Annotated in this window: 57 protein-coding genes and 8 tRNA genes (1 of these 65 cut by a window edge); 35 read left to right on the top strand and 30 right to left on the bottom strand. The window is 41.3% G+C overall.

The window, feature by feature from the left end; translation table 11 throughout:
* The 5 genes in view from PHC85_02470 to PHC85_02450 are tightly spaced (at most 51 nt apart) and all read right to left on the bottom strand, a layout consistent with a single transcriptional unit that may run on beyond the window.
* Nucleotides 1-1,617, bottom strand: partial view of a prepilin-type N-terminal cleavage/methylation domain-containing protein gene (locus PHC85_02470; GenBank protein MDD5032951.1) — the 5' portion only. Its footprint begins 141 nt before the window's first position; only the first 1,617 of its 1,758 coding nucleotides appear in the window; its start codon is at nt 1,615-1,617; the stop codon falls past the left edge of the window.
* Nucleotides 1,618-1,633: 16 nt separating this feature from the next.
* Nucleotides 1,634-2,848, bottom strand: a complete 1,215-nt coding sequence (locus tag PHC85_02465; protein MDD5032950.1) for a type II secretion system F family protein — start codon at nt 2,846-2,848, stop codon at nt 1,634-1,636.
* Nucleotides 2,849-2,899: 51 nt separating this feature from the next.
* The gene (locus PHC85_02460) at nt 2,900-4,651 is read right to left on the bottom strand and encodes a GspE/PulE family protein (GenBank protein ID MDD5032949.1); all 1,752 of its coding nucleotides are present in this window, start codon (nt 4,649-4,651) and stop codon (nt 2,900-2,902) included.
* Between the two features lie 21 nt (nt 4,652-4,672).
* Nucleotides 4,673-5,044 carry a response regulator gene (locus PHC85_02455; protein ID MDD5032948.1) on the bottom strand — a complete coding sequence of 124 codons (372 nt, stop codon included), beginning with the start codon at nt 5,042-5,044 and terminating at the stop codon, nt 4,673-4,675.
* Between the two features lie 26 nt (nt 5,045-5,070).
* Nucleotides 5,071-6,027, bottom strand: a complete 957-nt coding sequence (locus PHC85_02450; protein MDD5032947.1) for a HAMP domain-containing sensor histidine kinase — start codon at nt 6,025-6,027, stop codon at nt 5,071-5,073.
* A 4-nt stretch (nt 6,028-6,031) separates the two neighbouring features.
* On the opposite strand from PHC85_02450, the gene PHC85_02445 reads away from it, so the two are divergent.
* A complete protein-coding gene (locus PHC85_02445) occupies nt 6,032-6,454 on the top strand; it encodes a hypothetical protein (GenBank protein ID MDD5032946.1) in 423 nt (140 codons plus the stop codon).
* A 343-nt stretch (nt 6,455-6,797) separates the two neighbouring features.
* Here the strand turns inward: PHC85_02445 and PHC85_02440 are convergent, their stop codons facing one another.
* Both PHC85_02440 and PHC85_02435 read right to left on the bottom strand, forming a co-directional pair.
* Nucleotides 6,798-7,796, bottom strand: coding sequence for a hypothetical protein (locus PHC85_02440; GenBank protein ID MDD5032945.1), 999 nt, complete (start codon nt 7,794-7,796; stop codon nt 6,798-6,800).
* Nucleotides 7,797-7,819: 23 nt separating this feature from the next.
* Nucleotides 7,820-9,073 (bottom strand): AAA family ATPase, encoded by a 1,254-nt coding sequence (locus PHC85_02435; protein ID MDD5032944.1) that lies wholly within the window; start codon nt 9,071-9,073, stop codon nt 7,820-7,822.
* A 277-nt stretch (nt 9,074-9,350) separates the two neighbouring features.
* On the opposite strand from PHC85_02435, the gene nusA reads away from it, so the two are divergent.
* The 11 genes from nusA to PHC85_02380 all read left to right on the top strand — a co-directional run bounded on the left by nusA (nt 9,351) and on the right by PHC85_02380 (nt 16,586).
* Nucleotides 9,351-10,547 (top strand): transcription termination factor NusA, encoded by a 1,197-nt coding sequence (gene nusA / locus PHC85_02430; GenBank protein MDD5032943.1) that lies wholly within the window; start codon nt 9,351-9,353, stop codon nt 10,545-10,547.
* A 63-nt stretch (nt 10,548-10,610) separates the two neighbouring features.
* On the top strand, nt 10,611-11,006 hold the full coding sequence (locus tag PHC85_02425; protein ID MDD5032942.1) for a YraN family protein: 396 nt from the start codon (nt 10,611-10,613) through the stop codon (nt 11,004-11,006).
* 8 nt (nt 11,007-11,014) lie between these two features.
* A complete protein-coding gene (locus tag PHC85_02420) occupies nt 11,015-11,569 on the top strand; it encodes a cob(I)yrinic acid a,c-diamide adenosyltransferase (GenBank protein ID MDD5032941.1) in 555 nt (184 codons plus the stop codon).
* A 45-nt stretch (nt 11,570-11,614) separates the two neighbouring features.
* Nucleotides 11,615-11,688, top strand: a tRNA-Pro gene (locus PHC85_02415).
* A gap of 1,655 nt (nt 11,689-13,343) precedes the next feature.
* Entirely contained in the window at nt 13,344-13,568 is a 225-nt protein-coding gene (locus PHC85_02410; protein MDD5032940.1) for a hypothetical protein, read from the top strand.
* A 283-nt stretch (nt 13,569-13,851) separates the two neighbouring features.
* Nucleotides 13,852-14,058, top strand: a complete 207-nt coding sequence (locus tag PHC85_02405; protein MDD5032939.1) for a helix-turn-helix transcriptional regulator — start codon at nt 13,852-13,854, stop codon at nt 14,056-14,058.
* 172 nt (nt 14,059-14,230) lie between these two features.
* Complete coding sequence (locus PHC85_02400) at nt 14,231-15,037, top strand: hypothetical protein (protein MDD5032938.1); 807 nt, start codon at nt 14,231-14,233, stop codon at nt 15,035-15,037.
* A 12-nt stretch (nt 15,038-15,049) separates the two neighbouring features.
* On the top strand, nt 15,050-15,478 hold the full coding sequence (locus tag PHC85_02395) for an SET domain-containing protein-lysine N-methyltransferase (protein ID MDD5032937.1): 429 nt from the start codon (nt 15,050-15,052) through the stop codon (nt 15,476-15,478).
* 404 nt (nt 15,479-15,882) lie between these two features.
* Nucleotides 15,883-15,956 (top strand) — tRNA-Gly (locus tag PHC85_02390).
* Nucleotides 15,957-16,093: 137 nt separating this feature from the next.
* The gene (locus PHC85_02385; protein ID MDD5032936.1) at nt 16,094-16,327 is read left to right on the top strand and encodes a hypothetical protein; all 234 of its coding nucleotides are present in this window, start codon (nt 16,094-16,096) and stop codon (nt 16,325-16,327) included.
* Entirely contained in the window at nt 16,320-16,586 is a 267-nt protein-coding gene (locus PHC85_02380) for a hypothetical protein (protein MDD5032935.1), read from the top strand. Before PHC85_02385 ends, PHC85_02380 begins: the two co-directional genes overlap by 8 nt.
* Nucleotides 16,587-16,738: 152 nt before the next feature.
* Here the strand turns inward: PHC85_02380 and PHC85_02375 are convergent, their stop codons facing one another.
* Both PHC85_02375 and rny read right to left on the bottom strand, forming a co-directional pair.
* On the bottom strand, nt 16,739-17,011 hold the full coding sequence (locus PHC85_02375) for an HU family DNA-binding protein (GenBank protein ID MDD5032934.1): 273 nt from the start codon (nt 17,009-17,011) through the stop codon (nt 16,739-16,741).
* Nucleotides 17,012-17,116: 105 nt separating this feature from the next.
* Entirely contained in the window at nt 17,117-18,646 is a 1,530-nt protein-coding gene (gene rny, locus PHC85_02370) for a ribonuclease Y (GenBank protein ID MDD5032933.1), read from the bottom strand.
* 194 nt (nt 18,647-18,840) lie between these two features.
* Between rny and gpmI the strand changes: the two genes are divergently transcribed.
* The 9 genes from gpmI to PHC85_02325 all read left to right on the top strand — a co-directional run bounded on the left by gpmI (nt 18,841) and on the right by PHC85_02325 (nt 26,732).
* Nucleotides 18,841-20,397 (top strand): 2,3-bisphosphoglycerate-independent phosphoglycerate mutase, encoded by a 1,557-nt coding sequence (gene gpmI / locus PHC85_02365; GenBank protein ID MDD5032932.1) that lies wholly within the window; start codon nt 18,841-18,843, stop codon nt 20,395-20,397.
* Nucleotides 20,398-20,427: 30 nt separating this feature from the next.
* Nucleotides 20,428-20,499, top strand: a tRNA-Glu gene (locus PHC85_02360).
* A gap of 65 nt (nt 20,500-20,564) precedes the next feature.
* Nucleotides 20,565-20,651 (top strand) — tRNA-Ser (locus PHC85_02355).
* 134 nt (nt 20,652-20,785) lie between these two features.
* Nucleotides 20,786-21,385 carry a lycopene cyclase domain-containing protein gene (locus PHC85_02350; protein MDD5032931.1) on the top strand — a complete coding sequence of 200 codons (600 nt, stop codon included), beginning with the start codon at nt 20,786-20,788 and terminating at the stop codon, nt 21,383-21,385.
* A gap of 101 nt (nt 21,386-21,486) precedes the next feature.
* Entirely contained in the window at nt 21,487-22,092 is a 606-nt protein-coding gene (locus PHC85_02345) for a hypothetical protein (protein MDD5032930.1), read from the top strand.
* Between the two features lie 96 nt (nt 22,093-22,188).
* Entirely contained in the window at nt 22,189-23,388 is a 1,200-nt protein-coding gene (locus tag PHC85_02340; GenBank protein ID MDD5032929.1) for a tRNA (adenosine(37)-N6)-threonylcarbamoyltransferase complex transferase subunit TsaD, read from the top strand.
* A 40-nt stretch (nt 23,389-23,428) separates the two neighbouring features.
* Entirely contained in the window at nt 23,429-25,528 is a 2,100-nt protein-coding gene (locus PHC85_02335; GenBank protein ID MDD5032928.1) for a valine--tRNA ligase, read from the top strand.
* Nucleotides 25,529-25,534: 6 nt separating this feature from the next.
* Nucleotides 25,535-26,263 carry a PrsW family intramembrane metalloprotease gene (locus tag PHC85_02330; protein ID MDD5032927.1) on the top strand — a complete coding sequence of 243 codons (729 nt, stop codon included), beginning with the start codon at nt 25,535-25,537 and terminating at the stop codon, nt 26,261-26,263.
* A 4-nt stretch (nt 26,264-26,267) separates the two neighbouring features.
* Complete coding sequence (locus tag PHC85_02325; GenBank protein MDD5032926.1) at nt 26,268-26,732, top strand: Hsp20/alpha crystallin family protein; 465 nt, start codon at nt 26,268-26,270, stop codon at nt 26,730-26,732.
* Nucleotides 26,733-26,790: 58 nt separating this feature from the next.
* On the opposite strand, the gene PHC85_02320 is transcribed toward PHC85_02325, so the two are convergent.
* Nucleotides 26,791-27,966 carry a radical SAM protein gene (locus PHC85_02320; GenBank protein MDD5032925.1) on the bottom strand — a complete coding sequence of 392 codons (1,176 nt, stop codon included), beginning with the start codon at nt 27,964-27,966 and terminating at the stop codon, nt 26,791-26,793.
* A gap of 274 nt (nt 27,967-28,240) precedes the next feature.
* Here PHC85_02320 and PHC85_02315 point away from each other — a divergent pair, with 274 nt between their 5' ends.
* Nucleotides 28,241-29,020: a helix-turn-helix domain-containing protein gene (locus PHC85_02315; protein MDD5032924.1), complete on the top strand. Its 780-nt coding sequence runs from the start codon at nt 28,241-28,243 to the stop codon at nt 29,018-29,020.
* 102 nt (nt 29,021-29,122) lie between these two features.
* Here the strand turns inward: PHC85_02315 and PHC85_02310 are convergent, their stop codons facing one another.
* The 9 genes from PHC85_02310 to pilM form a co-directional block, all read right to left on the bottom strand.
* The gene (locus tag PHC85_02310) at nt 29,123-29,710 is read right to left on the bottom strand and encodes a hypothetical protein (GenBank protein MDD5032923.1); all 588 of its coding nucleotides are present in this window, start codon (nt 29,708-29,710) and stop codon (nt 29,123-29,125) included.
* 225 nt (nt 29,711-29,935) lie between these two features.
* Nucleotides 29,936-30,007: transfer RNA gene (locus PHC85_02305), tRNA-Phe, on the bottom strand.
* 11 nt (nt 30,008-30,018) lie between these two features.
* A complete protein-coding gene (locus PHC85_02300; protein MDD5032922.1) occupies nt 30,019-30,336 on the bottom strand; it encodes a hypothetical protein in 318 nt (105 codons plus the stop codon).
* 390 nt (nt 30,337-30,726) lie between these two features.
* Nucleotides 30,727-30,798 (bottom strand) — tRNA-Val (locus tag PHC85_02295).
* Between the two features lie 68 nt (nt 30,799-30,866).
* Nucleotides 30,867-30,941 (bottom strand) — tRNA-Arg (locus PHC85_02290).
* Nucleotides 30,942-30,962: 21 nt separating this feature from the next.
* Entirely contained in the window at nt 30,963-31,262 is a 300-nt protein-coding gene (locus PHC85_02285) for a hypothetical protein (GenBank protein MDD5032921.1), read from the bottom strand.
* Nucleotides 31,263-31,264: 2 nt separating this feature from the next.
* On the bottom strand, nt 31,265-31,786 hold the full coding sequence (locus tag PHC85_02280) for a hypothetical protein (GenBank protein MDD5032920.1): 522 nt from the start codon (nt 31,784-31,786) through the stop codon (nt 31,265-31,267).
* A 1-nt stretch (nt 31,787) separates the two neighbouring features.
* A complete protein-coding gene (locus PHC85_02275; protein ID MDD5032919.1) occupies nt 31,788-32,336 on the bottom strand; it encodes a hypothetical protein in 549 nt (182 codons plus the stop codon).
* The gene (gene pilM / locus PHC85_02270) at nt 32,329-33,408 is read right to left on the bottom strand and encodes a type IV pilus assembly protein PilM (protein ID MDD5032918.1); all 1,080 of its coding nucleotides are present in this window, start codon (nt 33,406-33,408) and stop codon (nt 32,329-32,331) included. Before pilM ends, PHC85_02275 begins: the two co-directional genes overlap by 8 nt.
* Nucleotides 33,409-33,498: 90 nt before the next feature.
* On the opposite strand from pilM, the gene PHC85_02265 reads away from it, so the two are divergent.
* The 5 genes from PHC85_02265 (at nt 33,499) to PHC85_02245 (ending at nt 35,235) form a co-directional block, all read left to right on the top strand.
* A complete protein-coding gene (locus PHC85_02265; GenBank protein MDD5032917.1) occupies nt 33,499-33,645 on the top strand; it encodes a hypothetical protein in 147 nt (48 codons plus the stop codon).
* Nucleotides 33,646-33,660: 15 nt separating this feature from the next.
* Nucleotides 33,661-34,062, top strand: coding sequence for a DoxX family protein (locus PHC85_02260; GenBank protein ID MDD5032916.1), 402 nt, complete (start codon nt 33,661-33,663; stop codon nt 34,060-34,062).
* 8 nt (nt 34,063-34,070) lie between these two features.
* Complete coding sequence (locus tag PHC85_02255) at nt 34,071-34,598, top strand: ribonuclease H-like YkuK family protein (protein ID MDD5032915.1); 528 nt, start codon at nt 34,071-34,073, stop codon at nt 34,596-34,598.
* A 9-nt stretch (nt 34,599-34,607) separates the two neighbouring features.
* Nucleotides 34,608-34,680 (top strand) — tRNA-Lys (locus PHC85_02250).
* Nucleotides 34,681-34,692: 12 nt separating this feature from the next.
* Nucleotides 34,693-35,235 carry a TrmH family RNA methyltransferase gene (locus PHC85_02245; GenBank protein MDD5032914.1) on the top strand — a complete coding sequence of 181 codons (543 nt, stop codon included), beginning with the start codon at nt 34,693-34,695 and terminating at the stop codon, nt 35,233-35,235.
* Here the strand turns inward: PHC85_02245 and PHC85_02240 are convergent.
* The 4 genes from PHC85_02240 to ruvA are packed head-to-tail and all read right to left on the bottom strand — an operon-like array spanning nt 35,232 to nt 38,958.
* A complete protein-coding gene (locus tag PHC85_02240; GenBank protein MDD5032913.1) occupies nt 35,232-36,080 on the bottom strand; it encodes a hypothetical protein in 849 nt (282 codons plus the stop codon). The two genes, PHC85_02245 and PHC85_02240, sit on opposite strands and share 4 nt — an antisense overlap.
* Before the next feature lie 22 nt (nt 36,081-36,102).
* Entirely contained in the window at nt 36,103-36,984 is an 882-nt protein-coding gene (gene mutM / locus PHC85_02235) for a bifunctional DNA-formamidopyrimidine glycosylase/DNA-(apurinic or apyrimidinic site) lyase (protein ID MDD5032912.1), read from the bottom strand.
* 60 nt (nt 36,985-37,044) lie between these two features.
* Nucleotides 37,045-38,376 carry a UDP-N-acetylmuramyl-tripeptide synthetase gene (murE, locus tag PHC85_02230; protein ID MDD5032911.1) on the bottom strand — a complete coding sequence of 444 codons (1,332 nt, stop codon included), beginning with the start codon at nt 38,374-38,376 and terminating at the stop codon, nt 37,045-37,047.
* 3 nt (nt 38,377-38,379) lie between these two features.
* Entirely contained in the window at nt 38,380-38,958 is a 579-nt protein-coding gene (gene ruvA / locus PHC85_02225) for a Holliday junction branch migration protein RuvA (GenBank protein MDD5032910.1), read from the bottom strand.
* A gap of 73 nt (nt 38,959-39,031) precedes the next feature.
* Between ruvA and rpsT the strand changes: the two genes are divergently transcribed.
* Nucleotides 39,032-39,292, top strand: a complete 261-nt coding sequence (gene rpsT, locus PHC85_02220) for a 30S ribosomal protein S20 (GenBank protein MDD5032909.1) — start codon at nt 39,032-39,034, stop codon at nt 39,290-39,292.
* Between the two features lie 9 nt (nt 39,293-39,301).
* Here rpsT and PHC85_02215 read toward each other — a convergent pair whose 3' ends face one another.
* From PHC85_02215 to tsaE, 6 genes are all read right to left on the bottom strand, one after another.
* Nucleotides 39,302-40,012 (bottom strand): hypothetical protein, encoded by a 711-nt coding sequence (locus PHC85_02215; GenBank protein MDD5032908.1) that lies wholly within the window; start codon nt 40,010-40,012, stop codon nt 39,302-39,304.
* 5 nt (nt 40,013-40,017) lie between these two features.
* The gene (locus PHC85_02210; protein MDD5032907.1) at nt 40,018-40,824 is read right to left on the bottom strand and encodes a response regulator; all 807 of its coding nucleotides are present in this window, start codon (nt 40,822-40,824) and stop codon (nt 40,018-40,020) included.
* A gap of 88 nt (nt 40,825-40,912) precedes the next feature.
* Nucleotides 40,913-42,478: a PAS domain-containing sensor histidine kinase gene (locus tag PHC85_02205; GenBank protein ID MDD5032906.1), complete on the bottom strand. Its 1,566-nt coding sequence runs from the start codon at nt 42,476-42,478 to the stop codon at nt 40,913-40,915.
* 32 nt (nt 42,479-42,510) lie between these two features.
* The gene (locus PHC85_02200) at nt 42,511-43,128 is read right to left on the bottom strand and encodes a hypothetical protein (GenBank protein MDD5032905.1); all 618 of its coding nucleotides are present in this window, start codon (nt 43,126-43,128) and stop codon (nt 42,511-42,513) included.
* A 15-nt stretch (nt 43,129-43,143) separates the two neighbouring features.
* Nucleotides 43,144-45,537, bottom strand: coding sequence for a DNA polymerase (locus PHC85_02195; protein MDD5032904.1), 2,394 nt, complete (start codon nt 45,535-45,537; stop codon nt 43,144-43,146).
* 30 nt (nt 45,538-45,567) lie between these two features.
* Nucleotides 45,568-46,032, bottom strand: coding sequence for a tRNA (adenosine(37)-N6)-threonylcarbamoyltransferase complex ATPase subunit type 1 TsaE (gene tsaE / locus PHC85_02190; GenBank protein ID MDD5032903.1), 465 nt, complete (start codon nt 46,030-46,032; stop codon nt 45,568-45,570).
* Between the two features lie 63 nt (nt 46,033-46,095).
* On the opposite strand from tsaE, the gene PHC85_02185 reads away from it, so the two are divergent.
* From PHC85_02185 to PHC85_02160, 6 genes are all read left to right on the top strand, one after another.
* Nucleotides 46,096-47,193: a hypothetical protein gene (locus tag PHC85_02185; GenBank protein MDD5032902.1), complete on the top strand. Its 1,098-nt coding sequence runs from the start codon at nt 46,096-46,098 to the stop codon at nt 47,191-47,193.
* 29 nt (nt 47,194-47,222) lie between these two features.
* Entirely contained in the window at nt 47,223-48,893 is a 1,671-nt protein-coding gene (locus PHC85_02180) for an ATPase, T2SS/T4P/T4SS family (protein MDD5032901.1), read from the top strand.
* 306 nt (nt 48,894-49,199) lie between these two features.
* The gene (gene ruvB / locus PHC85_02175; GenBank protein MDD5032900.1) at nt 49,200-50,210 is read left to right on the top strand and encodes a Holliday junction branch migration DNA helicase RuvB; all 1,011 of its coding nucleotides are present in this window, start codon (nt 49,200-49,202) and stop codon (nt 50,208-50,210) included.
* Nucleotides 50,211-50,229: 19 nt separating this feature from the next.
* Nucleotides 50,230-50,790: a YebC/PmpR family DNA-binding transcriptional regulator gene (locus tag PHC85_02170; GenBank protein ID MDD5032899.1), complete on the top strand. Its 561-nt coding sequence runs from the start codon at nt 50,230-50,232 to the stop codon at nt 50,788-50,790.
* A 15-nt stretch (nt 50,791-50,805) separates the two neighbouring features.
* Nucleotides 50,806-51,279: a crossover junction endodeoxyribonuclease RuvC gene (gene ruvC / locus PHC85_02165; GenBank protein ID MDD5032898.1), complete on the top strand. Its 474-nt coding sequence runs from the start codon at nt 50,806-50,808 to the stop codon at nt 51,277-51,279.
* Between the two features lie 134 nt (nt 51,280-51,413).
* Nucleotides 51,414-51,536 carry a hypothetical protein gene (locus PHC85_02160; protein MDD5032897.1) on the top strand — a complete coding sequence of 41 codons (123 nt, stop codon included), beginning with the start codon at nt 51,414-51,416 and terminating at the stop codon, nt 51,534-51,536.
* Between the two features lie 50 nt (nt 51,537-51,586).
* On the opposite strand, the gene tyrS is transcribed toward PHC85_02160, so the two are convergent.
* Nucleotides 51,587-52,780, bottom strand: a complete 1,194-nt coding sequence (gene tyrS, locus PHC85_02155) for a tyrosine--tRNA ligase (GenBank protein MDD5032896.1) — start codon at nt 52,778-52,780, stop codon at nt 51,587-51,589.
* A gap of 175 nt (nt 52,781-52,955) precedes the next feature.
* On the opposite strand from tyrS, the gene PHC85_02150 reads away from it, so the two are divergent.
* The gene (locus PHC85_02150) at nt 52,956-55,502 is read left to right on the top strand and encodes a PBP1A family penicillin-binding protein (protein ID MDD5032895.1); all 2,547 of its coding nucleotides are present in this window, start codon (nt 52,956-52,958) and stop codon (nt 55,500-55,502) included.
* The last annotated feature ends 173 nt before the right edge of the window (nt 55,503-55,675 follow it).

Below are 55,675 nucleotides of genomic sequence, written 5' to 3'. Positions count from 1 at the left end.
TTCATCCGTATATTGAGTTTCATCGTATCCCAAACCGCTGTTGTACATTCTTATTGAACCGGAAAAAATCGGCTCAAGCGTAATATCGTCTTCCAGGGTTATCAGACAAGAATTGGAAGAATCCAGATAAAGAACGACTGAAATATTTTCTAAGGGAGAAAGGCCTATTGGCTGAGGAGAAGGATTTATATCCACCAAATTCAAACCGCCGGCCGGCTCTGTCGAAAAAGTGTAAGAATCCCATTCCAAATCCGAAATATCTTTATGCCCCGAGGAATCCGATTCAAACGATTCCAAATACTTATAAATAGGATCTCCAAATTCATCGTCTCCGACTGATTTTTCTCCTCTTAAAGAAAAAGTCGCTCCGGGAATCGGAGTCGGGTCGCTAGTGATCCACGAAAGGCTCCAGTTTTCAAGAACCGAAGTGGTAGTGGTGCTTTCGGTTGAAAAATTCGCTTTCAGCCGCAATCCGGCGTAATCGGCAATCGGCAATCCCGACAAATCGACGGGAGAAATATCAAATCCTTCGGAATTTCCGGCCAAATCTTCTTCGGGGACCAAGTACCAATCCGTTGAGGAAGAATAATAAATCTGATATTTAAGGTCGGCGCCAGCCGGCTCATTGTCACTGAAAGAAAATTCGTCCCAGTTTGAAATATTTACAGGCGAAGACCCGACGGAAAGAAGATAACCGGAAAGAAAATATCCGTCAGCTCCAATCGCCAGCATTGCATCGCCGCTTGAAACAGCGACGTCGGATTTTTCAAGGATTTTACTTTCGTCAACAAAAGAATCGGAAAAACTATCACTGCCCCATGGAGAACTTGTATCCACGGAAAAAACTCCGGTTCTGTCTATTGATAAACTTGATTGGGAAAGCAAGCCTTCCAAAACAGCCAGATTCGGCTTTTCCGGGGTAATTATTGTTGTGCCGCCATAAATATCGCCGCTGGCATAAGTATTTTCAGAGCTGAAACCCGACGCAGAAACCGATATCTTGTAAGTGGAAGTCGCCAAAGAAAAATAATGCTGGCCGCTTGACGGAGACGCTGATTTTACCACTTCACCCGTTAACGGATCTTTTATTTCAATTAAAGGTGAAAAAACCATCTGTCCATGGCTGTCAAAAACGGAAACGGATAAAATTCCTCCGTCGGAAGAACATTCCTGGCTAAGATTTTCCGGCGCTATGTCCGACCCGGCAACAACTTCCCCGCCAAAACCATCGGACCACGAAACCTTGGTTTCAATTCTTTTGTAATCATTAGGACAATCATCTTCCGGGGAAGCCACCCCGTCGGAAGAGTCAACGACAAAATCCACCCTGTTTTCTATTGTAAACAATATATTATTACTCACTGTCGTTGTTGAGCTTTCCAAAACCCCTTCTGGAAAACCGCCGACCACACCCACGGAAGAATACGGCAAATTTCTTGCCGTCTCTATTTGTTTATTGGACAACGAAGTCGCGGTAATCCGGCTCCTGCTTTGGCCTATCATTTTAAAGACCATGCGATAAGCCTCGAAAAGCCCCACAAAAATCACAAGCATTAAAGCCGTGCCGACAATAACTTCAACAAGAGAAAAACCTCTGTTAATTTTTATTTTTCCCACTTTTTATTTTTTATCCTTAAACTCCTCCCATCATCGAGTACATCGGCTTTATCATTGAAATTGCAAAAAATCCCACAACCGCGCCGATAATCACCATCAGAACCGGTTCTATGACAGTGGCCAAATCCTTTGTCGCTTCGGAAACTTCTCCTTCGTAAAATTCGGCAATCTGCAAAAGCATTTCCGACAGTTTTCCCGTTTCTTCGCCGACAGATATCATTTCGCCTATCAGCGGAGGAAAAACATTATCCGCCTGTTTAAAAGGAGCGGAGATTGAAGAACCTTTTTGTATTTCCTGTTTTGCCGACGCTATAATTTTTTTATAATAAAAATTTTGGGTAACTCCGGCAGTCATATCAAACGCTTCAAGAATATCCACGCCGGAAGAAATAAGAGAAGACAGCGTTCTTGCAAATCTGGCTGAATTTATTTTTCTGACAAGAGGAGATATTATCGGAAGGTACAAAAACGAAAAATCTATGCCCTTTTTTACCGCCGGCATTCTCAAAAGCCAAACTGCCGCCAGGAACAAAATCACGGCAAAAACTAAAATAACAAACGAATTGGAAATAAGAGAGTTGCTGAGCCAGACTATCACTTGAGTGCTTGCAGGAAGGTCAACGCCGAGTTCGTCAAAAGTGGAAACCAGCGTCGGCACCACGTATATAAGCATCAAAATTCCTATCGCGACCATGGCGCAGACAAGAATTGCCGGATAAATCATGGCGCCCCTCACTTTTCTTTTAAGAATAAAATCATTTTCCAGCTGCTGTGCAACCAATTTAAGGGCGCCGTCTATTTTGCCGCTTCTTTCTCCCGCTTTCACCATGGCCACGTAAAGATGCGAGAAAATTTTCGGGTATTTGTCCAAGCTTTCATGAAGCGGCTTACCCTTGCTAAGCATATCCGAGATATCGGAAAGTGCATCCTTGAATTTTTTGCTTTTTGCCTGCTTCGTAAGCACTTTCAACGCGCGCGCCAAAGGCAGACCGGCCGAAATCATCACCGCCAGATTGCGCGTAAAAATCATTTTTTCTTCAAGAGGAACTCCTCCCAATATTCCGGAAAAAAAAGACGCGGCTTTCCTTCCCGTTTTTTCTTCGCTGCACTCAACAAGCATATATCCTTCCGCCTTGAGCTTCCTGCCCAAATCAAATTTGTCTTCGGCTTCCCGGGCTCCATTTAAGGAACTGCCGTTCAAATTTTTTGCGGTAAATTTAAATATAGGCATTTTTCGTTTTTATTGATAATAAACAAAAACCGCTAAAAATATAAATTGTTTTTATTCTCTCGTCACACGAAAGACTTCCTCTATGCTGGTAATTCCCTGCGCCGACTTGATTATTCCGTCTTCAAACATCGTAATCATTCCCTCTTTTTTTGCCTGTTCTTCTATTTCATCGGAAGTCGCGTTCTTCATTATAAGCGTTCTTATCGTGTCGCGCATCGAAAGTGTTTCGTGAATTCCGATTCTTCCCTTGTATCCGTCCGGACTTTCGGCTGACGGTTCCGGTTTATAAAAAGTGATATCTTCAAGAGCCTGATCCGGTTTGGCCAGTTTCAAATTTTTTAAAAATTCCAAAACTCTTTTCAAGTCCACTTCTTTGCCAAGTTCTTCAATTTCTTTTTTGGAAAGTTTGTAAGGCTTTTTTGAATTCGTAAGAGTTCGGACAAGCCTTTGCGCGATAATCAAATCCAAAGTTGAAGCCAGAAGAAAAGATTCCACTTTCATATCCAAAAGTCTTGGAATCGCGCCGGCGGCTGAATTGGTATGCAAAGTTGAAAAAACCAAATGTCCGGTAAGGGCGGCGTTGATTGCAAGAGACGCCGTTTCGCCGTCTCTTATTTCGCCGACCATTATTATATCCGGGTCTTGCCTGACTAAAGACCGAAGCCCGTTTGCGAAAGTAAAACCGATATCGGGTTTTACCTGTGTCTGGTTTATTCGCGGAATTTGGTATTCAATCGGATCTTCAATTGTGCAAATATTCACTTCCGGCGTATTCACTATATCCAAAACAGTGTAAAGAGTAGTGGTCTTGCCGCAACCGGTAGGGCCTGTCGCAAGAATCAACCCATGCGGCCTGTTCATTGCTTTTTGCACCGCTTCCAGTTGATCACCGAAAAAACCGAGCACTTCAAGAGAAAATCCTTTTGAATCTTCGGGCAAAAGACGTAAAACCGCTTTTTCTCCGCCGGAAACGGGAAGTATGGAAACCCTGAAAGAAACTTTGGAACCTTCCGTTTCAATTTTAAATCTTCCGTCCTGCGGCAGGCGTTTTTCATCAAGCCTCAAATTGGAAAGAATTTTTATGCGGGCGATTATCGCGTCTGAAACATCTCCGGGCAAATCCATAGTATCGCGCAAAATTCCGTCGATGCGATATCTCACGAGAACTTCTTTTTCTCTTGGTTCAATATGAATATCCGACGCCCTCTGTATTATCGCGTGCTGAAGCAGCGTATCCACTATCCTCACCACGGGCAAATCTTCAGCCATCTTTTTCAAATCTTCAGGATTCACTTCCTCCCCTTCGGTCACGCCTATGGTTTTTATTTCCGCCGATTCTTTTTTTATTATTTCGCTGAACTCCGCCTGCAAGCTTTTGTGATACTGCTGAAGCCCGTGTTTTATGGATTCGCGCGTCGTAAGCCTGGGTAAAATTTTAAAATTGGATTTTTTCCTGACAAAATCTATGGCCTCAAGGTCATTCGGGTCAAGCATCGCCACTTCCAGATTATTTCCCGTCCTCTTAAAAGCGATGATGTTATACGATTTTGCTATCGGCTCGGGTATGTGCGACAAAATTTCAAAATCAAGTTTTTCTTTTTCCAAATTTACGAAAGGAATTCCCAAAATATAAGCCTGCAAACGGCGCAAGTCGTCTTCGGAAATTTTATTTTCCTTTATGAGGATTTCTCCAAGTTCCTGTTTTGCTTCCCCGGCCTTTTTTTCCGCGGATTCAACGTCAGCCGAAGTGACAAGCCCGGAATCAAGCAAAAAATCTTTTAATTGTTGTGGTTCAACGCGCATTCCGAAAAATAGAGGGACGATTTAATTCAATATTTCATTTACTTTTTTTAATATTTCCTCCGGTCCGTAATTGGCTTTAACGAGATAAGCTCTGGCGCCATACGCCATCGCTCTTTCTATGTCGAATTTCTCCTCAAGGTTCGTCAGTATCGCGACAGAAGTATCTTTCAGTTCTTTGTCTTCGCGAATTTTTTCCAAAATTTCAAAGCCGTCTTTTTTTGGAAGAATCAAATCCAAAATAACCAGGTCCGGTTTTTGTTCTTTAAAAATTTCAAGCCCGAGTTCTCCGTCATAAGCGTCAAAAACTTCATATCCGGCTTTCCTTAAAACAGGAGACATCAACTCGTGCAAACGGCGTTCATCTTCAATAAATAAAATTTTTTTTGCGGCCATAATTAAAATTGGGCTTAATTGTAAAATTATCTTAAGGGAAGAGAAAACCAAAAAGTGGAGCCTTTTCCTTCAACGCTTGAAAAACCGATTTCCCCGCCGGAAGATTCTACTATGGATTTTGCCATATAAAGCCCGAGCCCGAGCCCGTCGTGTTTGTACTTATCCGCCAAAGAGCCTCTAAAAAATTTCTTAAATAAATTTTTTGATTCTTCTTCCGGAATTCCGGCGCCTTCGTCATTAACCAAACACCGGGCATTGTTGTTTTCCTTATTCAAAAAAACCATTATTTTCCCGCCGTGCGAACTGTATCTCATGGCATTGTCTATTATACGGGAAAGCGCTTCCCCTATTTTCATTTTGTCGGCCGCCACCACCAGGTTGTCGCCCGAAGAAGAAAAGACCAAATTGACGCCAAGATAAGAAGATTTCTCCGCGTATTTATCAACAATTTCTTTTGCCAGTTCCTGCAAAGGAAAAGAAGATTTCATAAGCACCAGCGTCCTGCTTTCAATGCGGCTAATTTCCAAAAGGTCGCTCACCATGCGCAGCATTCTCTCGTTCTGCTCATCAACGGCGATAAGCGACTCGCGAAATTTTTGCTCAAGCTGATTATTGCTTCCGCCGTTTCCAAGCAAAAGGTCTATCTGCCATTTTATTGAAGCCAAAGGACCCCTCAATTGATGCGACATTATGCCGATAAACTCGGATTTTTCCCTTGAAGCGAAAGCGATGCGTTCAAAAGAATTCACGATAAAATAACTCAGAATAAAAAGCGCGACCGCCACAATACAAAGTATCAAAATCAAAACATAGGGATCCGTGTAAAGCCGTCCGACATAATACGTCGTCAAGATAGCGATACCGATTATCGCGCCCATTAAAGTAAAAATAAAAGGCGGACATTCCCAAATTCCCACCTTGTAGTCCTGGCAGTATTTTTTGAAATTTAAAGAGTCAATTATTTTGGAAAAAAGTTTTTCCATAAGTATGTTTATTATACCAAAAAAAGAACAAAAACTAATCCACAGAATGCGTTTCCTTTCTGAAATTGCGAGTTTTAGCATCGCAAAGTATAATGAAAAAATGAACATATTCAAAAGGACAGAAAGTGCGGAATCCGCCGCTTTCGGATTTCCAAAAACGAAAGAAAACATGCCCGACCCGGAAGCCGAAGCTAAAACTACCAAGGCGGCCGAGCAGATAAAAAACAGAGAAGATCACGAGCTTAACAGAATTCTTTCAAACCCGAGGTGGATACCCCAGTCTCTTGAACAAGCGGGGCTGGAAAAGTCAAAAACATTTAAAGAAAATTTAAGCGGAGCTATTGCCGCGGTAAGCAAAAAGACGGGCTATCCCGAAGAGCTCATAAAAAAGCTTTACGAATTGGGGCAAAACGAGCTAAAACACTAATTTTCAGCTAAATTTGACGATTTAATTTTCTCTCGTTTTTATTGACAAAACCTTTAAGCGATTATATTTTTACCGGACGCGGTTTCGTGATACTTTAAGTTTGTGAACAGATTTGAAGGTCTTGGCTAAAGATATTCCGATAAAGAATAAGGAAAAAGCCTTATTGGCGAAGTTAAAATAGCAGACCCGAAAAAATTTCGAGAATAAATTTTGCGATTACAGAAAAAACTGTGGAATTTCTGCCGGAAAACCGCCAAACGGCATAATCAACGTTTTGCAAAAAAACAAAAGGCCATTCCTCAATTTTGCCAATTGGCAAAGAGAAACGGCCTTTTCATAATGATTAATGATCCCAAAGAACATCGTAAAACTCCGAAATTCTCATCAACCCTGCGTGTTCTCCGCTTATGCATACGGTACGCAGGGATATATTATTTTCCTTAAGACTCAAAAGAAGGTCATTCTCATCTATCGGACAATCACCATCAGTTGCCAAAAGGATTTTCTTCTCCGATATCTTAGAAGAAGAAAGTTCGCCAATAGCACTTTTAAGGGCGACTTGAATGTTTGTGCCTCCGTCCGGGGAAAGCAAGTGAGGCAATTGCCTTTTTAGCTCGGCAAATTGTTCCGGAGTCTCCGCCTTGGCAACGCTTTCTATAAACTCTGTAAAAACCTTCAGAATAAGGCAAGCACCGGCGTCCAAACACTTATCTGCCATCTTTTCAACCAATGCTATGGCCCAAAAAACACGGCCGAGTTCTTTCATACTGTCTGAACGGTCAACGAGCAAGACTAAAACTTTTTTTGCCTTTACCGTAAACTCCATCGGCTGAAGAACCAAAAGCTGGTGCGCTGCAAGGCTCGCGTAAAAGCTTTCGTCATCCATCAATTGCTGAACAGGAAGGATATTGCGAATTTCCTCCATACTTTGCACAGGCCTGATGTCAATGAAACCGGTGGGAACTATTGATGGTCGCGAAACGGCCTCCGGGTCAGTCGAATCAGATAAAACCTCCGTCTCACCCAAAGAAAACTCCGTCTCGCGAACGATTCTCTCCAGAAGTTCATTTCTTCTCTGTTCTCGATTCAAACGTTCAACATTTTTTCTCCGCTCTTCTTCTCCTCTTGCCCGCCTTTCTGCTTCCGCCCTTTCTGCCTCTTTTTTTTCCTCTGCCTGCCTTTTTGCCTCTGCCTCTTCCCCCGCCTGCTTTTCTGCCTCACTCCAAGCCCGATCCTCCTTTTGCCTCTCCTTGTCTCGCTTCCTTGCTATCCTTTCTAGAAGAAAACAAAGAAGAAACGTGGCTAAACCAGCGGCGGCTGCCGCCGCCATTAAACCGATCATAAAGCACCTCCCTTCTCGCTTTTCTACCCGTTCAGATACTCCTGCATCTTTTTCTGAATATCCTTAAGGACGTCAACGGCGGTCTGTTTCGCTTTCTGTTTAAAGGCGTCAACTTCGGGTTTTTCCGGCACAATGGCCGCAATCTGACGCGAAATTTCACCCGCCCTTTTATTCGACTGACGCAAAGCTTCCGGATTATTGCAGGAAGCAGGAACCAATTGTTCCATTTCCTTCACAAAACCTTCCAGCGCGGCGTATTGTAAATCGCTTAACTGAAGTTTCATTGTTTCTTTTATCTTTTCCACGTATCTTTCGGCGATACTCAGCCAAAGCGCTTTTTCGTCTTCGGTTGTGCCCAAGGCGTAATGTAAATGCAGGATATCTTCCGGAAAAATCTCGGTTCTAGCGTCGTCTAAAACCGCGTGTGCTTCTGCCATTTGGGTTGCCCAACAAATCCGACGGTCCGAAATATCAGGCATAATCTGTAAAATCCTTTTGTTCGCGATAAGGCCCCGCCTCTTCTGCCTATACTCACACAAAGCTTCCCCCATGGAGAGGAAAAACGCCGGATTGGTAAAAAGCGAAGGTGGTTCGACAATCAGCCGACTGATTTCTCGAATCAAAGACAAAGAAATCTTTGATTTCAGTTTTCCCACTTCGGCCATTTGGAAACGCCGAATCATCTCCCCCAAATCGCCGGCATTATCCAAATACGGAGCTTCTGTGATGAACAAAAAACGGTCGAAAACAGCCCACGCCTGCGGATTCTTTGCCAAAAACACGCCTGGAGGCGTATTTGTGTCGCAATAGGCCGTAATCAAAGGAATATTCACTGCCTGTTTGCCTCTGATGAACCGGCGCTCGTTTAACGCCGACAAAGTCGAACGCAAAAGCGGCATATTGGCATCGAGAAACTCTCCAAGCCGTGCCAAATTTGCTTGAGGCAACATCCCTTCTATATTATGTTCAAGGACACCTTCTTCTCGCATTTTCTTCGGATTAAGCGGACCGAAAAGTTCGTCCGCCGTCATAAACATATTGAGCTCGACATGAAATCCGTTGGCACCTTCAATTCCGGAGAAAAATACGTCAAAGATGGCCGTTTTGGCCGTACCAGGGTCGCCGAAAATCAAAACATGTTGGCATTGAGCAACAGCATATCTCAGAACATCCACAACATGATCTCTGCCGACAAAACACCGTTTAAGGTCAGCAAACATTTCATTGTAAACCTTTACCGCGTCTTTCAAATTTTGACCGCACAATTTTGCCGCCATACTATTTCCTCCTTCATACTATAATAGGTTTTTTCCAATGTGGTATTCCTAACTCCTTTCTCTCCATAGCTGCATTGCCAAAAAGATTTTTTTCAACGGACAATTCACCGCCAAGTAAAGCAAACATTCCCGTTTTTGTCAATAGATTTGACAATTTAAAAAAGTTCCCCTATTCTTAAAAAAGAATCCGTTCTGCTTAAGCCGAGCGGATTTTTAAATAGAAACTTTTAAAGAAACCTTAGAATTTAAAGTTTATAATTAAAATTACTTACATATGATTGACCTAAAAACTCTTCAATCAACATTGGAACAGCTGGAAACCGAAAAAAATATCCCAAAAGAAAAAATTATAGAGACCCTTGAAGACGCGCTGGCGGCTGCCTATAAAAAGGATTACGGCAAAAAAGGCCAAATTATAAGGGCTAAATTTGACCTTAAGACAGGTAAAACCGAGTTTTCCCAGATAAAAACAGTCTTGGACGAAACAATGATAAAACCTGAAACAGGAGAAGAAAACGAAGAAACAGAAGAAATCGTCGAAGAACCGCTCGAAGAGGGAGAAATTCGCAAAATAAGATTCAATCCAGAACGGCATATAATGATAAAAGAGGCTCAAAAAATCAGAAAAGACGTAAAAACCGGAGATGAACTTATTTTTTCACTCGAATCACAGGCAGATTACGGAAGAATAGCGGCTCAAACAGGCAAACAAGTTATAATCCAACGCATCAGAGAAGCGGAAAGAGACTCAATTTACGGCGAATTTAAGAATAAAGAAGGAGAAATAGCGAGCGGTATTATCCAAAGAATAGAGGGTGGAAATATTTTCCTTGATTTAGGCCGCGCCACGGCTGTTTTGCCGCGAGAAGAACAGGTCAGAGGAGAAAGATACAGGCTTGGAGAACGCATAAAAGCTATTATTTTCCTCATAGAGCAAACTCCAAAAGGCATAAATATCTACCTTTCCCGAACACATCCAAAATTTCTTACCAAGCTTTTTGAAATGGAAGTGCCGGAAATATCCAACGGAATAGTGGAAATAAAAAGCGTTGCCAGAGAAGCAGGTTCTCGTTCCAAAATTGCGGTTTCCTCAAACAAAGAGGAAATTGACCCTGTCGGATCCTGCGTCGGACAGAAAGGGGTTCGTGTAAGCACTATTATTTCCGAGCTTGGCGGCGAAAAAATAGACATTATAGAATGGTCTGACGAACCATCCAGCCTTATCGCCAATTCCCTTTCTCCGGCAAAAGTTTTGGAAGTAGAGATAAAACCGCACGGAAAAGAAGCTTCTGTTATGGTTTCTGAAGAACAAGTATCTTTGGCAATTGGGAAAAGAGGTCAAAATGTACGGTTAGCCGCAAAACTAACAGGGTGGAAACTTGATATTTGTTCAAGAGCCGGCGAATCTATCGCGCAGGCAACGGAAGAAGGCGAAGTTAGTGGGAAAGGCGTTGAGCAGGAACAACAAAAATAAGCAAAAAGGTCTTTTTTAGAGTTTCATATGAAACTCTAAAGAATCCTAAAATCCTTTTTTAAAATGGCTCAGCATCTCAACCTAGGAAAAGAAGGGGAAGATATTACCGTGAAACATCTTGTGAAACACGGATATAAAATCCTTGAAAGAAATTACAGAAAAAAATGGGGAGAGATAGATGTGATAGCAGAATCCTTTGACAAGACTCGGAATAAAAAGATCTTGCATTTTATAGAAGTTAAGTCTGTTTCATATGAAACAGACTTTGAAAATCTAATACCGGAAGCAAATGTCCACTTCCATAAAAAACAACGGTTGGAGAAAACGATAAAAACTTATCTGGCGGAAAAAAATATTTCAGAAAACACAGAATTCCAAATTGATGTTTTTGCTATTTTGGTAGACTCAGAAACAAGAGAGAATAAAATAAGAATTACGGAAAACATTATTTTTGAATAATGGTTCACATGAAACAAAGACCCGCTTGGAAAAACGCAAAAACCAAAACAGGACTTGTTCATGTCTACACCGGAGACGGAAAGGGCAAAACAAGCGCCGGAATAGGCCTTTTAACAAGAGCGGCCGGACAAGACTTAAAATGCTGTTTAATTCAGTTTATGAAAGGGAAATACCCTTACGGAGAAATAAAATCCTTGAAAAAACTGGGTAAAATAGACATCAAGCAATTCGGGAAACTGGAGTTTATAAGAAAAGGGGAGGCAAAAGAAATTGATAAAAAAGAAGCTGAAAAAGCAACGAAAGAAGCTAAAAAAGTGGTTTGTTCGGGAAAATATGACTTGGTGGTTTTGGATGAAATATGCGTTAGCGAATTTATGGGTCTTGTAAATGTCCAAAAGATATTGGACATTATAAAAGACAAGTCTGATAGGACCGAACTTGTTTTAACAGGGAGAAAAGCGAACAAAAAAATTTTTTCTAAAGCTGATTACATTACTTTTTTTGAAAACAAAAAGCACCCTTTCAAAAAAGGAATTTTAGCGAGAAAGGGAATTGAATTTTAGCGTTTCATATGAAACGGGCCAGCTGGATGATGGTGGCGCCATAATCGGGGCGTAGTGTAATGGCAGCACGCGACCTTTGGGAGGTTGTAGTCCGAGTTCAAGTCTCGGCGCCCCGACCAACTTAAACTTTTTTCAAATTCAGAAGCGTTTTGTTGCTCGCTCGCCCCGCCTTCGGCGGGTCTCGCTTCGCAAAAAGCCCTGTATTTCGGAATTAAATCGTAAGGTCGGACAAATTCAAATTCAGTTTTTCGGGAAATCAAACGGCGGTTCGTTCCAATTTTTTCCGCCAATGATTTTATTTCATAAAAATCATTGGACAAAGCAAGTTTTTCGGCGTGGTGAGCAGTCTTTATCCATTCCCGCAAAGGTTCAATCCAATTGTTTCCCTTTCGCCCAAAATCAGATTTTCTTTTGTTAAGGTCTGTTTTTGTTTTGATGAGTTCGTCTTTTTTGACAAGGTAAGTTTCTTTTTCAATAGAGCCGTCCAAGAAAGCGTTGACCAGTTTATCAAGTTTCGTTTCCGTTTCTTTGATTTTTTCCTCAAGATTTTGGGCAAAAGATTGCGATGACTGGGCGTTATCTTTTTCCCAAACATCAACTTGAGTTTTCATCTTCTCCGCCCAGTCGTCGCAAAGAGCGACATTTTGAAGCCGTAATTTTAATTGTTCAGCGAGCAAGTCCTCGCGCAAATATCGTTGCGAACATTTACCGAGCTTTTTGGTGCAACGATAATAGCGATAGGTTCCTCCGTGTCCGTGGGCAAATTGCGCGGTAATGGCTCCACCACACTCGCCACAAGTTAAAAGTCCGACAAATGGGAAGTTATGCCGTTTTTTGCTTTTGCGAGGTCTTGCTCGCTGTTTTAATACTTTTTGGACGGCTTCAAAAGTCGCTCGGGAAACAATTGCCGGAAAACCGCCCTCATAAGTTTCGCCGTTATGAACGATTAAACCGAGATACACTTTGTTTGTCAGCATTCGTTGGAGTGTCGCTTTACAAAGTGGTTTTCCGGTTCCGCTCACCACGCCCCAAAAACTCAGGCGTTGGCCTAAAGATTCTAAAGTATGCCGGCCTTGCGCGAATTCCTCAAACGCTTTGGTAACACACCTTGATTTTGTCGGTTCGGGTTCAATGGTTCTCGTCTTTGGATTATTCACATAGCCGAACGGCGCAAGTGTCGGCCATTCGCCCCGCCTGAGTTTTTGCCTAATCCCGCGCTTAACATTTTCCGACAAATTGTCGGAATAATATTTTGACTGGCCAAAGGCGACTTGAAGCATAAACAAACCTTGCGGAGTTGGCTCAAACCAAAAAGTGGGAAAGCGCAAAGAAACGATCTTGCCGATGTCTATGCTGTAAATTATTTGTCCGCCGTCAACGGAATTTCTTGCCAAGCGGTCGGGGTGCCACGCAATTAAGCCGATTGGCTCTTTGCTCTCGTGAACCTTGCTCATCATCTCGTTAAAAATTTCTCGGCCCGGTTTCTTTGCGCTTTTGCTCTCAATAAAAGTTTCGGCAATTTCTATGTTTTCCCGCTTGGCAAATTCCGCCAACTCCGCTAATTGTGCTTCAATGCTCATCACTTGTCTTTCTTCATCTTCGGTAGATTTCCTTGCGTAGAGAAAAAATTTTATTTTCATAGTGTTTACCTCATTAAGTTAATAATTGTCACCTTAGGCAATTGCGCCTACGGCGCAAAAGCGCGGGATTAAAAAACTTGCTTTGTCTTTTTGCCTTTGGCAAAAACGGAAAAAATTGGATACAAATTTCATTTGTGAATTGTTTCGCAATTCCGAACCGCCGTTTGATTTCCCGAAAAACTGAATTTGAATTTGTCCGACCTTACGATTTAATTCCGAAATACAGGGCTTTTTGCGAAGCGAGACCCGCCGAAGGCGGGGCGAGCGAGCAACAAAACGCTTCTGAATTTGAAAAAAGTTTAAGTTGGTCGCAATTGCTGAACGAAGCGCGAACCTTTTTTGAACAAAATCCTGACTGATTGCCGCGCTTCGCGCGGCAGAAACTGAACGCTCGGGCGGGCAAAAAGGAAGGGGGTTGGGGGGGGGAAGGAATTTTTGCCCGCCCTCGCTTTCCGACTCCGATTTTTCCGCCGCCGCCGAATTTCGTATTTCGCTTTGCGAAATGCGCCGCCAAGAAAAAAGGGGTTGTGTTTGCCCCACCCACCCGTGCGCACACAACAAATTTGCTCCCCTTATTCATATGTATCATTATAATACAACATTGCCTAATAATGCAACAAGAGATACAATGTAAATAATCTTATGGTCGAAATATCAACAAAACTTGGTCAAAATCTAAAGCGGATTAGAACCGCTAAAAAATTGTCGCAGGGCGCAATCTCTCGCAAATTAGAAGTTCACCGAGCTTATATCAGCGGGATTGAAAATGGAAAAAGAAACCCAACGCTTGCAACAATTCAGAAATTAGCTAAGGCTCTTGGAGTTTCGGCGGATGAATTGTTAAAATAAATTTATGCCTAAATTTTATGAAAAGTTACCGGAATATGTAGAAAAGAGAGAAAACAAAGAAGAATTTAGATGGCTTGGCAATGACAGCAGTTTCGAGCTTTTTCCGCATCTAAATTTGAGCTGGCAAAATCTTTCTGAGATTTATAAAAAAACCGGAAAACCGATTGGCGATTTGGGTGCCAGTTTTTCCACAATTCCTGCGGAAGGTGAGTTAAGAGGCATCGATGTGGTTCCGATTGATTTGATGCACGAAGCCAATCAAACCCGGTACAGCGGGGTTATTAAGAGAAAATTTCAATTAGGTCCATTGAATGATATTTATAAATATCCTGCAAAAAAATTGCCCAATGAACTTGAAAGAAATATGGGATTTGAGAATCCATTTATAGATTATACGGAAACTATACAAGCGGTGATTGAAAAAGCGAAATCAAAGTATATAGTGGCTGATCTTGCCAAACTTCCCCTAAAAGATAGGGCATTAAGCGTGGCTATTGTTTCTGACTCGGTGCCAAAACACTCTCTAGATTTAAAAACATTTTTAGAAAAAGAATTGCCCGAAATATTGCGAGTTACGGATCGAGCGGCATATATTTATCCTATTTCCATTTATAAAGCAACTAAATGGAAGGGGAAATTTGATTTTGAAGAAAACGAGTTTGTCTGGAAGAAAGTTTCGGATTTGACATCGGAAGAGATAGCAGAAGAAAAGCGAGTTAAAAATATGGATCCGGAGGCATATGATGAGGAATATACCGAAAAAACAACTCTCGAGGAAACACACCAGCTGTATAAAGATTCAAAAATTATCGAACAAATAAAGGAAACGGCCGAACGACTTGGATTTGATTTTGTATTAGAAAAAGCGAATAACACAGAAAAAGAAGAAAATGAAAAGCGAGGTGAAGTATTGGGTGGTAGCTATTTTGAATATCATCAACAGGAGGAGGCAAAGCTTGGAATATTTAAAAGAAAGTAATAAAAATTTCTTATGAAGAATAAAACTACCGAATTTTCATTTGTGTTAAAACCAACGAAGCATGGTATCGGTGTTTTCACGATTCATGATATTATAAAAGGCACACGTTTGAGGCTCTGGGGAAACCAAATTGAAGACGAGGTTGATAGAGCTCGTTTAGTTAGCAAAGAAAAAATTCCGGTGATTCTTCGGGGATATTGTGTTGATCGAGGGGAAAAATTACTTTGCCCAAATGATTTTGGACACATGGAAATTGGCTGGTATATAAATCATTCCGAAAGTCCAAATGTGTTTCAAAAAAAATATAAATGGTATTATGCTGCAAAGGATATAAAGGGAGGAGAAGAAATATTAATTGACTATAATTCATTAAACGAGCCCCAGGAAAACAAAGAGGAATTTTATAGAATGAAAAGTTCTATTAGAAATACCAAGAGTTGAAATATAGGCGGCGTGCCAACTAAGTTGGCACGAAATTCGGCGGCGGCGGAAAAATCGGAGTCGGAAAGCGAGGGCGGGCAAAAATTCCTTCCCCCCCCAACCCCCTTCCTTTTTGCCCGCCCGAGCGTTCAGTTTCTGCCGCGCGAAGCGCGGCAATCAGTCAGGATTTTGTTCAAAAAAGGTTCGCGCTTCGTTCAGCAATTGCGAAAAACGAAAATGAAGAGGAAGTAATGAACAAATTGTGTATATCGGACATTTCTAATGGACACTATAAACAAAGGTATTATAAGATAACACAGATTTTTTCCATATTTATTCACAGCTTGTCCCCATGGTCAAAATAAATAAGAATTAATAAAGGTTCATTCCATTGAACTTCTAGGGGGGTTCACATGAAACAACGCGCGGGATTAGTTTAATGGCAGAATAAGAGTTTTCCAAACTCTGGGCGGGAGTTCGATTCTCCCATCCCGCACCATGTAGGAAATTGCAAGTTAAAATTAAGTAATTCTCGTTTGACCGGAAAAATCTGTCATGTTAAGAATAAAGCAGATTTTGAATTCTTGACCTCTAAAAAAGGAGGGCAATATGGCAAGATTGAGAGAAAAGGAGGTTTTGATTAAAAATAAACCGCCTGGTATTAAAAAACTGAAGAAAAAAATCGCCGGTATAATCAAGAAAAACTTAAGCCATTTAACATGTATTGACAGTGGATGGGCCTTTTGCGAAGGAAGCAAAGAAACGGCTCAGGAAATTGTAGATGAAATGCTTAAAATTTTTTCTTCCAAAAATTATGCCAAAGAAAAAATCCGGAAAGCAAGCCTAAAGGAGGGACTAAGACATGGCTGAAAGAAAAGAGTTACGGGAAGTTTTAGTGCAGACCTGCGATTTTTGTGAGGACGAAACAAAGCATCTTTCAAAATGCGCGATTTGCGAGAGAGAAGGATGCGGGGGAGAAGGAGGAACAAGACATTTCGCGTATGCTATTGAGATTTACGAATACGGAACAGGCAAACGAAATGTTAATGGCCATATTTGCAAAGAATGCATCGCGAAAAACCAAACAATGGCATTGACTAAATTTACTTCCAGTCTCTTGAACAGATAATCAGTAGCCCCCCATCATCCCGCCATGCGAGATGATGGGGGAATTTTTTTTCGCCCGAAAACAATCCAGCCCCGACCTTGCGTCGGGGCTGGATTCATCTTTCCGGAAGATGTGTGATTACAAAAAGGCTAAACCCTTAATTAGCCGAGAAACTATTTAACGGCGTCCTTTAGCGCTTTTGAAGCCCTGAATTTCGGGACTTTAGTAGCCGCTACTTGGACCATCTCACCAGTCTTCGGGTTTCTTGCCTGACGAGCAGCTCTTGCTTTTACGGCAAAAATACCAAATCCGGCAATGGAAACTTCTTCTCCTTTTTTCAATGTGGAAACGATGCTGTCAAAAATGCCATCAACAATTCTTTCGGCTTCCGCTTTGCTTCCGGCGGTCATGGCGGCAACGTTTTCAACAATAGATGCTTTGTTCATGGTTCTGTGTCAATACTTAAAATCGATTAAATTCGACCTCGTTAAAATATACACGAATTATAGGCAAAATACCATTATTTTGCCATAGAGATATCAACAGGCGCATCACCGGGCATATTCCACTATTCTGGTCTCGCGAATAATATGCACTTTTATTTCTCCCGGGAATCTTACTTCCTGTTCAATTTTTTGCGCTATGTCACGTGCCAATTTTTTGGCTTCAAGGTCGGAAATTTTATCAGGAGACACGAAAACCCTTATTTCACGACCCGCCTGAATAGCGTAAGATTTTTCAACCCCTTCAAAAGAATTGGAAATGCTTTCAAGCTCCTCAAGCCTTTTTAGGTAATTTTCCAATGTGTCGCGTCTCGCTCCCGGACGAGAAGCAGAAATAGCGTCAGCCGCCTGAATTATCACCGCCTCAAAAGAAGTATAAGGATATTCTTCGTGGTGTGATTCCATGGCATGGACGATTCTTTCGTCAACATTAAATTTTTGCAAGATGCGGCGTCCGATTTCAACATGAGTTCCCTGAATCTCATGGTCAACGGCCTTTCCGATGTCGTGCAGAAGCGCGGCTTTTTTTACGAGAGGGACATCGGCTCCGACTTCCGAAGCTATCATTCCCGCGAGATGAGCCGTCTCAATGGAATGCTGCAAAACATTTTGGCCATAACTCACACGGAAATAAAGTCGCCCCAAAAGCACGATGAGCCGGGGTTCAATATCAAAAACTCCAACCTCATACGCCGCGTTCTCTCCTTTGTCTTTCACCATTTTTTCAACTTCAACTTTAGCCTTGGCAACCATTTCTTCTATGCGCGCCGGCTGTATTCTGCCGTCCGAGATAAGATTTTCAAGAGCAATTTTCGCTACATGCCTGCGGACCGGATCAAAACTGGAAATAACCACCGAGCCTGGAGTATCATCGACAATTATTTCCACTCCTGCCGCCCTTTCCAAACTGCGGATATTTCTTCCTTCTTTTCCTATTATTTTTCCTTTTAATTCGTCAGAACCAATGGTAACGGCTGTTGTGGTAATTTCCGAAGCAGTGGAAGAGGCCAGCCGTTGAATCGCTGTAACCAGTATTTCCTGAGCTTTATTTTCCATTTTTTCCTGCCCAAGCATTTCCAATTTCTTAATCCTAAGCAGAATATCTTCGCTGTATTTTTTCTCGACTTCCTGAAGAAGTTCCTCCTTCGCGTCTTTTTCGGACATTTTTGAAACCACTTCCAGTTCCCGTCTCTTCTGAAAATCCAAAAGCTTCAGCTGTTCCTGAAGTTCTTTTATTTCTTCGGCTTTTTGTTTGAATTTTTGAGCGTCTTTTTCCAGTTCCGATCGCCTCTTTTCTATAAGTTCTTCCCGGCGAACGATGCGTTCTTCGAGTTTTCTTACCTGCGAAGCGACTGCCCGCTCTTCTTCTTTTGCTTTTTCAAGAATGGTTTCGGCCTTTTTTGAAGCATCTTCAACGGATTCCTGGGCTTTTGCCTTGGCGTCAACCAAGAGCTGCTTGATTTTAACTTCTATTGAGCTTTTTCTCTGCAGAGCGATTAAATGCCTTAAAAAATAGCCAATCACGCCACCCACGACAACCGAAGCCAGCGCCACCCCAAATAGCGTTGTTAAGTTCATATTGATTTTTTAGCGCGCCGCTAAATTCCGTAGAGCTAAAATGTCCAAAGATAGCGGATAAATAACGGTTTTGCATTGATATTAAAGATTGGTAATTTCAAAGTCTTTATGAATTTGATAACTTCAATTTACCAAACTTTTGTTTCGGTGTCAAAAATTTAGAGCTAAAGCTATTGTTGTGCTAAAATTATTTTATGAAACCAGTTGTTCTAATAATTCTAGACGGATTCGGCTACGACAAGCACGCCACGGAATCTCCATGGCAGCTTGCCAACCATCCCGTTTTTTCGGAAATAGAAAAATGGTATCCGTTCACCACTTTGCAAGCGTCGGGAATCGCCGTAGGGCTTCCGTGGAGCGAAGCGGGGAACAGCGAAGTCGGACACCTTACTCTTGGCGCCGGAAAAGCGATTTACAATCACCTTCCAAGAATAATCACCTCAATACACGACGGCGACTTTTTTACCAATCCGGCGTTTGTCGCGGCGGTTGACCACGTAAAAAAGAATAAAAGCAATCTGCATCTTATGGGGCTTTTTTCATCGGGCTCAGTGCACGCTTACGCCGAGCATCTTTACGCTCTTTTGGACATGGCGAAAAACAACGAAATCGGAAAAACATATCTTCATCTTTTTACCGACGGGAAAGACTCTCCAGCAACGGAAGCCGCCGGATTTTTCAAACAACTGGAAGAAAGACTCGAACAAAATTATCCGAATATAAAAATAGCGTCCATAATAGGAAGATATTTCGCTCTGGACCGCGACAGCAAATGGGACCGTATCGAAAAAACATACAAACTTTTTACGGAAGAAACGGGGCAGCCGTTTGAATACGCTTCGGCATTTATAGAAGAAAATTACAAAAAGGGAATAACGGACGAATTTATCGAACCCGGATTCAACAAAAACGCCGAAGAAATAAAAAACGGAGATGCCGTGATTTTTTTCAATTACAGAGAAGACAGCGAAAGAGAAATAACCTCGGCGTTTGTTTCAACGTCGTTTGATAAATTTGAGAGAAAAAAAGTCGCCGATCTTTTGTTCACGACAATGACCCAATACAGCGAAGATTCTCCGGCACTAGTGGCGTTTCCTCCGTTTCATATAGAAAACCCCTTGAGCAAGCTGATTTCTCTTGCCGGACTTAAACAATTTCACATAGCAGAAACCGAAAAATACGCGCATGTTACTTACTTTTTCAACGGAGGACAAGAACAGCCGTTTGACGGGGAAGACAGACTGCTTGTCCCTTCTTTAAAAATTCCTCATTACGATGACCAGCCGGAGATGTCCGCCGGAAAAATCACCGAAGCCGTTTTGGAAAGACTCGGCTCATACGATTTTATGATTATAAATTTCGCCAATACCGATTTAGTGGGACACACGGGGAATTTTAATTCATGCATAAAGGCGATCGAAGTTCTGGACGAATGCGTGGGCAGGATTCTTCCAAAAATTATAGAGCTTGGAGGCGCGGCGATAATAACCGCTGACCACGGAAACATAGAAGAAAAAATTTACAAACTGACAGGAGAAAAAAGAACGAATCACACGGCCAATCCTGTGCCGATTTATATAGTAGGAGATAAATTTAAAAAGCAGACGGCGCTTACATCGCAGGAAATTTCGCATAAATACCAAGAAGCGACCGGAGTTATAGCCGACGTCGCTCCGACAATTCTTGAACTTTTAGGACTGCAAACGCCTCCTGAAATGACAGGAAAAAGTTTGATTTCCAAAATAAATTAGGTTATTATTGTTTTTGCGAAACCGAAGGATGGCCCCTTCGTCTAGCGGTTAGGACGCCACGCTTTCAATGTGGCAACAGGGGTTCGACTCCCCTAGGGGCTACAAGCGAAGCAAAAGAGCTGTGACCGACTCCCCTAGGGGCTATTAATAAACTTTTTAATTTTTCTGGAGGAGTACCAAAGTGGTTGAACGGGCCGCTCTCGAAAAGCGGTAGGCTCGAAAGGGCCTCGTGAGTTCGAATCTCACCTCCTCCGTACCAATAATTTCTGATACGAGCTTTAAAATGGAATTATTTATCCCATACCAATACGCATATTTAACAGGCTCTCTGATTTTTTTGTTTTTCTGGCTGATTTTATTTTTATTGCGGAAAGATTTGCGACGCGAGATGCTCTGGGCAAGTTTCATAGGCATGCCGTTCGGAGCTATAGAATTATTTTTTGTCCCTCATTATTGGTACCCCGAATCTCTTTTCAATTTAATGCGGCAATACGGTTTCGGCGTTGAAGGATTTATTTACGCCTTTTCAATCGCCGGAATCGCGGCCGTTGTTTACGAATTTATCGGAAAGAAGGGTTTGAAAAAAGCCCCGGGAAAAGAAAGCAAAAAACTTCACCTCGCGCCGTTCTTTCTTTTTGTTTTGGTGTTTTTGGCCGCTGAATTTTTCACCCCGCAAAAACCCATGCTTAATCTTTTAGCGGCTTTTGTCTGCGGTTCCGTTTTGACCGGCTTTCTGCGTAAAGATTTAATAAAACAAATGGCCGTCGCGGGTATTATTTTCGGGGTTTTTTATTTTTTTCTTTTCTCGCTATTAAATGCGTTTTTTAACGATTTTATTTCGCGTTTTTATTCCAATCAGATTTTCAATAACTTCAAACTTCTTGGTGTTCCTCTCGAAGAAATACTCGGCGCTTTTTGCGGAGGAGCATTCTGGTCTGTTTTATACGAATACACACGCTCGTACAAGAACATATCTAAAAGAAACTAAAGGGGTTGCAAAAAACAAAACTCGTGGTAGAATAAACTCGGGTAAAAAGGCTCTGCTCTTTATATTTTTATTTTTCGCAAAACAAAAAGGAGGGAGAGGGAATGAAAAAAATATTTATTTGCGCCGCGGCGATAATGATTTTGTTTTTCGGAGGATCCCCGTGTTTTAGCGGGGTAATAAACTGGGAGCAAACCGAACAGGTCTATTTTGCCGCCTTAGACAGCGGCAAAAGGGTAAAAACAGACCTGCCGGTCTTGGCTTTTATAACAGAAGCCAAAAATCTTAACCAAGCCGAAAAAATGATACGGCTTTGGATTCTGGCGGCAGACACAAATTATAGAGGCGGAATTCTTCCGGCTTTAGGAGTTTACATGGGGCTTTTTGAGGACAAGTCTGACGGCAGCGCAAATAACACCGAAAGGCGCGAACTTTTTTTAAAAGAATTAAACGGGCTATTGCTCATCTTAAACGCGCTGGACGAGCAAATCCGAGACAAAAAATTTCCAATCAGCCCGGAGATGGCGGGAAAAAACAGAAGCTCTTGGAATCAAGCTCACTACCACGGGCAGGAGATTGGCGCCTTGGAAAAAATTCTTTCGGAAGTTGAAAAAATGCCAGCCCTTTCTCCGGCGCAAATGGAAGATTTTCTGGTCAGATTCAGCGGAGCGCTGGTCCAGGCCAGAACCGCCTGTTTTGAGGAAGACTAAAACCGAGAACCGCTTTCGGCGGCCAGACCCCGGCGGACAGAAAACATACTCTGTCCGCCGTTTTATTTTTCCAAAAAACAAGATATAAATAACTTTATGCGTATTCTTGCGATAGAAACGTCTTGCGATGAAACGGCGATAAGCGTCGTAGAGGCAACCGGAATTTTTCCAAATGCCCGTTTTAAAATTCTTTCAAACATAATTTCCTCGCAAATTAAAATACACGCAAAATGGGGCGGGGTAGTGCCGACACTGGCAAAAAGAGAACACCAAAAAAATTTAGTGCCGGTTTTAGTTAAAGCTTTAAAAGAAGCGGGTTTGTTAAAAAGCCGAAATCAAAAAATAAAAAGAGAGAATGAACCAAACGATATTTTAAAAAGAGAAGATGTTTTACTGAAAAAGACTCTGCCGTTTCTAAAAAAATACGGAACGCCAAAAATTGACGCGATAGCGATAACTCATGGTCCGGGGCTTGAACCGGCTTTATGGGTAGGAATAAATTTCGCCAAAGCGCTTTCTTTCGCGTGGAACAAACCGATTATTCCGATAAACCACATGGAAGGACACTTCTTTTCGGCTTTTCTTCAAGGAAAAACGGAAAAAAAATCACCAATTATCAATTTCCGGTTTCCAAAAATAAAATTTCCGGCGGTAGCGCTTCTTGTGAGCGGAGGACACACGGAGATTGTTTTAATAAAAGAATGGCTAAAATACAAATTACTCGGCCAGACGCGCGACGACGCGGCAGGAGAAGCTTTTGACAAGGCGGCAAAAATGCTCGAATTAGGTTACCCGGGAGGCCCGGCCATCGCCGCGGCCGCGGGAAAATTTCCAAATTCCAATTTCCAAATTCCAAAAATAAACTTGCCGCGGCCCATGCTCAATTCAAAAGATTTTGATTTTTCTTTTTCCGGACTTAAAACCTCTCTTCTTTACAAACTTAAAGAATTTCCGAAAATTACGGAGGAAATAAAAATCTCGGCTGCTTATGAATTTCAAAACGCGGCCGTTGAAGTGTTAATCGCAAAAACACTGCGCGCAGCAAAAGAAAACAAAGCGGAAACCATAATTTTGGGCGGCGGAGTAGCGGCAAACAGCGAATTACGAAAGCGGCTCGCCAGCCAGAAACCGATAATCGACAATCAAATAAAACTTTTAATTCCGGAAATAAAATTCACGGGTGATAATGCCGCGATGATAGCGCTCGCAGGGTACGCCGAACGCGGCAAAGGAACGGACCCCGGCTCGAAAAAATTCCTTAAAATTCAAGCAAACGGAAATTTAAAACTATCTTAAATCTTTCCCAAAAAACAAAAAATTGGTTAATATATCCTTTATGGCAAGCGATTTTAACAAGCCTTACGACCCGAAAGAAATAGAACAAAAAATTTACGAAAAATGGGAAAAATCGGGATATTTTAATCCCGATAAATTAAAATTGCCGAAAAAAGCGAAGCCTTTTACTATTGTAATTCCTCCTCCAAACATTACCGGCTCTTTACACATGGGGCACGCGTTAAACGCCACCATACAGGACATCATTACACGCAAAAAACGAATGCAGGGTTATAAAACCTTGTGGCTACCCGGAACAGACCACGCGGGAATCGCCACTCAAAATGTGGTTGAAAAAAATCTTTTAAAAACCGAAAACAAAACTCGCCACGATTTGGGGCGCGAAAAATTTCTGGAAAAAATCTGGGAGTGGAAAGAACAGTACGGAAATACTATTTTAAACCAGCTCAAAAAGCTGGGAAGTTCGTGCGATTGGTCGCGAACGCGTTTTACCATGGACAAAGATTACCAGGAATGGGTAAAAAAAGCTTTTCTTCATTACCACAAAAAAGGATGGATATACCGCGCCGAACGGGTAATAAACTGGTGTCCGAAATGCCGCACGAGTTTGTCCGACTTGGAACTTGAATATAAAGAAGAGCAAACGAAACTTTGGTATATAAAATATCCCATAAAAAATAATGAAACCCTTCGACAAGCTCAGGGCGGCCGCGACTTCGTCGTGGTCGCGACAACGCGGCCCGAAACTATGCTTGCCGATACAGCCGTAGCGGTAAACCCAAAGGACGCTCGCTACAAAAATTTTATAGGTAAAAAAGCGATACTCCCGATTGTTGAAAAAGAAATTCCCATAATCAGCGACAGAATTATTGAACAAGAATTCGGGACAGGCGCGGTAAAAGTCACGCCAGCCCACAGCATAATAGACGCGGAGATAGGAGAAAGAAATAATCTTCCTGTTTCAAAAGCCATAGGAGAAAACGGGAAAATGGTTTTGGACGAAGAACTCAAAAAAACAGAGGCCGCAAAATACGACGGACTCACCGTAAAAGAGGCGAGAGAAAAAATCGTTCAGGAACTGGAAGCGGAAAGACTTATTGAAAAAATTGAAGACTACACGCACAACAAAGCGGTATGCTACAGATGCGGAAGCACGGTTGAAAATATTCCAAGCCTTCAATGGTTTCTGAAAATGGGCGAACTGGCGGCAAAAGCGGCAAAGGCCGTAAAAAGCGGCAAAGTAAAATTCCACCCGAAACGCTGGGAAAAAGTTTATCTGGACTGGCTTAAAAATATCAAAGATTGGTGCATATCGCGGCAGCTTTGGTGGGGGCACCAAATTCCGATTGAAAACTCCGAAGATGTTTTAGATACATGGTTTTCGTCCGCGCTATGGCCGTTCGCCACGATGAGCGAAAAAGATTTAAAAACCTTTTATCCCGCCAATGTGCTTTCAACCGCGCGCGATATAATAAACTTATGGGTAGGACGCATGGTTTTTTCGGGAATTGAATTTGAAAAAAAAGAGCCTTTCAAAGACGTCATTATCCACCCGACAATACTCACAAAAGACGGAAAAAGAATGTCAAAATCCCTGGGCACCGGCATAGACCCGATGAATTACGTGGAAAAATACGGGGCGGACGCGACAAGGTTCGGGCTTATCTGGCAAGATATGGCAGGACAAGATATGCACTGGTCGGAAGAATCGGTTTTGGCCGGCAAAAAGTTTCTAAATAAAATATGGAACGCAAGCCGGTTTGTTTTACAGCAAACCGCCGAAGTGAAAACAAAAGGAAAAATCCAAGGTTTGACGAAAGAAGACAAAACGATTTTAAAAAAACTGGAAAATATCATAAAAACTACGGATAAAAATATTGAAAAATACAGATTCGGATACGCGCTTCGCGATCTTTATGAATTTTTCTGGCATGATTTCTGCGACAAATACGTTGAATCATCAAAAAAACAAATGGAAGACGCTAAATTAAAAAACAGCACGGCAAAAATATTAATTTATACCCTTACTTCATCTCTTAAACTTTTGCATCCTTTTCTGCCGCATATCACGGAAGAAATTTGGTCAAACATGCCGGACGCGAAAAGAAAAATGTTAATAGTGGAAGAGTGGCCCGAATAAAAATTTATGAATTTCAACGAATTATTTTTTGCGATGACGGGAGGCATAATGCCCGCCCTTTTATGGCTTTGGTTTTGGCTAAAAGAAGACCGGCTCCATCCGGAACCGCGACGACTTCTAATACTCACCTTTTTGGCCGGAATGGGGGTAGTGGCTTTGGCTCTTCCGATTGAACAAATCACCAATTGGGCGTTCAAAAAAATGGCGATTGAAAACCTTTGGGGAGGGTTCGCCCTTTTATTCATGTGGGCGCTCGCGGAAGAACTCACAAAGTACCTGGCGGCACGCAAGGTGGCGTTTGAAAGAAAAGATTTCGACGAACCGATTGACGCCATCATTTATCTCATCACGGCGGCTCTTGGTTTTGCCGCCTTTGAAAATGTAATTTTTTTGACGGAGGTCGTGGGTCATTACGGATTTTTAGCCGGAGTAGTAACAAGCAATTTAAGATTCGCGGGAGCCACACTTTTGCACGTTTTAAGCTCATCCTGTATCGGCGCAAGCATAGCTTTTTCCTTTTTTCACAAAGAAAAGCTAGGCAGAAATATTTTTGGCGGGCTTATGTTGGCAACACTGTTGCACACGTTTTTCAATTATTTTATAATAAAGACAAACGGAGAACATATTTTTCAGATTTTCTTTCCTCTTTGGCTGATGGTCATTTTTCTTCTCTATATTTTTGAAAAAGTTAAAAAATTAAAAAGGTCGGCGCAAACACCGACAACTCTTGAGTAAAATTATGAACATGAACAAAAGATCTTTTTTTGACAGACTCACCGGAAATTATTCCGACGACGCCGAAGAGCTGGGGAAATTCGAGCGCAAAAACAAAGCTGTCGCGAAAGAAGACGACTGGATGAGCGGAGACTCCGAAGAGGGACAACTTACGGTTGACATGTATCAAAAACCGAATGAAATCGTGATAGAAGCCATGATCGCAGGAGTAAAACCAGAGGATTTGGATATTTCGGTGACAAAAGACATGATAACGGTCCGGGGGAAAAGGCAGCAAGCAAGGGAAGTGACAGAAGAAAATTATTATTACAAAGAACTTTACTGGGGAAGTTTTTCCCGCTCAATACTTCTCCCGCAAGAAGTGGATGCCGATGCCGCGGAAGCTTCTACAAAAGACGGCGTGCTTATTGTCCGCCTGCCAAAAATAGACCGCGACAAGGTGCAAAAACTGAAGATAAAACACGGATAAAATAAATCGTATAAAAATAGTGAAAGGCAGAAATTGAAATAATTTCTGCCTTTTGGTTTTAATCTTTTCCGCGTCCGGACCGCTCCGAAATATTTCTGGCTATTTCCTCGTATAAAAAAGTCGGAGTAATACCGGCATTTTCTCTGGGAGGACAAATATAATCGTCTTTTTGAAACACCGCTCTCTCCTGATGAGAATTCCACACGGTTTTTAAAGTATCGTTTCCTCCCTTAATATTTCCCAGCTTTTCAAAGCACCCGGGACAGGCATAAACATCTCCTTTAACATTGATGTAAAGACCATTCCCCAGCTGGCTGCATTTTAGACCTCCGATAAAGGGGAAGATGCCGCCAAAAGGAATGTCAAAATCAATATTTTGCCGGTAAATGGCTTTATACAATTCGAATTTTTGATCTAACGACAAATCTATTGACCGGCCGGTTTCTTTTCTTAGGTTAAAGATACCGCAAGGCATTGAAGTTACCATATCGGAATAAATGTTCAGGTAATATTTCAATTTATCAATATCCAAAAGTTCGGTAAAATTATGGATATTGGCTTGCACTTCAAGCCCGAGCCTGGTGGGGCTTTCATCAGTAAAACCTCTTTCCAGCAATTTCTTTAATACTATATTTCTCTTGTCGCTGAAATTTTTTCTGTGCACCATGGCATCCATAACTTCAGGTTTGAAACTATCGCCTTTGATAAAAACCGAATGGCCATTTTTATAAAGATAATCAATTATTTCGTCCGGGGTCATTCCGTGCAGTTTTATAGTCTTTTTTTCATCAGCCAATACATATCCGGCCGTAAACAGCACCGCCTTTATCCCTTTTTCGGTTAAATATCTGAAAGCGTCCATAAATCTTCCGTCTTCAAAAAATTCTCCGGCGCCTATAAGCTTCACTGCTTCAACTCCCATAAGAAACGCTTGGTCTATCAGATTTTTCCATTCATCCAAAGTAAGGTTCTTGGACAAACTTATGTCTCTCTCGTCATCGGCCCTAAAACAATATTCGCAACGCAAACCGCAGATGTCGCCAAATTCAAGATCCAAAATTTTCAAACGGTCGGAAGCATAACTTTCCTGGATATCCGCCTTGGGGAACCACCAATGTTTTACTCCGTTAATAAAATTATTGCCAAAAGTTTTTCTTGAAGGCAATTCCCCAGCTAGAATGTAAGGCAGAAACAAATCAGAAATTTCCTTGATGCTAAAAATCGGCTTTCCCATTTTTTCTTCTCCTTTCTAACAGCTAGTTTAAAAAGCAACCAAAACCGCCATCTTTTTCTATCCAAATTTGTTTTTAATCCTCCTTCTGTTTTTCCTCTATTTTCAACGTACGGCGAACCTGTTCTGCCATGAAAGATAGCACGTAAGAATAATTTGTCAATATAAATAATCAATTTAATATTTTACAGGCTAATAAATACAGGGAGATAAGCATATTTTGTAAATATTGTTATAAACTATTGACACAATTTAAACCATTTACTAAAATGTTTTTATGATCAAAGAACAAATAATTAAAGTAGGGAGTCTGCTAAAGCAAGCGGGTTTCTTAGACAAAGAAATATCTGTTTTTCTGGCTCTTTTGGAAATTGGGAGAGGAAAAGTTTCGGAAATTTCGCGAAAAGCCGGAATCAACAGAACAACAGGATATGTGATTCTTGACGGCTTGGCCAATAAAGGGCTAGTCGGCATTTCGGGCAAAGAACCCAAACAAGAATATATGGCGGAGTCTCCGGAAAAATTAGTGAACTTTCTGAACAATAAAGCAAGAAAACAAAAATTTATTGCCGACGAAGTTAACAAAATACTTCCGGAGCTTATGACAACATACAATATAGGAGATCGGCCAAAGGTACGTTTTTATGAAGGAATTGAAGGGCTAAAGCAAGTTTACGAAGACACTCTTACCGCTTCTAAATCAATTGTCGCGTACGCGACTTTTGACGATATGCACAAAACTCTGCCCAATTATTTCCCGGATTATTATAAACGTCGAGCCAAAAAAGGGATTTTTGCCCGAGGAATTGCTCCGGATACGCCGCTTGCCCGCGAACGCATGAAACTGGGGAAAGAAGAAGCTCGTGATTTGGCTTTGGTCCCCGTTGATAAATATAATTTTTCGCCTGAAATAGATATCTACGACAATAAAATTATGATTGCTTCTTGGAGAGAGAAACTTGGAATTATTATAGAGTCCGGAGAGATTGCCGACGCGATGAAAAAAATTTTTGAATTGGCATGGTTGCAGGCTAAAAACATGGGCAAGCTTGAATAAAATAAACTACAGACAAAAACACCTTCATTTTAATGAAGGTGTTTTTCGTTATGGACAAAAGTAGGGGGAAAGAACTAAAAAGAGCTAATTCAAGATATTATTTCAAGATGAAAGAAGTGTTCGAAACGTATCCCGAAGAAAAGCAACAAATTCAGGCTTATACCGAACAGCGGATTTTACCACCGGGCGTAAATCCATTGTTAGATAATTCGGATCAATCCTAACGTCCTTTGCCACAAATTCTTGAACTTTTGGACCTAAAAGTTCAAGCGTCTTCTTGCTAAAACGTCCGTCTTTTTTTACCTTAAGCTGACCGTCTGCCATCGCGTAGACAAGGGAATCGCGGAAATAACTGTTTCTTCTGAGGGCGGATTGGACTTCCGCCGCAATTTCCTTATTGGTATTTCCGCCACCGGTAAGTTCCACCGCGGCGATATCGCAATTATAGGGGTCTGCCGGATAACTTCCGCATTTAATTCCAAAAGCCACGGCCCATTTTTTCCCGCCGGCATTAAAAAGCGCGGCGGACTCATAACCGGTATAGCCGGTCCGCGATCTATGCCAATCCGAGTCATCGGCGATTTCAGCCATCGCTCTTGATGAAAATTGAATTTCTCTGCATCCCTCTTTAAGGGCGTTATACACGCTTTCAAGAAGTTCTCTTGAAGACAGTCCTTGTTTTTCTTCCATCCTTTTGCCTCCTTTTTGGTTTTCAAAGTTCCAAAACGCAAATCAATCCAAACTGTCAATAACCGTCTCCGGCAAAAATACAATAAAACAGAGGGAAAAATCAAGAACCAAAAATAAAAACAGAAATTCTTTGGAATTTCCCAAACAATCAATATAGAGATTTTTCTTCTAAGCCTTCGGGCAAGATTAGAACAAAACATCCAGTCTGACCTTTTCTAAGTATGATGCCGAGGAGTGGAATCGAACCACCGACCCTTTCTTTTTCAGAGAAATGCTCTACCACTGAGCTACCTCGGCAATATTAAACTTTAATTATTCTCTACCTGCCTGCCAAAAAGCTTCTGTATATTTTGAATCAAATCAGACGGCTCGCTTTTCGGCTGCGTTTCTCCAGTACCGCTCAAAGCAGAAATATCTGATTGAATTTTTACGAAGGTGTCCCAAAAAGTAGATACGAACGGCTGGATATAGTAGTAAGCGCCAAGCGATATTATTATTATGAGCGTCCATTTCAAAAAACGAAGCACCCTGCCGATTTGCTGGCTATGGTGCATTTTTTTCAATATATTAAGGGATTCCTCGGAAACTTCAAGGTTGCGCTGAAGCAATTGTTTTAATTCGTCCATTTTTTGATTATCTCAAATTTTTGCCAAAATAAAAAGCAGTTTGCTTTTCTTTCACCGCTCCGTTCGCTTCGCTCATTGCGCGGTGAGGGATTTTGCCACAAATATCCGCCATTGGCGGATTTTTCGGCCCCGCCTCGTTTGCCTCGCTTTGCTCGGCATAACTCCGGCCTTCAAATCCCGGCGAAAAGCAAAGCAGTTTGCTTTTCTTTCACCGCTCCGTTCGCTTCGCTCATTGCGCGGTGAGGGATTTTGCCACAAATATCCGCCATTGGCGGATTTTTCGGCCCCGCCTCGTTTGCCTCGCTTTGCTCGGCATAACTCCGGCCTTCAAATCCCGGCGAAAAGCAAAGCAGTTTGCTTTTCTTTCACCGCTCCGTTCGCTTCGCTCATTGCGCGGTGAGGGATTTGAACCCCCGGCCTTCGCTGTGTAAAAGCGTTGCTCTGCCACTGAGCTAACCGCGCGCAGTTTTTTAAATTCAAAAATACTTTTTTTCTTCTTTGTTTCTACTAAATTCCTGAAAGTTTGATACTGGTGCCCCCACCAGGAATCGAACCTAGATCTGCTCCTTAGAAGGGAGCCGTTCTATCCGTTGAACTACGGGGGCTTGATTATTTAAAAACTTTAATTAAATAGAAGGATCGTTTATGTTTGGAACTTCCTGCTTATATTTTTCAAAAGCGGATTCTTTTTCAACCATATTTTCTGATATCTTTGTCAAAAGGTCAAACTCCACCGACTCAATGGAAAAATCCTTTTCTTCCGCGACAATATTCAGGCTTTCTTGAAGTCTTCCCAAAAAACGCAAATTCAAAACAAATATTACAACGAAGAAGAAGAAAAAAGCAATGAGCCCCAGACGCCACGTCAGCCCTCTTCCAATCCTGGGTTTCTTTATTTTCAGCAAATTTTTAAATTTTATTCCCATTTTTATTTAAAACTTAAAAGCCGCACGGAAAAACCGGCTTCCCATTTTTTACCTTCAACCAAATTTTGCAGCTGAAGCCTGCTTATTTTTATCTGGTAAGGATCGTTTTCGATTAAAACAAGAAATCGATAGATATCGGAAAAATCTCCCGCGGCGGTAAAACTGAAAAACGGTTTTGCGCCCACGGAGCCAAAGCCCATTTCAACGGATTTCATTTCCATGTCGACATTCGCGATTTTTGCCAAAGATTCGAGCTCTTGTATAAATTTTATCAGATTATCTTTGTCCAAAAAGACGGATTCTATTTTTTCCTTCTCTTCTTTCGCTTCAGCAAGCTGGTCCTCAAGGCGTTTTGTATTTTCTATCCTTTTTTCGTTTATCAAAATACTTGTTTTAAGCTCGTCAACTTTTGCTTTTTTCTTATACTCGGCGGAAAGCAAAAAATAAATTGCGGAAACCAGCGCCATATTCAATAGCGCTATTAAAGCCAGGCTTATTATGAATTTTTTTCTTCCTTTTCCCATTTTAATTTTTAAGGACTATTTCAATTAAAAAATCAAATTCTTTTTCCGTCAGAATATTGGACACAGGAGATTGAATTGATTCAAATTCGCCGCTTCTTCTTAAATCACCGGTGAAATCAAGCAAATCATCGCGGCTTCCGGCAAAACCGGTAAGATTCACTTTAGAAATAGAGGCTCCGTCTTTTGCCGGCTCAAAAGAAAAAGATTTGATTTTAAGGGAAGAAGGTAAAAATTTCGCAATAATAGAAATTTCTTTTGAAATTTTTTCCGCATCCGGCGCTTCCGAAGAAAAACTTTTTAAAAATTCATTCAATTCTCCGACGTTTTCCTCCAGCACGACCAAATTTTTCATTTTCGCCAAATTTTCAGTGGAAGCCATCTGCTGCTGAAAATTTTTAAGATAAACATCGGAAGTAAAATAAAGAACGAACGCCGCGGCGGCTTCAACGAAAAAAAGAAAAGCCAGGCCCAAGCCAAAAACCACGATAAAACGCCTTAAAATTTCGCGCTCCGCCTTTTTTTTGCAGGAAACAGGGAGAAGATTAATCATGGTAAAAAGACCTCAAGGAAAGCCCCAGCGCCGTCGCGTACAAAAGAGATTCTCTTCTTTCCATCTCGGGAACATACTCCTTAAGTGAAGTTATATTGATCCACGGATTGCCGTTTTCTACCGTTCGTTTTAGCTCATGAGAAAAATAATCCGTAAGTCCGGGCATATTTGCGTCTCCTCCGCAAAGAAGAATTTTTTCTATGTCAATATTTTCAAAACCCTGGTCGGAAGCGTGAGTCTGCCAATAACTCAAAACTCTTTTTGCTTCGTCCTTTAAAACCGAAATTGCAGGCAAAACCGCGGACAACGCCGCACTTTCTCCGTTAGCCCTGAAGACTATATTCTTTTTTTCTTTCTCGGCTTCAAAGACATTTATGTTCATGGCCTTGGAAAGAGCGCTGTCCATGCTTTCCCCTGCGACCGCCACCGTTGAGCAGAATTTAACGCATCCGTTTTCTCCGACAAAAAAACTCGTTCTTGTTTTGCCAAAATCAATAACCATTGTCGCTTTGCCATCAAGAGCGCTGACCAAAGAGCGAAAAACCGATTGGCTTTCCACCTCAAACGCAAAAGGAGAAAGGTCCGCTTCGTCCAAAACTTCGGCATAGTCTTCGGCAATCTTGGAAGGAAAAACACTTAACACGACATCCAGACGATTTTTTTCCGGGAAACGCCCTATTATTTCAAAATCAAAAACAACTTCGCTTGAAGGAAGGGGGACTATTTCTTCAATCTGGACTTCAACGCTCCCCCTGACTTGGCTGTCTTCGATAAAAGGAAGGTGTATCAGTTTCAAAAACGCTTTTTCTTCGGGGAGAGCAATGGCCGTATTTTTATTGTCCAGATCCCGCGCCACGTTTTTCAGCTGTTCAACAAGTTTTACTTTATCCAAAATAACGCCTTTTTCTATTATGCCTTTTTCTATTGTTTTCTTCCCGAACTTTTTAAGCGCAAGCAACCCGCCGCGGCTATCCAATTCCGCATATTTGATGCTTCTGTCGGAAATATCAAGACCGACTACCGGCACGCGCAGATAATGGGGGAGCGGAAAAAATTTAGAAAACAATTTCATGAAAGCTTATGATTGTTAATTATACTATGTATAATCCGAACCTCCAACCAGACGTATCCAACCGGCGTGGATAATGCTATTATTCCCCGTATGAAAAAACTGCCCAAAAGCGCGAGAATAAATATAAGAAAAGAAAAGAACCGCATCCGCGGTCTGTTTCTGCCTTTTGAGGAAGAAACGGAAAAAATAAAAAAAGTCTGCCAGCAACACAGGCATCTTGAAAAAAAACTCTCTTAAAACTAAAGTAAAAACATGCTAAGCGTTTTTCCGGAACTCCTAAAATACCAGGAGTTGTCGCCTCTTTTTTTAAGATTGGCGCTTGCAGTGATGTTTTTCGGAACCGGCCGCGCTAAAATCCTTACGGAATTCGTACAAACAGCCAATGTTTTTAAAGCGGCAGGATTTAAACGCGAAAAATTATGGGTTTATTTGACGGGTCTTCTGGAAATCGCTTCCGCCACAATGTTCGCGTTAGGAATTTTTACGCAAATAGCCTGCGTCCTCGCTGTCTTAATAACTCTTTTTATGATTGTAAAAATAAAAAGAGGGGCGGGATTTATCGGCGGTTGGGATTTTGATTTTCTTGTGCTGGCGGCGGCTTTATCAATTTTAGTTTCAGGCCCGGGAATTTTTTCTTTTGACTTACCATTGTAAAAACAGGGATGGAAACGAAATTCTACAACAGCACCATAAAAAAACGGATAGGATTCGACGAAGTCATCGAGGAAATAAAATCGTATGTAAATGAAAAACCGGCTGACCGTTATCAGGTAACCGTTGGTTCGGATTCTCCCGGAATAAAAAACACTTTTTTTGTTACGGCGATAACGGTTTTACGGGTAGGGAACGGAGGCAGATATTTTTGGACGAAAACAGGAAGAATTTTTTGCCACACTTTACAGGAAAGAATTTACAAGGAAGCGATGCTTTCAATAACATTAACGCAAGAACTGAAAAGCCGGCTTAAAGAAACCCTTGGAGAAGAATTTTTCTGGCCGGTCTCCGCAGACGGATCCGCGCCGCCTGGCGGAGTAAACAACCAGATAACCGTGCACATAGACGTAGGACAGAATGGACCGACAAAGGATTTTGTGGAAGGAGTAATAGGCATGGTAAAAGGCCACGGTCTTGAACCGGTGATAAAACCTTTTTCTTTTTGCGCATGTTCGGTCGCGGACAGGCATACATGATTAAAACTTGCCCCGTTAGCTCAGTTGGTAGAGCAACTCCCTCTTAAGGAGATGGTCGGGGGTTCGAATCCCTCACGGGGCATCGGCAAGTAAGATGAAAAAAATCTTTCTCATCCTTCACAACATCCGGTCGCTTCATAATGTCGGGTCTATTTTCAGAACCGCCGATACTGCCGGAGTATCAAAAATGTATCTTACCGGCTATACTCCGGCTCCTTTGGATATTTTCGGAAAGACCCGGAAAGAAATCGTCAAAACCGCGCTCGGCGCGGAAAAATACGTTGCCTGGGAAAAACAAAAAAACATCGGGAGATTAATAATAAAATTAAAAAACAACGGAGTTTTTGTCTCCGCCGTTGAACAAAGTAAAAATTCTATTGATTACAGAGAATTCGGTTCTGTCCGCGCGGACAGAATAAAATTTCCCGCCGCTTTAATTTTGGGAAACGAAGTTCGCGGACTCTCGGAACAAATTCTTAAAAAATGCGACGCCGTAATAGAAATACCGGTAAAAGGGAAGATGGTTCGGCAAGCCGGTCATCCTAAAAATCGGAGCCTCAGGCAACGCCGCGGAAAAGAATCTCTGAACGTGGCGGTCGCCGCAGGAATAATACTTTTTAAAATTTTAGAAAACTAATACGCCGAAGTAATAACTATATTGCCGTTTCTGTCTTTTAAAATAATTCTCTCGCTGGTTTTCTTCCAAAGCTCTTCCTCTCTATCCATGTAAACCCTCCATTCGGATTGATAAAAATTCTCGTCGTTTTTATGAGTTGAAACGCATTTATTGTAATTAAGTTTTTCCGAAATCGCCGACGCGCACTCATCGCCAAGCTTTACTGGAACCGAAACGTTTACCCTGCACGAGGAAATTGTTTTTATAAAATCGCGGCAAGCGTCCGAAAGGCCGGCCGGCCAATCTTCGTCTTTGGGATAAGGGCATTTTTTTGAAACAGAAGGATAAAAAAGATTCGCTTGGCTTAAATAGCCCGAACATTTATTTACCCTGAAACTGTATCCTATCGGGCTTCTTCCTGTATTGATAACGGCTTTTTCTCCGGGCTTCAAAACAACGTCAGTTTTATAATTTTCAGAACCGGCAACGACAAGATTGACCGCTTGCGGTATTTTTAAATCGAGTCCGGTTTTTCCCACAAGAATCCATCCGGTTATGTCTATCGAATTTTTATTTCCGCTTGAAGCTTTTATTTCTATGTATTCTCTTTGGGGCTTCGCCTCCCGGGCACCCGAAACGCTTATGCTTATTTTATCTCCGGAAGCCAAAACGCCGTTTGTTCCGCTCGCCTCGGAAGAGGAAGACCCATAATTTTCATCCAAGGGAGTCTTGTCCACAAAAAGGTCTTTTGGAAAAGGAATGTTTTTAGGTCCGCCCAAAGCGTACCAAACCAAAAACAAACCCAAAAGAAAAACTAAGACAACTTTCAGGTCTTTTTCCGGTCCTTGGCTGCTTCCGATTTCCATAATTTTATAATACCACAGTAATTTATAATTTTTGATGCACGGGGCAATAAAACGCGGAACGGCCTTTGACCTTTATTCTTTTGATGATGCCGCCGTCTTTTTTCGCGCATTTTTTGCCTTCCATTTGATACGCTTTATGTTTGTGCTGATATCCTCCTTTTCTGCCGTAAAGATCGCGATAATCTATAATGGAATCTCCCCGCGATTTTATGGCCTGGTTTAAAATTTTTTTAATGGAAGCGCGCAGTTTCACAAAATCTTTTTTGTTGAATCTTGAAACTTCGCAAAACGGGTGCAACCCGGCCTCCCATAAAATTTCACTCGCGTAAATATTTCCAATTCCCGAGATTATTTCTTGATTCATTAAAACGTCTCTTATCTTTCCTTTTTTATTTTTAAAAATTTTTTCAAGAGTTTTTATGGTAAAATCCGCAGAGACAGGATCAACTCCGATATTTTTTATGTCTTTTAAATTTTCAAGGTCGCTGGTTTTCCATATCAAAACCTTGGAGAATTTTCTGACATCGGAAAGGGCAAGCTGTTTTTTATTCGATAATTCAAAAACAAGATGTATAAATCGATTTTGAGGATCTTCCAGCAAAGGCCCTTTATCAACGCTTAACCACTTATTCTTTTCCATCCGCCATTTCCCATACATCAAATGGCCGGTCATTTTTTGATGAATAAGCAAAGTTTTTCCGCCGGAAAGATAAAATAAAATATTTTTTCCGCGCCGTTCAACTTTTAGAAATTTACTTCGAATTAATTTTTTCTCGAAAAGAAAGGAGCTTGCCGGATGTTTAATCATTTTCGGAAAATCGGTCCAAACACCGAAAATTTTTAATCCGGGTAAAACTTTTCTGAGATCATTTATTATTGTCTGGACTTCCGGAAGCTCGGGCATTTCTTGTTTTTAAAAATAAAACTGCCATGAAACCGCGCAACAGACAGGTTTGACTCAATATTATTCCTGTTTAGAATTCAAAATTTTCCCGATTTCTTCTCTTGCCACATCCCTGTCGTCCCAACGAATTTTAGACCCATTAGGTCCCATTATGAAAGGGTCGGTTCCTTTTCCGGTAATCAAAACTGTGTCGCCTTTTTTAGCCGTACGAAGCGCTTCCCGGATGGCATCCCTGCGATCGGCCATTATTTTGTATTTAAAAGGAGATTCTATTCCCATGGCAATGTTGCTTATTATTTCCGCCGGGTTTTCATCATAAGGATCTTCGTTTGTAAGTATTATTTCATCGCAATTAGCGGCAGCGATACGGCCGAATTCAATTCTTTTCCATTTGTCGCGGCCGCCGCCGGTGGCACCCAAAACACAAATGCGGCGCGAGGCCTGAAAAACTTCATAAAGCTTTTGAAGAGAGTCCGGGGTATGCGCGTAGTCGACGACAATTTTAAAATCCTGACCTTCATTAATAAATTCAACGCGGCCGGAAACTCCTGAAAATTTTTCAACGGCTTTTTTAATCACGGACTCTCCGACGGACTGAGACAAGGCGAAGGAAACCGCAGCCAATAAATTATACAAATTGAATTCGCCTAAAAGTTTTGAACTGAAACTTTTTTCTCCAATTTCAAAATCGATTCCGTTTTCCCTCAAAATAAATTTTGAAACATAAAGTTTTTTAAAATCTTCACCCAAACCGTTTTCTTCAAACCCGCGTCCTTCTATCCCATAAGCCCATCTCTCTTCCGCCTTGAACGGAAGAAAATATTTTATATTTTCATCGTCCTTGTTTAAAACCAAAACCTTTTTCTTTTTCCGCGATTTCTGAAGCGCTTTAAAAAGCTCCACTTTCGCTTCGCGGTATTTTTCGAAAGAACCGTGCGATTCGATATGCTCCGCCGCCAGATTGGTAAAAATCATGGAATCAAGGGCGATAAATTTATGCCTGGACTGGGAGACGCCCTGTGATGTCATTTCCAGAAGGGCATACTCACAGCCGCCTTTTGCCGCCTTGCGTAAAAATTTTTGCACGAAAAATCTTCCCGGCATTGTCATCTTTAATTCATTTCTTTCTTCCTCATCTCCGACTTTAAAACGCAAAGTAGACATCAAAGCTGTTTTAAAACCGGCTTGTTCCAGGATAGCGTTTATTATTTCCAGCACTGTTGTTTTTCCTTTTGTGCCGGTCACTCCAACGACAAAAATCTTGCGGGAGGGAAAACAATAAATTAAAGCGGCAAAAAAAGCGAGGAGCCGGTGGTAAACCGGCTGAAAAAAAACAAATAATTTTCGGGGAATAAATCTTTTCAGAAAAACAAAAAATGTTTCAAGCGTCATGCTTCAATTTTTGTTAATATTTCTCAGCGCTTCTCTTACAATATTTTCCGTTCCTTTAATATCCTGGCCAACTTTCATCACCGCTTCGCGGCTTTCCCTAAGCGAATACCCGAGAGACTTCAGCGCTTCAACGGCGTATTCTCCTTCGACAAAAGACCCGTCTTTTATCAAAACTCCAGAGGCGGAAAGTTTGTCTTTCAATTCCAATATTATTTTCTCCGCCAATTTTTTGCCGATTCCGGAAACTTTGGTCAAATATGAAATTTCTCCGGAACCGATGGCTTTTTTCAAAACATCGAGCGGCGCCACGGATAAAACAGCCAGCGCGCTTTTCGGACCTATTCCTGATATTTGGATAAGCTGTTCGAAAAATTCCAATTCCGAGTAATTAAGAAATCCGTAAAGACTAATGTCGTCCTCGCGGACATGAGTATGAATCCACAAAATGAATTTCTCTCCCGTCGCCGGAATACCAGAAAGCGTTTCCATGGAAATAAAAATCTTGTAGCCCACGCCCGCCGTTTCTAAAACAACGAATCTTTGCGCCTTAAAAACAACTTCGCCTTCAATTCTTGCAATCATAGTAGTATCTTACATTAGCATTGCAATTTTTAACATATTTGATAGGATAAGCGTACATTTAAAAACCAGCCGTATGCCAATAACCAAATCAGCCAAAAAAGCTTTAAGGCAATCTCTAAAAAGAAAAAACGCGAACAGAAAAAAGAAAGAAGCGTTAAAAGGAAAAATTAAAGACATTAAAAAACTCCTTTCTCAAGATAAAAAAGGGGAAGCGTTGAATTTGCTTCCCGAAGCGTACAAAGCCATAGACAAAGCCGTAAAAACCGGAGTTATAAAGAAAAATCTGGCGGCAAGAAAAAAATCCGGCTTGGCCAAAAAAGTTTCCTCTAAATAAAAACGTCTTCTAAAAAGAAAGTATAAATTTCTCAAGCCCGCAAGAAAGGTCAGCAAGGCCTTTGTTGTTTTTATGGTACAAATCAACAAGAGAAAAAGACATGCGCCTCAAGCGGTCAACGTCAAAATGGTCAGCGGCTTTTTTTGACTTATCGTACGCGTATTTATTCATGCCTTTCGTTTCTCCTTTTTTTATAGCGGAAAGAATCTTGATTTTAAAAACGATTTTCCAAAAAATTTCTTCCGCGGGCATGCCTTTTAGCATTTCTTCCTGGGATAAAATCCACGCTTCGTTCTTTCTGCCTGAAAAAAGGGCATCGGCTATTCTGAAAAGATTTGGCCCGAAATAGGCAAACTTAGGAACTGCCGAGGGGGCTTCGCCGCCGAAATCCCAAAACCCGGAAGCGTCGCTTTTTTCTTTTTCTTCAAATTTCTTATCAATAAAGACAAAAATGTTTTCCGAATCTTTGATCTTTCCTAAATTCTCGGACAGGAAAGGAGCAGACCTCTTATCGGAAAAAAGACCCCTGGAGACGACGGCGCTTTGCGAGAAAAACAACCCCGAAGCGCCAAGCAAGCCGCTAAAATCTTCTTCTGAAAAGTTATCCTCGTCAAAACGAAAAATGGAAAGCCTTTCTTGCTTTCCGGAAAAATCTTTTAAAAGCTCGTTAATTTTTTTGGAAACCTTTTCAATATCGGTTCCCGAAATTAAATAAAACATTTCGCCTAAATATATTTTTCTTTAAGCACCTCTCTGATTTTTTTGGCTATTTCTCCCGGGGTATAATTGGCTTTTACAAGATAATCCGCCGCTCCGGCTTCCCGCGCCCTGTCCACGTCTTCTTTTTGTCCCAAATTGCTTAAAACAATCACGGGGATTTTGTTCGTTTCCGGATTTTTTTTGATCTGGCTTAAAAATTCAAATCCGTCGATGCCGGGAAGAATCAAATCTAAAAGCATAATTCCCGGTTTTTTTTCTTTTATCCGCAAAAACGCTTCGTTCGCGTCTATGGCGGAAAGGACATCAAAACCTTCTCTTTTTAATTTTTGAACAACGACTTCTCTCAAGAATTGGTCGTCTTCAATAACTAAAACGGTTTTTTCTTCTCTTAATACGTTGTCTTTCAGGTGTTCTGTTTCAATATTTCCACCGATAAATTTTTCTCCGGGGCCTATCACTTTTTCCACCTTTTGCAAAACATCAGACGGATTAAAATCGGCTTTTATCAAATAGTCCGCCGCTCCAAGTTTTAAAGCCCTGTCCACTTCTACAGGCTGACCGGAATTTGAAATTATGACAACCGGCAAATTAAAGCCCTCTTTTCTCAGATCTTCCAAAATATCAAGTCCGTTTTTTGAAGGAAGCAGAATATCCAGCAAGACCATGTCGGGTTTGATCTCTTTTACCATGTTTTCTCCATCAAGCCCGTCTTCGGCGGAAAAAACATCGTATCCTTCCATCTTAAGTTTTGATTTAATCGCGACAAGAAGAGTCTTTTCGTCCTCAATCACTACAATTTTTTTACGGTCCATAAAAATATTTTCTTATAATTAGAAAAACGAACCAATTAAAAGCAGCATAATTCAATTTTAACCGAAAAACGATTAAAACAAAAATTCGTCAAGAAGAGTATTTCGTTTTAAAAGGCAAAAACACGTTAAAAACCGTTCCTTTTCCTTCTTCGGACTCGAAACTTATCTTTCCTCCGTGTTTTTCTGTTATGTTTTTGGAAAGATAAAGACCCAGCCCGGTGCCTTCGGTTTGCATCCTGACGACATTATCTCCGCGGAAAAACTTGGTAAAAACCCGACTTTTTTGTTTTTCCGGTATCCCAACGCCAGTATCTCTGACCGAGACAATTACACCCTTTTCTCCGGCGCTAACCGAAAAAGACACTTCTCCTCCGGAAGAAGTGTATCTTATCGCGTTATCTAAAAGGTTAGACAAAACAACTTCCATGCGCTGAACGTCAAAAGAAAAAAACAAAGGGGTTTTTCCGACATTTATAGTTAGTTTAACTCCGCTTCTTTCAGCGGCATCCCTGAAATTGGACGCGACAACAGCCGAAAAATTGTTAAAGTCTTCCGACGTAAACTTGAAACCGAATTGGCCTTCTTCTATGCGACTTACGTCCAGAAGATCGTTAACCAGCTGTATCATCCTTTCGTTTGAAGCATAACCTCTTCCGATAAATTCTTTCTGCTTGGGAGTAATATCTCCGAAATCACCGTCCAGAATCATTTTTAAAACCCATTTAACGGAAGAGAGTGGCGTTCTTAGTTGGTGAGCCGCAACGGAAATAAATTCGGATTTTATTTTATCCATGGCTCTTTCTCTCGCAACATCATGGAAAACAACAAGGCGACCTATCCGCTTACGGCCGCTTCCTACCGCAAAGGTTGAAATTTCCGTAGCGTCTTCGCCTTCAAACACAACAGGTTTGCGAAAAACCTTTTTTAATCCGGGACCTATCGCGTCGGCAACAGCCTTGAAACGCCGGTTTCTGGACAATTCGGAAAAAGAAGACGACAAAGCATTAAATTGCTTAAAGCCCAGAAGATTTTTAGCGAACGTATTCATAAGAGCGAGCTTGTTTTCTTTGTCGAAAAAAATAAGCCCGTCGTCCATACCGAACAAGATAGCTTTTGTTTTACTTTCTTCTTCTTCGGCAATTTCTTTGGCTTTCCGAGTTTGCTCCAGTGTTTCCGCCAGGTTCACCCGCGCTTTTTCGAGGTCTTTTGTCCTTTCTTTTACTTTATTTTCAAGATTTTCCTGAAATTTTTTGCTCTCGGTTATATCGGATACCGCCATAAAAAAACCCACGATATCTCCGTCGTCATCCATCCTGGGCGCGAGGGAAATATTCACCGGTACTTGCCGGTTTTTTTTGTCCAAAAGAATCATCTCCGTTTCGGCGCGTTTTTTCTCTTTTGAAACTTTCCTGAAAAAAATTCTGGCTTTCTTTTTATCCTTAAAAAGAAATTCTATTTTTTCTCCGATTATTTCGTAGTCATTGTACCCGCAAAGCTTCAGCGCCGATTTATTCGCGTCGATGAAGATGCTTTTAGGATTGAGGATAAAAACAGCAAGCGGCAAAAACAGCGAAAATTCTTCTATGTATCTTTCAAGATCTTCCACGTCGGCCTTAAGCCGGGGAAGGAGATGTTTTTTATTCTTTTTTTTCATCTCGTCGCTTCGTTTTTATGTTCTCGCCAAAATTAAAATTTAAAAGTATATTCGTGGTACGGGTCTCCTTTAAACATGCACTTTGTTTCTTCGGCTTTGACTTTTTTAAGACCAGTCGCTATCTCCGCAAATTTTGAAATTCCTCCTCTTAAATAAACGCAGGTAATCGGATGTTTTTTGAAATTGTAAACCCTCATTACTATTATTTTATTCTTCTCGTCGTATTTTATCAGTTTTATTTCGCTGAAAGAATAAATCTTTTTCCATGCCTTTTCCGCGAGACTGAAAGTTTTTCTCGGGGAAAGAAAATATTTAAAGAACAACTTTATGCTCGGAGAGAAACTCAAAACTTTTCTGCCCATTTCAAAAACATCTTCTTCCTCCCATCTGAAAAACTTCGCGGCCGACACCATGATGATGGTCGGAATGCTTGCCGGAATCCATTCGGTGTTTTTTATTTTATCCACGTCGGGAAGCGCGTATCCGTTTTTTTCCAATTCCTTTTTCAAACGGGCAAATCCGTTTTCGCCTTCTTTCTTTTTTATGTAATCAACCAAAAATTTCGCGTCATTGCCTCTTTGTTCTCCGGCGATTTTTTTAAGATCCGCTATCTCTTTTTTTAAATCAATTTTATCTAAATTCAACGCCATTTATTTAAGATTTTGTCAGTTTATAACGGAGAGCTTTTTCATTTCCGCCCAATTTTTCCCGATTTTTGCTTCTATCAAAATAGGAACTTCGGGCAGGCGTATTTTTTCCATTTCTTCTTTCGCGAGAGACGCGATTTCCTCAATTATATCATCTCTTACTTCAAAAAGCAGTTCGTCATGAACCTGCAGAAGGAGCCGCGCTTTGCCGGAAAATTCCTTCGCCGCCATTTTCTTGCCGAGGTCTACCATGGCAATTTTTATTATATCGGCGGCTGTTCCCTGAATAGGAGCGTTTATCGCCATCCTTTCCGCTTCTTTTCTTATATACTCAACAGGAGAATTTATTTCCGGAAGGTAGCGTCTCCTCTTGAAAAAAGTTTCCGTAAAACTTTTTTTTCTCGCTTCCATTTTTATTTTCTCGATATACTCGGACATACCGGAAAAATCATTAAAGTACTCGTCGTAAAAAAGTTCGGCTTCTTCTCGGGTGCAATTCAAATTTTTTTTCAAGCTGTTAACGCCCATCCCGTAAATAATTCCGAAGTTTATTACCTTGGCCCTTCTTCTCATCTCAGCGTCCACCTTATCAAAGGGAACGTTAAAAACTTCCGAAGCGACTTTATTATGAATGTCTTTGCCTTCGTTAAACGCTTTTGTAAGTTTTTTGTCTCCGCTTAGAGAAGCCGCCACTCGAAGTTCTATCTGCGAATAATCGCACGATAAAAGAGAAAATCCCTTTGGGGAAATAAACGCTTTTCTGACCCCTCGGCCAAGCTCTGTTCTTATGGGAATATTCTGAAGATTCGGGTCCGTTGAAGAAAGCCTGCCGGTGGTCGTGCCGGTTTGGACAAAAGTCGTATGCAGCCGATTTTCTTTATCAACAAGGCCGGGAAGATTATCTATATATGTAGTGGTGAGTTTCGCGAGTTCGCGGTAGGAAAAAATTTCTTCTATGATTTCGTGTCTGTCCCTTAGCTTTTCAAGCTCGGAAAATTTGGTTGAAAGAGCTCCGCCTCCGGTTTTTCTCAAGCCTTTCGCGGAAATTCCCATTTTGTTAAAAAGAACGTCGCCAAGCTGTTTTGGCGAGCTTACATTGAATTCGACTCCGGCCAATTTCCATATTTTTTTCTTGGCGCTTTCAAGTTTTTTCCGACAATCTTTTGAAAATAATTTCAGATAATCCACATCGAGAAGAATTCCAGTCTTTTCCATTTCCGAAAGAATAGGGATAAGCGGTTTTTCCATTTCTTCAAAAAGTTTTTTCATGCCGTTTTTTTCAAGCTCGGAAATTAAAAAGGCCGCGGCTTCTTTTGCCGAAGAGCTTCCGGTATAGGAAAAAATTTCTTCAAGTTTCGGATTCGCTCTTCTTGAATCCAGGAGCCAAAAAGCTATTTTAAGTTCTTTTTCTACACTTTCGGAAATTTCCGGAGTTGCCGAAGAAAAAGGTTTATCTTCCGGCTCTTTTTTTTCTCCGAAGCCGGAAAGCCGGGAAACAAGACTTCGGAAACCGAGCTCTTTAAAAATTTCTTCCGACTTTTCTTTATTAAAACCGCGCGGCCATTCGCAGTCGCCAAGAAAAAATCCCGTATCCACGTCTTTTCTTGTTTCAGCAAGGACTTTACTGAAAAGAGCTTCCTCTTCGTGCTCTTCGAGAAGCTTTATAATTCTTTCTTTTATGCCTATTTTTTCCAAGGAAACTTTTTCTGTTTTCAATTTTTTGTAAAGATTTTCAATATTTCCGAAATTTTTTATCAAAATTTTCGCGGTTTTTTCTCCTATTCCCGGTATTCCTATTATATTATCCGAGGGATCGCCCATAAGCCCCTTGTAGTCGGGAAGTGATTTCGGATCAAAGCCAAAACGTTCAATAACGGCTTTTTCATCGTATAAAACAGAATCCTGGATTCCTCTTTTCATCGTGTAAACCGAGACATCGTCGTCTACGAGCTGAAGAGTGTCCAAATCTCCGGTCGTTATGATGGTTTTTAATCCCGAGGTTTCAGCCGAAGCCCCGGCTTTACGTCGGGATTCCCCTAATTGCTCGACTATTGAAGCCAAAATATCGTCAGCTTCAAATCCCGCTTTTTCATAAACAGGAATTCCCAAAGCTCTTAAAATTTCTTTTGACTTATCAATCTGCAAAGCAAGCCCCTCGTCGGTTTTCGGCCTCTTGGCTTTGTAATTTTTATAAGAGACGTGGCGGAAAGTCGGCTCCGGTAAATCATAGCAAGCGGCAATATGCGAAGGGTTAAAATCTTTTAACACTTTTAACAAGGTGGTGGTAAATCCGTAAAGCGCGCCCGTGGGCTCGCCGCCGGGAGAAACGAAATCAGGCAAAGCGTGAAAAGCGCGGTGCAAAACCGCGTGAGAATCGATAAGAACAAGAGTTTGTTTTTCTAAAGCCGCCATTAAATTTATTATACCCTCAACCCAAACCGGTTAAAAACCTATCCGCCTTTTGTCTTTTTCAAAATGTTCTATTTTTATCTCAATACTTTTTTTCGGCAAAATGTTTTTAACGCGCTCCGCCCATTCCACAACAATTATATTTTCAGGGTCTTCAACTATCTGTTTCCACCCCAATTCCAAAATTTCTTCGGAATTTTCTATTCTATAGGCGTCTATATGAATCAAATTTTTAAAACCCGAGATTTCTATCTTGTAGCGGCGAAGCAAAACGAAAGTCGGGCTAACTACTTTTTCTTTTACACCAAGTGCCGCGGCAAAACCTTGCGTAAAAACGGTTTTGCCGGCCCCGAGATCGCCGACAAGACCGACAACCAAGGCCCCGTTATCTAAAGGCCCGGCTTTAATAATTTTCTTTGCCAAATTTGCCGCCAGTTTTTGGGTTTGGTTTACGGTTTTTGTCGTTATGTTCCGCATATCTTTCTTTAATAATAGCATGCTGAAAACTTCTAACAGGGTCAAGCTTGATGTGAATAAGGGAAAAATGCTAGTAAGAAAGTAATGACAGAAAAGACGAGGCAAAAAATTTCAAAATCCAAAAGCTTCGTTTTGCTTTTGGGCGAATTTCCGGAAGAACACGAACTTCTTTTGAGAGAGGCTCTAAAAGAAACGATGTCTTTTCAAAATCTGGCCTGTCTTCTTTTGCCCGATCCGCCCGAAAATTTTCTCAGAAAATGGAACGCCATAATAAGGCAAGCTCCGGAGATATCTTTTCCCAAAAAAACATCCATAAGGCTTCCTAAATCAAGATATGAAGTAAGGGAAGTTTCCTACAAAGAAAGTGAAGACGAATTATTTTTGATAATAACCGCCGGCAACCAAATTCTTTCCATAAACGATTTACTGCTCGAAAAACTTCCGGTAGAACCCGAAGCGGTAATCTGCTTTTTTGAAAAAGAAGAAGACCTTTCCCGCCTAAACGGAAATTTTAATCTTCCAAACAAAGAAAATATATTTTTCGTGTCCAAGGAAGCGGAGACTCTCACCGAAAAAATATTTGATGTGGCAAAAATATTTAATCCTTCGCTTCTGGACAAAGAGAATGTCGCCGCTATTTTTTTGGCGTCTCTTTTAAAAGAAACCAACGGCCTCACGGAAAACACGACGGAAAACGTCTTTCATCTCGCGGCTACACTTTCGGGGAAAAGCGGCAGATTCAAAAATGCCGTGGAAGCGGTCACGGAAGGAGAAAAAAACACTTCTTTTTCGCAGCTGCTCGGAAGAATTCTTGCCCGAACCTTTGTTGATTCGGAGTCCAATGTTTCCTGGAGCTTTTTAAACGCCAGAGACATTCAAAAAACCGGCAATTTCGGATTATCCTACGAAGACATGCGCCAACTATTAAAAACCGCGAGGAAACATATTGTCGCGCAAGATTTGCATATACTGATGTGGCAGCCGAACGGAAATGTCGAAGCGCTCGTCATTCCCGGCCTGGCAGAAGGAACGCAAGCGGCCTACCACAAACTCCAAGAATCCGGGCTTAAAAAAACAGGCGGGTTTTTAACCGCCGGACCGTTTGAAAATTTCACTTCGGCGGAAATAAATTTAAGGCAGATATTAAAAGAAGGTGTGGAGAAAAAAGAAGAAGTGCTGTAAAATTTATATATAAAATAAAATTCTAAAAAGTGGCTATCTTCGACGAAGAAAAACAAAAATTGAAAATAGAACATCTCCGTCAAAAAGAGGAAGAGGAAGTCACTAATCTTTTGTCAAAAAAGTACGGGATTCCGTATGCCGACTTGTCGGAAATGACCATTGACCTGGATTATCTCAAACTTATTCCGGAGCAAGATTCAAGAAAAGGCAAAATAGCGGTGTTTCAGGGCATCGGCAAAAAAATCCAGGTGGCGGAACAAAACCCAACCCTGGAAACAGCAAAAATATGGATTAAAAAGCTTAGCGAAGATTACGAAATTCAGCCTTTTTTGGTTTCAAACAAAAGCCTTGAGAAAGCGTGGTCAAGGTATAAAGAAGTTCCAGCGTTCGTAGAGCTTTCAAAAGGAATAATAGACATTTCACCGGAAAGGATAGAAGAATTCCTCAGCCAGGCTTATTCTCTTGAAAATTTAAAAGCGGCGTTCCTTCAAAAAACGGCTACCGGCGAAAACAGAAAAATTTCTGAACTTTTGGAAATACTCATGGCCGGCGCTTTTGGAACGGACGCTTCGGATATCCACATAGAACCGGAAGAAAACGAAGTAAAAATAAGATTCCGCATAGACGGAGTTCTTCACGACGTTCTGGAATTCGATCAACGTGCGTACAAACTACTCCTTTCGCGGATAAAACTGATTTCGGAGATGAAACTCAATATAAAGGAAAAGGCTCAAGACGGACGTTTCTCCGTAAAGATAAAAAACGAAGAAATAGAAATACGTACGTCGGCTCTCCCGGGACCTTACGGAGAATCTTTGGTTCTAAGAATACTTAATCCGAAATCAATAAACGTCAATTTCGCCGAATTGGGTATGGACCCTTCCCTGCAGGAAATCATAAAAACCCAAATCAAAAAACCCAACGGCATGATACTTACCACTGGCCCCACGGGTTCGGGAAAAACAACGACTCTTTACGCTTTCCTAAAAGAAATCCAGTCTCCGGAAATAAAGATAATAACGCTCGAAGAACCGATAGAATACCACCTTGAAGGAATCACGCAAACGCAGACAAATTCGGAAAAAGGATATGATTTTTCTTCGGGGCTTCGCTCAATATTAAGGCAGGACCCAGATGTCATCATGGTCGGCGAGATAAGGGACCTGGAAGCAGCGGAGATAGCCTTAAACGCGGCCTTAACCGGGCACCTGGTCTTTTCCACGATACACACCAACGATGCCGCCGGCACCATACCGCGGCTTATAGAACTCGGAGCCAATCCGAATATAATCGCGCCGGCTGTCAACTTGGCAATAGCCCAGCGTCTTGTCAGAAAATTATGCCCTTACTGCAAAAAAGAATACAAACCGAAAGAAGAAGAGTTGGCCATTCTTTCAAAAATAATGGAGGGATTACCTAAAAAAATAGAAAAAATCGACATAAAAAAAGCGAAGCTTTATCAGGCATCGGGATGCGAGAAATGCGGGGGAATAGGATACAAAGGAAGAATTGGAATTTTTGAAGGAATTCTTATAGACGACGAGATGGAAAAATTAGTTATGAAAAATCCGTCGGAAACAGAAATAAGAGAAGCCAGCGTGAGGCAAGAAATGCTGGTCATGAAACAGGACGCGACATTGAAAATTTTAAAAGGGGAAACTTCATTTGATGAAGTTAGGAGAGTGGTGGATATGGAATAACAAAACCCCCAAAATCTCCAGACAATGCTTTTAATGTGGGCACCAAAAGCGGAGGATCTTCCCAAGGATAGTTCTCGCCTGCCAGGAAACCTGGCAAACCAGAACGTCCTTAAAAGCGCTGTAAAGCGCAGAAAATCCCGATAAATATAAATTTTATGTCTGGAGATTTTGAGGGTTCTGTTTTGACTTTCTGTAATTGTAGCAGAAAACAAAAAACCTGTCAAGTCTGACGGTTTACTAACCGCAGGAGGATAAATTAGCGCCGAACAGGCGCGAGAAATCACACCTCTAACAAGATACAACAAAATGACTCTTTTGAAAAGAGCAAAAATAAAAGAAGACCTTTCCCTTGATTCAACCCTGAGACCCGGCTCATGGAACGAATACGTTGGACAGGAGAATATAAAAAGAAACTTGAAAATACTTTCAGGCGCCGCCAAGGAGAGGGGGGAACCGCTGGAGCATCTGCTCTTTTACGGTCCGGCAGGGCTCGGCAAAACCACGCTTGCCCACATCATCGCCAAAGAGATGTCTTCGCCGATAAAAATAACTTCCGGTCCCGCCTTGGAAAAAGTCGGAGACTTGGCATCGGTTCTTACAAATCTTTCTTCAAACGACATCCTTTTTATAGACGAAGCCCATCGCTTAAATAAAATGATAGAAGAAGTTCTCTATCCGGCGATGGAATCGCGTTCGTTAAACATCATAATAGGGAAAGGCCCGTCTGCCAGAACTCTTCAGTTGGATTTGCCCCCCTTTACTCTTTTGGCCGCCACCACAAGAGTTTCTCTTTTGTCGTCTCCCTTGAGGTCGCGTTTTTCCGGCGGAACTTTTAAACTTGAGTTCTATACTGTTCCGGAAATAGAAAGAATAATCGGGAGGTCGGCTGAGATCCTTGGAATTCGCGCGGAAAAGGAAGCTCTTCTTAAAATAGCCGAATGCAGCAGATGCACCCCCCGCGTGGCAAACAGACTTTTAAAAAGGTGCAGGGACTACGCTCAGGTAAATAAAAAAGTTTTCCTTGATATCAAAACGACGGAAGAAGCTCTCGGTCTTCTGGAAATTGACAAAGCAGGGCTTGAACAAGCCGACAGAAGCATACTGCTCACAATAATAAATAAATTTAACGGAGGGCCAGTCGGATTACAGGCTCTTGCCGCGGCGGCGTCGGAAGAAACGGCCACGATAGAAGAAGTTTACGAACCTTATTTAATGCAGCTTGGCTTTATAGAAAGAACAAGGACGGGAAGAATGGCCACAAAAAGAGCTTATGAGCACTTAGGTTTGCCTTTCCCTCGCCAGGACACTTTATTATAAAAACATAATCATAATCCACATGTCCGGACATTCAAAGTGGGCCCAGATAAAACACCAAAAATCCATTACGGACGTGAAAAAAGGGAAGCTTTTTTCCAAATTTTCGCGGCTTATTTCTCTTGCGGCAAAAAGAGGGACGGACCCGGGAATGAATCCTTCACTTAAATACGCCATAAATCAGGCAAAGGCCGCGAATATGCCGGCGGATAATATTGAAAAGGCGATAAAAAAAGGGGCGGGATCGAGCCAGGAAGAAAATCTCGAAGAAGCAAGGTATGAAGCGTTCGGACCCGGCGGCTGTTCTCTTATTATTGAAACGATAACCGACAACAAAAACAGAACATTTAACGAAATACGGCATCTGCTTTCTCAGCGAGGAGTAAAACTCGGAGAACCGGGTTCTGCGGCCTGGGCTTTTGAAAAAGAAAGCGGAGGCGCATGGAAAGCGAAAATTCCGCTGGAGATAGGAAGCGCGGAAAAAGAATCGCTTAAAAAAATTATTGACGAACTGGAAGACAGAGACGATGTGCAAAAAGTTTATACTAACGCAAAAGAAGCTGAAACCGAACCCGAACTTTAATCTTTTACAAAACATATGAAAATTCTCGGAATTGACCCGGGCTACGGCCGTCTGGGATACGCGGTCTTGGAAAAAAACAAGTCGGAAGAAAATCTCATTGATTATTCTTGCGTTGAAACAAGTCCCAAACAAAAACACGAAGAGAGAATTTTAAAAATTGCGGAAAAAGTCGAAGAAATGATAAAAAAACACAAACCGGATATTTTATGCCTGGAAAAACTTTTTATCACCAAAAACCAAAAAACTGCGATGGCGGTCGCCGAAGTAAGAGGAATTTTAATTTTTTTGGGAACCAAAAACGGAATTAAAATACAAGAATACACGCCCCTGCAGGTAAAAGCGGCTGTTTGCGGAAACGGAAAAGCGTCAAAAGACCAGGTTGAAAAAATGGTAAAACTTCTTATAAAAATAAGGCGTCCGGTAAAATATGACGATACCTACGACGCCATAGCGCTGTGCCTTACGGCCTCCGCGACCATAAAAATTTAAAGTTATTCACACTTTTTTTGAAACGTCTTTACAAAAAAAACCGTTTCTGCTAAATAAATAAGCATCCCGGCTAATCGCTTAGCAAAAAGGCAAACCGGGGGTCGTTAAATAATTAATTTGGCAAAATTAAACATATGGACGACGACAAAGAATTAGAGTTAGACGAAATGGAGGAAAAAGACGATGCTGACAAAAAGGAAGACGACTGGCTCGGAGAAGACGAAGAAACCGAGGACGAGGCAGACGACGAACTTTAAGAACAAAAACAAGGCTGAACGCTTTCGCGCTCAGCCTTGTTTTTTTAAATTTAGCCGACAATCAATTTTACGAAGATCTTTTTTCCTATCCGGACAACTCCGGATTTTTTTATTCTGAAATGCACATCTTTTATCGCTTCTCCTTCAAAATCAATCGAGCCGGATTTTATAAGTCTTCTAAAAGAAGATAACGAAGCGACAAGTCCGCGTTTTACGCTAATATCACTGAGCTCTTCGCCCTGTTGAACTTTTATTTCATCAAAACTATCCGCCGATAATTCTTTTTTTTGAAAAACGCTTTCAAATTTTTCTTTGGCGCGCTCCGCTTTTGCGGAATCGTGGTACATTCTGACTATTTCAAAAGCTAAATCTTTTTTCGCTTCAAGCGGATTTAAACTGCCCGAATCAAGACCTGCTTTAATCGAGCCCAGCCTTTCATCGGAAATATCCGTCGTTGTTTTAAAATATCCCATTATCATCTCGTCTCTCATAGACATGATTTTCCCAAACATATCGTCCGGCGTATCGGTTATGTTTATCACGTTTCCCTGCGAAGTGGACATTTTTTGTCCATCAAGCCCGTCAAGCATTTCCAGAGTCATTATATTTTGAGGTTTCTGCCCGTAGAATTCCTGGAGCTTTCTTCCCGCCATAAGATTAAAAAGCTGGTCGGTTCCGCCAATTTCAACATCCGCTTTTATCGCCACGGAGTCATATCCCTGCATAAGAGGATACATAAATTCCTGAAACCCGATAATTTTGCCCGCTTCAAATCTTTCTTTAAAATTTCTTCTATCTATAAGCTGATGGACGGTAAAGAGGGAAGCAATGCGCAAAACGTCTTCAAATTTCAATTTAGCGAGCCATTTGCTGTTGTAATGAAATTCCGTTTTCTTTATATCCAAAATCTTCCCAATCTGTTTTTTATAATCCTTCATGTTCCTTTTTATCTGCTCTTTTGTGAGTTGGCTGCGCGCCGATTGTTTGTCCGAAGCGTCTCCGACAAGTGCGGTAAAATCTCCAATTATCAAAACTATTTTATGGCCGGCTTCCTGAAAATTTCTGAGTTTTCTTAAAGAAATGGCGCGCCCAAGGTGGAGGCGAGGGCCCGTCGGGTCTATGCCGAGTTTAATTCGTAATTTTTTACCGGAATTAAGCAGGTTTTCCAAGTCGTTTTTTTCTATAACCTCAACAACATTCCGTTCCAAAATCTGTTTTATTTTATCTCTGTCCGCTTTAGCCATATAAAACAGGTTAGCAAAAAATATCCGTTAAATCAAAGGCGGCGGTTGCGGCAGCTTAGGGGCTTCACCTCAATATAAAAATCCAAAAATTGAAATGCTCAAACACTTTACTATCTTCATGTCTGGAGTTGAAAAAGGCTTTTTTTTAGGCTAGATTAATTAGATAAAGTTCTAAATGAAACGAAAAAGAAAAATAGTAAAATTTTTGCCTATTCTCGTCATACTGGCCGCGATAGCTTCGGGGCTTCTTTTGGTCAGGTGGTTTGAAAATTTAGCTATCCCCGACTATAGCACTTTTGATCAACGAAAAGTTGCTGAATCCACCAAAATCTACGACAAAACGGGGAAAAACGTTCTTTATGACATACATGAGAATATAAAAAGAACGGTTGTCCCCTATGAAGACATTCCGCGAAACATAAAAAACGCCACGGTGGCAATAGAAGATTCGGAATTTTACCAGCATAAAGGAATAAGTCCGATCGGAATATTGCGCGCGCTTTTTGTGGATATAATGTCCGGAGAATTAAAACAGGGAGGGTCCACAATAACGCAGCAACTCGCGAAAAACTCTTTTCTTACCGGAGAAAAAACCTTTACCAGAAAAATAAAAGAGCTTTTTATCGCGTTAAAACTGGAAAAAACGCTTTCCAAAGACCAAATTCTCACTTTATATCTGAATGAAATTCCCTATGGAGGAAGCAATTACGGAATTGAGGCCGCGGCAAATTCTTTTCTGGGAAAATCAGTAAAAGACCTCACGCTTGCGGAAGCGGCATATCTTGCCGCGCTTCCTCAAGCGCCTTCTTATTATTCTCCTTACGGCGTCCACGTCGACGACCTTGAAAAAAGAAAAGATTTAGTTCTTCAAAGAATGCTTAATCTGAATTTTATTGAAGAAGAAGAATACGAAAAAGCCAAAACTGAAAAAATTGCATTTCTCACCGCCGAAGAAAAAGGAATACAAGCGCCCCATTTCGTAATGTTCGTAAAAAGCTATCTTGAAGAAAAATACGGGAAAGACATTGTTGAACAAGGGGGGCTAAGAGTTATAACGACGCTTGATTTGGACTTACAGCGAGAAGCCGAAAAAATAGTAAAAAAATACGCGGAGGAGAACCAGGTCAAATTCAACGCGTACAACGCAGGGCTCACCGCTGTTGACCCAAAAACAGGGCAAATTCTCGTGATGGTAGGTTCAAGAGACTGGAACACGGATCCTCTTCCTGAAAACTGCACCCCGGGAGTAAACTGCAAGTTTGAGCCAAGCGTAAATGTAACCGCTTACCAAAAAGGAAGACAACCCGGTTCTTCTTTTAAACCATTTGTTTATGCCACCGCCTTTAAAAAAGGGTATATAGACAAAACTGTTGTTTTTGATTTATTCACCGAATTCAGCTCTTTGTGCAACCCGAACGGAACCCCTAAACCGGGAGTAAAATCCGAGGTTTGTTATCATCCGGAAAACTATGACCATGTTTACAGGGGCCCAATCAGTCTAAGAGACGCGCTGGCACAATCAATAAATGTTCCGGCGGTAAAAACGCTTTATCTTGCCGGGTTGAAAGACTCTCTTGCAACAGCCAAAGATCTTGGAATAAACACCTTGGGAGACCCCTCAAGATACGGGCTCACGCTGGTTCTTGGGGGCGGGGAAGTTAAACTCCTTGAAATGACCGGCGCTTATTCGGTTTTTGCAAACGATGGCGTAAAAAATTCACTGACGCCGATTTTGGAAATAAAAGATAACGAAGGAGATATTTTGGAAAAATTCAACTCAAAACCAAAACGCGTGTTGGAAGAAAAAATAGCGCGTATGATAAACGACGTGCTCTCGGACAACAATGCCAGAACTCCGGCTTTTGGTGAAAGTTCTTACCTTTATTTTCCCGAAAGACAGGTTGCGGCAAAAACAGGAACAACAAACGACTACCGCGACGCCTGGGTAATAGGCTATACGCCCAATTTCGCCGCCGGAGTATGGGTGGGCAACAACGACAACAGCTCCATGGAAAAAAAGGTGGCGGGGTTCATCGCGGCTCCCATGTGGAACGCATTTATGAAAAAAGCGCTTGAGCAAACAACAAAAGAAGATTTTTTGAAACCGGAAAGAACAGGGGAAGGCGAATTGAAACCCGTATTAACGGGAAATTGGCGCGGAGGCATAATTTATATTGTCGACAAAATAACGGGAAAACTCGCGACAAACAACACACCCGAAGAAATGAAGGAAATAAAAGTTTTAACGCAAATTCATTCAATCCTTTATTGGGTAGATAAAAACAATCCACTTGGAGAAAAACCATCGAACCCCGGGGAAGACCCTCAATTTATTTTATGGGAAACACCGATAAGAAATTGGGTGGAAATTCAAAAAATAGCGGAAGAAACGGAAAACAATATCCCAAAAGATTATGATGACATACACAAACAGGAAAACGCTCCGGAAATAACAATTTTAAGCCCGCTGGAAAATTCATCTTTTTCAAAAAACCAAACCGTAAACATCAGTGTTGTTGACCGTAGTAAATTTTCCTTGGGGCAAATAGATTTTTATCTCAATGAAAAATTCCTTGGTTCAGCCTCGTCTTACCCCTTTGGATTTTCTTTTAATTTAAACGATTCTATTTTTTCTTCTGGCACGAAAACATTAAAACTGGTGGTTTATGACAAAGTAAAAAATAAAAGTGAATACAATATCACTTTGAAATTTACCGATTAACCGGTAAAGAAAAGATTTTGAGGGCTATTTTTTTTAAACTTGCCTGATATTTTCTTCAGAATTTTGTTTTTATTTATGTAAATCTCGTTTTTAATCACGGGATTTACAGAAGATAGAAAAATTTTTTTGTTTTTAACGCTTAATTTATAAAACTCGGGTTTTATACCGAGTTC

It is taken from the genome of Candidatus Paceibacterota bacterium, assembly GCA_028711505.1.
Taxonomy (GTDB): domain Bacteria; phylum Patescibacteriota; class Minisyncoccia; order JAHISW01; family Tagabacteraceae; genus JAQTSC01.
Note: the sequence above shows the minus strand (reverse complement) of the source record. Positions and strands in the feature narration are given on the sequence as shown.

What these genes read in the sequence shown, in the direction of transcription:
- PHC85_02315 (MDD5032924.1), top strand. Translation starts at nt 28,241, where the DNA reads ATGATCAAAGAACAAATAATTAAAGTAGGGAGTCTGCTAAAGCAAGCG.
- PHC85_02425 (MDD5032942.1), top strand. Translation starts at nt 10,611, where the DNA reads ATGGCTCAGCATCTCAACCTAGGAAAAGAAGGGGAAGATATTACCGTG.
- PHC85_02375 (MDD5032934.1), bottom strand. Translation starts at nt 17,011, where the DNA reads ATGAACAAAGCATCTATTGTTGAAAACGTTGCCGCCATGACCGCCGGA.
- PHC85_02265 (MDD5032917.1), top strand. Translation starts at nt 33,499, where the DNA reads ATGAAAAAACTGCCCAAAAGCGCGAGAATAAATATAAGAAAAGAAAAG.
- PHC85_02210 (MDD5032907.1), bottom strand. Translation starts at nt 40,824, where the DNA reads ATGGACCGTAAAAAAATTGTAGTGATTGAGGACGAAAAGACTCTTCTT.
- PHC85_02185 (MDD5032902.1), top strand. Translation starts at nt 46,096, where the DNA reads ATGACAGAAAAGACGAGGCAAAAAATTTCAAAATCCAAAAGCTTCGTT.
- PHC85_02445 (MDD5032946.1), top strand. Translation starts at nt 6,032, where the DNA reads ATGTTTATTATACCAAAAAAAGAACAAAAACTAATCCACAGAATGCGT.
- PHC85_02345 (MDD5032930.1), top strand. Translation starts at nt 21,487, where the DNA reads ATGAAAAAAATATTTATTTGCGCCGCGGCGATAATGATTTTGTTTTTC.
- rny (MDD5032933.1), bottom strand. Translation starts at nt 18,646, where the DNA reads ATGAACTTAACAACGCTATTTGGGGTGGCGCTGGCTTCGGTTGTCGTG.
- PHC85_02240 (MDD5032913.1), bottom strand. Translation starts at nt 36,080, where the DNA reads ATGGAAATCGGAAGCAGCCAAGGACCGGAAAAAGACCTGAAAGTTGTC.
- tyrS (MDD5032896.1), bottom strand. Translation starts at nt 52,780, where the DNA reads ATGGCTAAAGCGGACAGAGATAAAATAAAACAGATTTTGGAACGGAAT.
- PHC85_02310 (MDD5032923.1), bottom strand. Translation starts at nt 29,710, where the DNA reads ATGGAAGAAAAACAAGGACTGTCTTCAAGAGAACTTCTTGAAAGCGTG.
- PHC85_02170 (MDD5032899.1), top strand. Translation starts at nt 50,230, where the DNA reads ATGTCCGGACATTCAAAGTGGGCCCAGATAAAACACCAAAAATCCATT.
- PHC85_02195 (MDD5032904.1), bottom strand. Translation starts at nt 45,537, where the DNA reads ATGGCGGCTTTAGAAAAACAAACTCTTGTTCTTATCGATTCTCACGCG.
- PHC85_02450 (MDD5032947.1), bottom strand. Translation starts at nt 6,027, where the DNA reads ATGGAAAAACTTTTTTCCAAAATAATTGACTCTTTAAATTTCAAAAAA.
- PHC85_02455 (MDD5032948.1), bottom strand. Translation starts at nt 5,044, where the DNA reads ATGGCCGCAAAAAAAATTTTATTTATTGAAGATGAACGCCGTTTGCAC.
- PHC85_02275 (MDD5032919.1), bottom strand. Translation starts at nt 32,336, where the DNA reads ATGATTAATCTTCTCCCTGTTTCCTGCAAAAAAAAGGCGGAGCGCGAA.
- PHC85_02405 (MDD5032939.1), top strand. Translation starts at nt 13,852, where the DNA reads ATGGTCGAAATATCAACAAAACTTGGTCAAAATCTAAAGCGGATTAGA.
- PHC85_02330 (MDD5032927.1), top strand. Translation starts at nt 25,535, where the DNA reads ATGAATTTCAACGAATTATTTTTTGCGATGACGGGAGGCATAATGCCC.
- PHC85_02465 (MDD5032950.1), bottom strand. Translation starts at nt 2,848, where the DNA reads ATGCCTATATTTAAATTTACCGCAAAAAATTTGAACGGCAGTTCCTTA.
- PHC85_02320 (MDD5032925.1), bottom strand. Translation starts at nt 27,966, where the DNA reads ATGGGAAAGCCGATTTTTAGCATCAAGGAAATTTCTGATTTGTTTCTG.
- PHC85_02215 (MDD5032908.1), bottom strand. Translation starts at nt 40,012, where the DNA reads ATGTTTTATTTAATTTCGGGAACCGATATTGAAAAGGTTTCCAAAAAA.
- PHC85_02280 (MDD5032920.1), bottom strand. Translation starts at nt 31,786, where the DNA reads ATGGGAAAAGGAAGAAAAAAATTCATAATAAGCCTGGCTTTAATAGCG.
- PHC85_02325 (MDD5032926.1), top strand. Translation starts at nt 26,268, where the DNA reads ATGAACATGAACAAAAGATCTTTTTTTGACAGACTCACCGGAAATTAT.
- gpmI (MDD5032932.1), top strand. Translation starts at nt 18,841, where the DNA reads ATGAAACCAGTTGTTCTAATAATTCTAGACGGATTCGGCTACGACAAG.
- PHC85_02435 (MDD5032944.1), bottom strand. Translation starts at nt 9,073, where the DNA reads ATGGCGGCAAAATTGTGCGGTCAAAATTTGAAAGACGCGGTAAAGGTT.
- pilM (MDD5032918.1), bottom strand. Translation starts at nt 33,408, where the DNA reads ATGAAATTGTTTTCTAAATTTTTTCCGCTCCCCCATTATCTGCGCGTG.
- PHC85_02460 (MDD5032949.1), bottom strand. Translation starts at nt 4,651, where the DNA reads ATGCGCGTTGAACCACAACAATTAAAAGATTTTTTGCTTGATTCCGGG.
- PHC85_02335 (MDD5032928.1), top strand. Translation starts at nt 23,429, where the DNA reads ATGGCAAGCGATTTTAACAAGCCTTACGACCCGAAAGAAATAGAACAA.
- PHC85_02440 (MDD5032945.1), bottom strand. Translation starts at nt 7,796, where the DNA reads ATGATCGGTTTAATGGCGGCGGCAGCCGCCGCTGGTTTAGCCACGTTT.
- ruvA (MDD5032910.1), bottom strand. Translation starts at nt 38,958, where the DNA reads ATGATTGCAAGAATTGAAGGCGAAGTTGTTTTTAAGGCGCAAAGATTC.
- PHC85_02380 (MDD5032935.1), top strand. Translation starts at nt 16,320, where the DNA reads ATGGCTGAAAGAAAAGAGTTACGGGAAGTTTTAGTGCAGACCTGCGAT.
- PHC85_02205 (MDD5032906.1), bottom strand. Translation starts at nt 42,478, where the DNA reads ATGAAAAAAAAGAATAAAAAACATCTCCTTCCCCGGCTTAAGGCCGAC.
- PHC85_02395 (MDD5032937.1), top strand. Translation starts at nt 15,050, where the DNA reads ATGAAGAATAAAACTACCGAATTTTCATTTGTGTTAAAACCAACGAAG.
- PHC85_02285 (MDD5032921.1), bottom strand. Translation starts at nt 31,262, where the DNA reads ATGGGAATAAAATTTAAAAATTTGCTGAAAATAAAGAAACCCAGGATT.
- PHC85_02160 (MDD5032897.1), top strand. Translation starts at nt 51,414, where the DNA reads ATGGACGACGACAAAGAATTAGAGTTAGACGAAATGGAGGAAAAAGAC.
- mutM (MDD5032912.1), bottom strand. Translation starts at nt 36,984, where the DNA reads ATGCCCGAGCTTCCGGAAGTCCAGACAATAATAAATGATCTCAGAAAA.
- tsaE (MDD5032903.1), bottom strand. Translation starts at nt 46,032, where the DNA reads ATGCTATTATTAAAGAAAGATATGCGGAACATAACGACAAAAACCGTA.
- PHC85_02350 (MDD5032931.1), top strand. Translation starts at nt 20,786, where the DNA reads ATGCTCTGGGCAAGTTTCATAGGCATGCCGTTCGGAGCTATAGAATTA.
- PHC85_02255 (MDD5032915.1), top strand. Translation starts at nt 34,071, where the DNA reads ATGGAAACGAAATTCTACAACAGCACCATAAAAAAACGGATAGGATTC.
- rpsT (MDD5032909.1), top strand. Translation starts at nt 39,032, where the DNA reads ATGCCAATAACCAAATCAGCCAAAAAAGCTTTAAGGCAATCTCTAAAA.
- PHC85_02150 (MDD5032895.1), top strand. Translation starts at nt 52,956, where the DNA reads ATGAAACGAAAAAGAAAAATAGTAAAATTTTTGCCTATTCTCGTCATA.
- PHC85_02340 (MDD5032929.1), top strand. Translation starts at nt 22,189, where the DNA reads ATGCGTATTCTTGCGATAGAAACGTCTTGCGATGAAACGGCGATAAGC.
- PHC85_02200 (MDD5032905.1), bottom strand. Translation starts at nt 43,128, where the DNA reads ATGGCGTTGAATTTAGATAAAATTGATTTAAAAAAAGAGATAGCGGAT.
- PHC85_02300 (MDD5032922.1), bottom strand. Translation starts at nt 30,336, where the DNA reads ATGGACGAATTAAAACAATTGCTTCAGCGCAACCTTGAAGTTTCCGAG.
- PHC85_02420 (MDD5032941.1), top strand. Translation starts at nt 11,015, where the DNA reads ATGAAACAAAGACCCGCTTGGAAAAACGCAAAAACCAAAACAGGACTT.
- murE (MDD5032911.1), bottom strand. Translation starts at nt 38,376, where the DNA reads ATGACGCTTGAAACATTTTTTGTTTTTCTGAAAAGATTTATTCCCCGA.
- PHC85_02260 (MDD5032916.1), top strand. Translation starts at nt 33,661, where the DNA reads ATGCTAAGCGTTTTTCCGGAACTCCTAAAATACCAGGAGTTGTCGCCT.
- ruvB (MDD5032900.1), top strand. Translation starts at nt 49,200, where the DNA reads ATGACTCTTTTGAAAAGAGCAAAAATAAAAGAAGACCTTTCCCTTGAT.
- ruvC (MDD5032898.1), top strand. Translation starts at nt 50,806, where the DNA reads ATGAAAATTCTCGGAATTGACCCGGGCTACGGCCGTCTGGGATACGCG.
- PHC85_02245 (MDD5032914.1), top strand. Translation starts at nt 34,693, where the DNA reads ATGAAAAAAATCTTTCTCATCCTTCACAACATCCGGTCGCTTCATAAT.